The following is a 57,671-nucleotide window of genomic DNA, read 5'->3' on the forward strand; positions in this document are numbered from 1 at the left end:
TGCTCACAGACTGGGTGAGAGCAGGCAAGTTTCCCTCCACCTATAGCCAGCTTGATTATCCTTGCGAGTCTTGCCATTCCCCAATTTATGCGGGAAGGCTTTGCCATTCCTGCCTCGGTACATTCCGTACAGCAGCGCTCGATATTCAAACCCGTGTCCCCCGTCGTACTGCGACAGGATTGTTTTCAATCGCAGGCCACGCCAAAGGCTATTAAGTATTACAAAATAAAAAACAGCCCTTTTCCTAGGAAAAGGCTGTTTTGCTATGAAAAACGTTTATTCGGCTTGGTACTCATCTAATCCATTCCTCGGCCCAATATTGAATCTGTTCCATGACCGGCTGAAGTGCACGGCCTTTGGTTGTCAGCTCATATTCAATGCGGACAGGAGTTTCCGGGTATACATGACGTGTAAGAATTCCTTCATTCTCCAGATCCTTCATCCGCTCAGACAGCATTTTATCGCTCATTGTGGGAATCAGATTGGAAATATCCTTAAAACGCTTGGGACCGCTCATCATGGATTGAATAATGAGTCCGTTCCAACGCTTACCCAGACATGAAAAGGCACTTTCAAAACGCGGACACATTTTTGTAAGTTGCGGTTGAACCTCCATATTTTTCACCTTCTTTAGCATTTCGGTTTGATAAAGCTTTCCTTTTGTTAGTATATATCATTTTAGCATACTTTATCCCGAAAGAAAACACTTTCTTCTTAATTTAATATCAGATCCGATAAAGTTGCCATGACCAAAGCTGATTATACAACAAACCAACATAAGAGGTATATGGCAAATGCGTTAAATCAAAAACAGACGGAATCTCAAGAGATTTCCGCCTGCCAGTCTGTTCAATATCATGCTTATTGGAATAAATAAATGGAAATTATACCAATACCCCACCGAGAGGTCTAACAGGCTCGCTTTTACCATATATTGGTTGAACTATGCCTGTCGGATAAGCCCAGCGTATACTATTGGCAATGACCTTCAGAATATCGGGCTGGTAATAGGTCGGATACGTTTCATGACCCGGGCGGAAATAAAATATTTTACCACTGCCACGACGGAAGGTACAACCGGTTCTGAACACCTCTCCACCTTCAAAGTTGCTGACAAAGACCAATTCATCCGGCGCTGGAATATCAAAAAACTCACCGTACATCTCTTCGCGCTCTAACAAAATTTTGGCGTCAATTCCATTCGCAATGGGGTGGGATGGATTTACGGACCAAATAATTTCCTGTTCTCCTGCCACTCTCCATTTGAGATCACAGCTTGTGCCCATCAGGGCTTTGAACGGCTTGGAAAAATGTCCCGAGTGCAGCACGATTAAGCCCATGCCTTCCTCTACCCGCTTTACAACACGAGCTGTAACTTCATCACTCACCTGATCGTGTGCTTTATGCCCCCACCACAGCAGCACATCTGTGGAATTCAGGATTTCTTCTCCCAAACCATGTTCAGCATCATCACGTAACGTAGCTGTTCGAATTGCGAACCCTTCGCCTGAGAGGCCATCAGCCAGTGCCTTGTGTATTCCATCAGGATATACCTGTTTGGCTTCGTCATTCAGCTTCTCGTTCAAAAATTCATTCCAAATGGTGACGTTAATCATCAATACTTCCCCCTATTAGGTTAGACCCACCACATCTCGCTCAGAGGTTCTTCAATGAGGACCTGGCGAAGATTGTGGACGGCTTTAGTAAAGCCTTCCTCAACGGACATCAGACCATCCTCGTGCTCAATACTCACTACATAATCGTAACCCACCAGGCGAAGAGCACTAATAATATCCGCCCATGTTTTGATATCATGTCCATAGCCGACAGTACGGAACTGCCAAGCGCGATCCAGCATATTCGAGTAATCCTGCATATCGGTCAAACCGTATTTATTCACATTAATCGGGTCAATCGTCGTATCCTTGGCATGAAAATGGTGAATGGCTCCCTCTCGGCCCAGAATTTGAACCGCCTGTACCGGATCAATACCCTGCCACCACATATGGCTCGGATCCAGATTGGCACCAATGACCTCCCCGACCGCTTCACGCAGACGAAGCAAGGTCGCTGGCGTATGAACGGAGAAGCCACCGTGCAGCTCCAGCCCGATTTTGACGTGATGATCTGCTGCGAATTTTCCGGCTTCGGTCCAGTAAGGGATAATTTTATTTTCCCATTGCCATTTTAGCACTTCCTGAAAATCATTCGGCCACGGCGCAACAGGCCAGTTCGGATACTTCGCATCCTCATGATCACCCGGACAGCCGGAAAAGGTGTTCACAACGGGAACTTCCAGCTTTTCTGCCAAACGAACCGTTTTAAGAAACGCCTCGTGATCAGCCTGTGCCAAATGCTTTTGCGGATGGAGCGGGTTGCCATGACAACTGAGTGCGCTAATGGTCAGTCCACGGGACTCTACTGCTTTTTTGAAGTTTTTGAGCGCTGTTTCGTTGTCCAGCAGTTCATCCGGCTTGCAGTGTTTATCGCCCGGGTTACCGCCTGTGCCGATTTCTACTGCATCCAGTCCTTGGGATGCTACATAGTCCAAAGCCTCTTCCAGTGAACGTCCGCCGAACAATACCATAAATACTCCAAGTTTCAAACGTATTCCCTCCCTGTATTATATGTGAAAGAAGCTGCTTATCTTATAATGATGGCCTATTCAGGATGCTTGCGGGCTTAATCAAAATAGACGGCTTTTCCTGTACGCGCCGATTCATAGATAGCTTCTAAAATTTCAGTAACTACCAGCGCCTGTTCCGGCTTCACAAGCGGCTCTTTATCGTCCAGAATGGCTTCGATCCACAGACGGGCTTCGCGATCCGCTTCGTTTTCCGTTTCTCCGGAGTAAAAGGCTACACCGCCCGCATCCAGATCAATTTTCGTATCAAACAAGCGGCTGTTTTTCTCCCCGTTAATACGCAGACCGTCCTGCATATCGGCTCCGCCCTCAGTCCCGCATAACAGTGTCTTGGCTTCGCCAAATTCTACAACGTTCAGTGCCCAACTGGATTCCAATACAATAGTGGCTCCATTTTGCATGGTAATAAAGCCAAAGGCAGAATCCTCTACCTTAAATTCCTCAGGGTTCCACGGTCCAAAAGCATTCGCCGCGTTTTTACGATCTCCGAGTTTATGGAAGGTTGAGCCCAGCACGCTTTTAGGCTTGTAATTATCCATCAGCCAGAGAGTCAGGTCGAGCGCATGCGTCCCAATATCAATAAGTGGACCGCCACCCTGCTTATCCTCATCCAGAAATACTCCCCAAGTCGGAACCGCGCGGCGACGCAGAGCAATGGCTTTGCCCAGGTAAATCTCGCCAAGCTCTCCCTGCTCGACCAATTGTTTCAGGTACAAGCTGTCATTGCGATAACGGTTTTGATACGCAATGGACAGCTTTTTACCTGTACGGTTCGCAGCATCTAGCATTTCTCGAGCCTGCTCGGCGGTTTTGGCCATCGGCTTCTCGCACAGCACATGCTTACCTGCCTCAAGCGCAGCTACCGTAATTTCCGAGTGCGAGTCGTTGGGCGTACATACATGTACGACTTCAATGTCTTTATTTTCAAGCAGCTTACGGTAATCACTATAAACCTGGGAGCCTTCAGCACCAAACTTTGCTGCGGCCTCCTCCGCACGTTCCAGAATGATGTCACAGAAAGCAACGATCTCTGCACGCTTTTGCTTGGCAAGACTCGGCAAATGCTTGCCAGTAGCAATGCCCCCACAACCAATAATTCCGATTTTGAGTGTTTTAGACATGAATATTTCCTCCCTGAGCTGCGTATTGTTGGAGCCACTTAAAGCTGGTTTCAATGCTTTCGATTGGAGGATTCGAGCTGAAATCCTGTTCCACGACGATCCAGTTCACGCCTGCCTGAATAGCGGCGTCTGTAATGGCCTGAAGCTGCACTTCTCCTTTGCCAAGCTCTACGGTAACTGCTTTGTGCTGCTCGTCACGTGCCATATCCTTTAAGTGAATGATAGGCAGGCGTCCGCGATAACGTCCGATGTATTCCACAGGATCATAGCCTCCGTAGTATACCCAACAAGTATCCATTTCGACCTGCAACAAATCAGCGGGAACTGCATCATATAGAACATCAAATACCGGACGATCACTAATTTTCTCCGTCAATTCAAAATCATGATTATGGTAAGCCAGAACTAAGCCATGTTCTTTCACTTTTTCACCAATACGATGCAAATTGGCAAAAATCTCATCCCACTGGCGCTGTTCTTCGGTTAAATAAGGAACGATTAGGTACTTGTTGCCCAATTCTTTGTGGTAAGCGATCTCCTCATCCAAATGGTCCAGCAGGCGGGTATATTGAATATGAGTTCCAATAACTTCTATGCCCAGCTCATCCAAAAGCGCTCTGACATCCTTGGCACTACGTCCGAAAAAGGCATGAAATTCAACCCCTTTATAGCCCAGCTCAGCTACCTTGCGCAACGTACCTTCAAAATCCTGTTCAAGTTCTTCCCTTACTGTGTACAATTGCAATCCTACTTTAGCCATTGTCCTTCACCTCTTCAATTAGGATGGATGAATCGTTATATCTGTTCCATGATACAAATCCTCGTCTGGCTCAAATGTACTTTCCAACGTAATATGCTTACCTTCCAATGAGGAGCGCTGAAAAGCGTGCATAGCCTCTAATACATGATAGGCCAGTTCCACGTTAGCACGGTGGTTCTTTTCACTGCGAATGGCTCTCACCATCTCACCCGCACCTATTCCGCGTTCGTTCTTCCCACACTCAAATAAAGGTTCCACGAGCTCTGCGGTTTCCTCTCCAGATCGGCGAAGCTTGACATCTCCGTTAAAAAAGTTCGGATCAGGCAGGCTTAAGGTTCCTTCCGTACCATAAATTTCAATACGCGGCAGATCCGTCGCCCCCTGAATGTCAAAGCTGGCAATGAGCGTTACAATGGCTCCGTTATGGAAATCCATCGTTCCGGTCAAATGCGTTGGTGTCTGTACCCGCAGCGGTGTGCCGCTTTTGGGACCGGAATGTATGTAACGATCAGGAATCTGAATGCCCACTGAACTGCTGATTCGCCGGATCGGACCCAGCACATGGATCAGCGACGTCAAATAGTAAGGTCCCATGTCAAACATCGGACCGCCTCCAGCGACATAGAAAAATTCCGGATCAGTATGCCACCACTCGGGACCTCTACCCATAAAAAAGGCAGTAGCGGCTACGGGCTGCCCAATCATTCCGTTTTGTATGGCATAGCGTGCAGTCTGAATACCCGCGCCAAGAAATGTATCCGGGGCACAGCCGACACGCAGGTTTTTTGCCTTGGCTAGATCCAGAACGCGTTTGCCATCCTCCAAGGAAACCGCCAAAGGCTTTTCACTGTACACATGCTTGCCTGCCTCCAGTATCGCCATATCCGTTAGTGCATGGCTGCCAGGCACGGTCAGATTAAAAACAAGCTCAATCTCGGGCTGACGAAGCAATTCATCTACCTTGTATGCGTTTTCAATGTTAAATTCATTGGCCCTCGCTTTGGCCCTTTCCTCCAATAAATCAGCCACGGCCACCACTTCGATAAGCGGACTGTTTTGGAGATTTTCAAGGTATACCGCGCTAATGTTACCGCAGCCGATAATCCCGGCCTTCATTCGTTCCACGTCGTCACACCCCCTGGCCTCCAACATGTTCTGTATTCTGTTATAAGCCTTACAGACACAATAGTATTCTATTTCCGTTTCGTTTAAAATGAATAATATGATTAAAACATGAACAATCTGGTCAATATTTGAAGCAGCCATATGCCCAAAGGAGTCATCATCATGTCTATCGTCGAGCCTTGTCAGGTTCTTACCGCAGGCTATTCCTTCCATCGTAAGCCCTTTTATTCGAACCAGCCCGAAGGGATCAAAAATTATTTATTTCGTCTACAAACAGACGGACGCTGCCAGGCCCGCATTAACGGGGAAATGACACGGATTGAGGCGGGTGACCTGCTGCTGTTCAATCCTATCGAGCCTTATGAGCTGGACATTCACAGTGAGTTAAATCCCATGGGGGAACAGGTCGTGGAGAGCGGAGATTATCACATTTTTTTTGGAGGCTCCTGGGTAGATGAGTGGTGGCACCATCACAAACGGCCCAACCGCATCAAGGTCCAGCTTACCGAAGCACTGCTTGGCCTATTTCGGCAGCTTGTGATGGAGCAGCGGCGTATTTCTAATCCTTATCCGGAAATATCGAGCTATTACATGCGCATTCTTTGCCTGGAGTTTGACCGTATGCTATCCGAGCATCCGACTTCCACCCATCATAATTATCTCGCTTATCAGATTAAAAATTATATTGAAGAAAATGCTTCTTCCAATTTTAAGCTGGATGACGTGTCCTCACACATCGGCATCAGCGTATCCAGAGCTGTACATCTGTTCAAGGAAACATTTAATACGAGTATTATGCAGTACACACTGGATATCAGGCTCAACATGGCGAGGGAGCGCATTATTTTCAGCCCCATGTCTTTGGAACAGGCAGCCGAATCGTCCGGTTTTGCAAACTATACGTATTTTCACCGCGTATTTCGCTCCCGCTTCGGCATGTCGCCCAAGGAATTCAGAGTGATCCACCGCGAGCAATTGTAGTATTGGTAAAAATAAAACCTTGAGAGAGCCTTTCTTGCTCCATCAAGGTTTTGTTTTGTTCCGATTTCAAAATTATACTTCATATTTCTTCTGAGTCTGCAAAATATCTACGGTGCAATCGTCAGCATCACTACTGACATCGGTGGCAGTGTAACATCCAGGCTCTGATCTTGCTGCTGGAAGGACGTGAAAGTTTCCGTTTTCACACGCTCCGGCTGATCAAATGTATTGTGTGCCTGCATATCGTCACTGGCGAGAACAACGCCGCTAATTTGCTTAACGTTTTCCAGCCCTCTCAGCTCCAGATTCAAGGAAGCCGCCTCGCCCGGATGGACGTTGCACAAACTCACATGAATATATCCGTCCTGCGCCTTGGAAGCGGACACACTCACCTGTGGAATGGAATTACCATCATACTCATAATTGCCTACGGTTACATGGGTAGCCAGCGCTTGTGCATCCTGATGCACCTTGAACATTTCAAATACATGGTATGTCGGCGTCAGTAGCATAGCAGGTCCTTCGGTCAGAACCATAGCCTGCAAAACGTTGACCATTTGAGCAATATTCGTCATTTGTACACGGTCATGATGATCGTGGAAAATGTGCAGGTGCAGTCCGGCTACCAGCGCATCGCGCATCGTATTTTGCTGATACAGGAAGCCCGGATTGGTACCCGGCTCGGTCAGGAACCAGGTTCCCCATTCATCTACAATCATTCCGACCCGTTTGTCAGGATCATATTGGTCCATAATAGCAGAATGGCGTGTAATCAATTCATCCATACGTAATGATTTTTTCATCGTCTCAAACCATTCCGCTTCATCAAAACCAAGTGCTTGCCTTTTCGCTTCCCAGGTGCCCGGGACCGTGTAGTTATGCAGACTCAAGCCATCCATAAGATGCCCAGCTTCACGCATCAGCACTTCGGTCCAACGATAATCGTCCACATTGGCCCCGCCCGCAATCCGGTAGATACGGTTATCACCATAATTACGGACATACGTCTGATAACGACGATACAGATCAGCATAATATTCCGGACGCATATTGCCGCCACAGCCCCAGTTTTCGTTACCTACGCCAAAATATTTAAGCTTCCATGGCTGCTCACGCCCGTTTTCCTGCCGCCATGCGGCCATAGGGGATTCCCCGTCAAAGGTCATGTACTCTACCCACTCCGACATCTCCTGCACCGTACCACTGCCAACATTCCCGCAAATATAAGGCTCAGCGTCTAACAGCTCACACAGCTGAAAAAACTCATGGGTGCCAAAATGATTATTTTCAACCACACCACCCCAGTGTGTATTGACCATTCTTTTGCGATTTTCCTTCGGTCCGATGCCGTCCTTCCAATGGTATTCATCGGCAAAACAGCCACCTGGCCAGCGCAGCACAGGAATATTCAGCTTTTTGAGCGCTTCTACCACATCATTGCGAATCCCGTCCGTATTTGGAATCGGGGAATCCTGTCCAACCCACAAACCTTCGTAAATACATCGTCCAAGATGCTCGGCAAATTGTCCGTAAATATTTTTATTAATAACGCCTTGCTCCCAATCTGTATGCACAACAATAGAACCCTTCATGACAAGCCCTCCTCAAAAATAGTAAAGTTCATTAGACTATACATTTCAATGATTACGCTTTCATAAAATTAAAAAATATGGCGTATACCTGATTCTCTTTTCCATCTCAACGTTTACAATCATGCAATGTAACAGCTTAGATAGTTAATGTAAATATTAATAATTAAACAAAAATATTTTACATGTTTAATATATTTTATTGCCTTCTATTTGTCAATCGTTAACCCATAGCTCCACCCAAACCAAAAAGTCTGCCCTCAAGGCAGACCATGGTATGTCCACTTTAGCTCGTGATCACAGAAACAGCCGCATGTTCAGTGGAGTCTGAGCCTACTTCATTTCAAGGATGTCCCTTGCCAGCGAGAACCGCTATAGCCGGGACAATTTTGATTGACTGCCAGAGCGCGTACACGGACAATACTTCCGCTGATGCTGCACGTATGCCCACCCATTAACTCATCACATTGCGAGCAAGCTAACAGTCTGGTCTCGTACACATCATCGGTCACACATTCCATTCCGGGCCTCATGTTGTTTATAATTCTGGTAATTTGCTCTTCCGAAATAGCGATGTCCCTTTCACACCCTTTACAGGTGTTTGGTGCGGTTATACCTTCCATCATCGGCTTACCCTCTCTTTCAAACAACGTCCTGAGTACATGCGGCTGGAGGACCTTATTTCCGTTCCGGCGGGAGCTGGGCAGCCGCTTCAGATACGACCATCGCCAAGTCCTCATTTCCGAACATGGACAGCACTCCTAATACTGTGTCTAGTGGAATATCTCCCGCTTCTTCACGCGATACGGTCAGCTTGCGCACTCGCAACAGACGCTCATTGCTATCCTGCTGCGGATAAGCTGCATGATACAGCTCCTCTGGCTCCAGCCCGTGATTGATGCACCATTGCGCAAACACAAGGATCATCATATCCTCTTCCTGCTTATAATTTTCGATGATAGCCTCTTCTAACTGTTTACCGCGGTTGTGCTCTTCCATTCGTTCATTTCTCCTTCAATCTATTTCTCGATGTCTCGACTGCCTTGATGGCTGTCGTTCCTTCTGTGTTAGTCATTCAAACGGCTAATGAGTTCGTCCGCCAACATATGACTTTCCAGCACCCTGCCAGCACGCACACTGCACTCCTCTGGACGATGAATATGCTCCAGAAAATGATTTACCACTCCGGTGAATCCCCGTCTTTCCAGAATTGTGTCCCAGCTTCCAAAAGATTGTGACAATGACGGCTTATTTTTTTGCATAAAAATAGCCTGTTCCATGTTGGTCACCTCGACGGAACGACCTGCCCCATGCAGCTCCAGCCTCTCAATGTCAGCCCCTGCCTGTCTGTTCATACTGTAGCTACCGGAGGCATTTCCCAAACGTACCGACCCGAATGCAGCGTTCATATATCCTTCACTCGTCGTGTCCAGACTGCTATGCAGCAGCTCATAATCATCGCCACCCAGCCACAATAGCAGATCGAGCATATGAATCAAATCATCATAAACCGTCTGTGCCGCAAGTCTCTGATCATATCCAGTCCGATGCTTGATCGCCGCGCATCGGCTGAAACCTCCTGCTTCCTCCAGCCACGCTTTAGCAGCTACATAATGCGGGGCAAAACGTCGGTTAAAGCCGACCGCCAGCAGCACAGCCTGTGCCTCCGCAAACGCGGTCATTTCCAGATTTTGACGCACATCATAGGACAGAGGTTTATCCACATACACCGCAACACCTTTTTCAATACACGCCATAACCAGATCAAAATGGGCTTCGGTCGCAGCATGTATGAATACAGCCTCCGGCTCCCATGCCAGCATTTCCTTTACATCCGTCGTTCCTCTCGGCAGCCTGTATTGCTCCATAATGGAACTAACCGGCTCCTGCGAACGGTTCATGACTCCTACAATATCTACACCTTCGTGCGCAGTCAGCAGCGGCAAATACACTTTGCGGGCAATACCGCCCAGACCTGCAATAGCCACTCTTGTTTTCGTTTGCTTATTCATATCATACCCACCTCTGATGACTCATTTCTTCTGTTGTCTAGTTTACATGGAAGTCAGCTGACAAGCAAAGAAAAGAGGCTGCCCCGATCCAGTTAGACCTGACGGAACAGCCTCTATGCATGAGCCTTCAGCTTCAGCTACGATGATTTCAGTGTGCTTAACTTAGGCGTGCAGCGCTTGTTTTCTTGTTTTTTCACTTTTTATTTTTTTAACACGCATTCCAATGGCTACGACCAGAACAACGACTAGAACTTCAAATCCGTATTTGACGACCCCATTCGTGAACCAATGTGCAATCAGCGGCTCGGCCACTACCATTTTGGCAGCAGTATAGGCCAGTACAGCAGCTCCAATTGTAATGACCATCGGAAAACGTTCGGTCAGCTTCAAGATAATTGTACTGCCCCATACCATAATCGGAACGGAGATCGCCAGTCCCAAAATAACAAGCAACATATTTCCATGAGCTGCTCCTGCAACGGCAAGTACATTGTCGAGCCCCATCATGGTATCGGCAATAATAATGGTACGAATCGCTGCCCACATTTGATTGGTTGCAGAGATTTCATGTTTTTTCTCCTCAACCAGCAGCTTGTAAGCAATGTAGATGAGCGCAAGCCCCCCGATTAAACGCAAGCCGTAAATTTCCAGTAAGTACGTGACCAGCAAAGTAGCGATAACTCGAATGACAACCGCGCCGACCGTCCCCCAAATAATGACCTTTTTTTGATTGGCCTTCTCGACATTACGGGCTGCCAGACCAATCACAATCGCATTGTCACCAGCCAGCACCAAATCAATGATAATGATTGACAATAGTGCGGTTAAAAACTCGATTGACAAAAAATCCATACGTTTCTCCCACCTTCTTTATTTATTTGTTATACTGTACTTAGTTCTGCGCTTTATACTAAAAAAGCGCCATTTCACGGAATCCGGAAACGGCGCTTGACCCAAATTTAGCATCAAAAAAAGACCATTACCCGGATTCCAAAAATCCTGGCAAAGGTCTCGCTTACAACATTACGTTGCCAATAAAGCCGGGGATTTAAAAAATCCCGTAATGACGACTTTACTCGTTGAGCTACTCCCCTTTGGGAACTATTCTGTTAGTGGCAGTATAGCACACATTATCAGGAATGTGAACCCTATTTTTTTCTGTATAAGCGACAAGCCGAACAGGGATATTGAAAGAGGTATGTAAATGAAAAAATGGCTACTCGCCGCAGCTTATGTTTCGCTGCTCTGCATCGCGTTTATCTACAGATATGATTGGCTCGCCTGGGCGAACAAGCAAACCTCATTTCCAGTTCTGCTGCTGCTCGCGTTTCTATTCGCGTTAATTCCATTTGTGCCTTACAAGCTGATTATCGCTTCCATTGCTTATGCAGCAGGTGCCTGGCAAGGCGCACTTATCTGCTGGCTCGGCACTACATTGGCTGCGTTGGTGGTTTACGGGGCGGTACTTACCCTCTTCCGTGACAAAGGACGGGCTTATCTGGAGCGAATTCCAGCGTTAGAGCGCTTGAACCGGGTCATGGAGCGAGAGCCTTTTGCTGCTGTGCTGCTGGCCCGCCTGATTCCGATCATCCCGCAGGCAGCTGTGAATGTATATGCCGGGGTCGCAGGCTTTCCGTTCTGGAGCTTTATGCTGGGTACGGCGATTGGCAAGCTTCCTGCAATTGCGGTATACGCTTATGCAGGCGGGACTATTGCCGAACGTCCGGTCACTGGTTTGCTCATTTTGCTGCTGTATACAGCACTGGTGGGCGGTGGCTTTGTGCTTTACCGCAAAAAGATTCAACGTGTTAATAAATCATAGCTTCTGTGAGCCTGCCGCTAGATCAGTAAGGATGAAGGTTAGCGGTGGCTTTTAGTCCAAAGAAATTTGCAAAGCTGGTTTGTTTCTGTCGTTCCATTGGATTTTGCGAACATGTCGTATATAATTTAATTGTAAGCTATTTAAATAACAACTAATTGAAACTTTCTCAGAATGGAGTGACAAATATGAGCACCAACAATCCAAACACCGTGGAGAAGGCAACTTTTGCAGGCGGCTGCTTCTGGTGCATGGTTTCCCCCTTCGAGGAGCTACCCGGCATTTTAAAGGTAAGCTCCGGTTACACAGGAGGACATACGGAAAACCCGACCTATGAAGAGGTATGTTCCGAAACAACGGGACATGTAGAAGCAGTACAGATTACATTTGATCCGCAAATCTTCCCATATGAAAAATTATTAGAGCTGTTCTGGCAACAGATTGATCCGACGGATGAAGGTGGACAATTCCACGATAGAGGTTCATCCTACCAAACAGCTATTTTCTATCATAACGAAGAACAACGAATCAAGGCAGAGGCTTCCAAAAAAGCGCTGGGTGAAAGCGGCCGTTTTGACAAGCCCATTGCTACACCAATTCTGCCTGCGGCAACCGCTCATGAAGCGGAAGAATATCATCAGGACTATCATAAGAAGAATCCCGCCCATTACAAGCGTTACCGCAAAGGCTCTGGACGTGAAGATTTTATTGAGCAAAATTGGTCGGGCAAAATAGATAAATCTGATCTTAAAGATCGGCTGACACCTATTCAATACGAAGTAACACAAAAAAACGCGACCGAGCGCCCTTTTCAAAATGAGTTTTGGGACCATGAGGGTGAAGGGATTTATGTGGACATTGTTTCGGGAGAGCCTTTGTTCAGCTCGCTCGACAAATATGATGCAGGTTGCGGTTGGCCCAGCTTTACTCGCCCGCTGCGCAGCTATAACGTCAAAGAAAAAAACGACCTCAGCCACTTTATGATTCGTACCGAGGTCCGTAGTCGCGAAGCGGATTCCCATTTGGGACACGTATTTGATGATGGCCCAGGTCCTGATGGCCTGCGCTATTGTATTAATTCCGCTGCGCTCCGTTTTGTGCCTCAAGAAGACTTGGAACGTGAAGGCTATGGAGCCTATAAGTCATTATTTGAAAAGTAAGTAGACTTCAAAAATATTTTAGACTGGCCCAGAAATCATCTTTCGCAGATGGCTCCGGGTCAGCTTTTTTTGAATTAAACTGGTGAATTCAGTTTCCGGCTCAGTCCATAATCCATCCAAGCCAGATTGCGAGCGGCACCAATAGCAATTGTGCAAGCAAGGTACCTCCCAGACGCGAAATGATCATCCAGCCGTACATACTGTTCATACGATTTAAGGGCAGCTCCCCGCGCAGCGTTTTTTCAGACAATACCGCCAATCTGGGATCAATTAGCAAAGTTAGCAGTACCGTTGCCATACCATTGATTAGACCCGATGACATAGACATTGCTGTACCCTGAGCGGGCCACAGGAATGATGCATATAAAGCAGACACCACTCCAGTCGTATATATCGCGGTCACAATCATATTCAGGGTAATCAGACGCTTTGGGATCGCTCCCTTGAACAGCGAGGTGAGCATGGACCAGGTTGGACGCTTCATGTAGTAGCCTGCATGCTTCCAGTGGTTGCGCACCATTAAATGACGCACCAATGCCGGAATAGACCCGGTATGCTCCAGATGCACAATCCATCTGGCGGACATGCGTACCACTGTCGGATACAAAATTATAGCGATCATGGTTCCAACGGTTGCTGCCAGTAGGACCCCATGCATATACAGCTCCAGTCTAACATCAGCCCCACTCGCTCGCACGGCGGCCTTAGCCTGATCGACCATACCTCCGAGTAAAGGTCCCTGCGCCATATTAGAGGTGCGTGAAACCAACAGCAGCATACTTGCAACGGTTAAAGCCAATCCAATCCGACGCGCTCGCAAACCGCCAAGCCGGAGGGCATAGGACAAGCTATCTGTAGTATGTATGATGATGGTTAGCATAAAGACGAAACCCCAGGCAAGCAAATGCCCCACTCCTTTTCATATTTAAATCCTGAGCATGTAAGACCCTGACATTCTGTACACCATTATACGCTTTTTCTCAAAATACATTTTACAATATATTCATTTCTTGCTTTCCGTTTATTTAAGCGGACAGCGGGTAATACATAATACATCATCTGCTATAGGGAGTGATTAGCTGTCCCTTGGACCAAACATGATTATCCCCCATCTATGAAAAATCTGGAGCCTCGTGTGCGGGAAAGGCAATCATTCCGCTTCTTACGGATCTCAGGAGCCTATTCATGTCGTGCCACATGAGGATGGCTGGGCTATTAAGGAAGAAGGACATGACAAGTCTGCTTCAACCTTTAAGCACAAAAATAAAGCGGTGGACGAGGCTCGAAAATGAGTAGACCGCCAGCAGATTTCGGCGATTATTTATGACCGGAGCGGACGTATTCATTCTACTTTGAAGCCTTCCTGACAAAGCCTGGATACAGCGAAAGGGTGTCACGTAGGAAGATTTCTCTCCTGACGTAACACCCTTTCCTTATTGACGAAGGCTGTGGACGACCGGCACTGTTTTGGCAACTACCTTTGGGGCTGGAATAGCCGCAGGCAGCACCTTTTTCACAGGTCGGTGTAGTTGGAACGTTGTCGTCCATGTAATTATTTTTCCGGCGAGCCACACAGCCAGTATGGTAAACATTGTTTCCTTCACAGGCAGATACAACAGCGATAATCCCAATACAATAATGTCACTGACGATAAACACGTTACCGATTTTCCATCCGCGCCACTCGCTGATCAGCAGGGACAAAATATCATCGCCCCCGGTTGCTCCACCGAATCGCAGTACGATTCCGGCACCCAAGCCTGTAAGCACTCCGCAAAGCAGAGCCGCTACCAGCAAGTTGCCGTGCAGATCTATAACCAGCGTCGAATACTTTTCAAATCCTGCATAAAACAGGGAAAAGGCGACCGCCCCGATCAATGCCAGCAGCATGAATCTTTTGCCCTTCAGTACCCAGGCCAGCAATATGACAGGGATATCAAGCAGTAGCATACTCCAAGCCGGAGACACGCCAAATGCGTAATGTCCCAGCAGGGCCAAGCCTGCAAATCCGCCTTCTGACAAATGATTTTGAGCATTGATGTGATAATACGTAAAAGCTAAAATGCATGTTCCGAGCAGCATGACAGCAATCTGCCTTAATGCTCCATTGTTCACGATAGATTCGTAAGTTTTCCTCATACAGGCTCCCTCGGTTTCTCGTAAGTTTGATGTGGATGAACCCACTCTTACGGAAGCTACCGGGTAAGTTGTGCCTGGAGGACTTGGTCCTTCGCATATACAATCCCCTCTTCCGCAGAGTTGGCTTTCGCAACTTGACGTTACTCCGCGGAAAAGCTAAGTATAAGACAGATCAAATCGTTTCCAAATCGTCCTTTGGGGAAGTATCCTTCGGGGACACATGGTATCCTGATCCTTTCTTTTGTGGAATAAAACTCCGACATTTCTGTGGTACATGTAATTCTATTATTTATTATACCACACCTTACCACCTGCTAAACAGCTTGCTTTTTATGCCGCACCATATTTTTATTTTATGCGTGAGCATGCTTTATTGTATGTGCGAATAACGGCATTATACCGAAGGTTTGGCGGATGCACATACAATGTACTTATAGCATGGTTAATGTACTTATGGCATGGTTTATGCAGGTTTTCAGTGATACTACCCGGCTAATTTGGCTGTTCTGCGTTGGTTGGCCATAAACACCCCTCCGAGTATAAGGAGCAGCCCGGTCAGAACGTTCCAGCCGATGTGTTCATTCAGAAGCAAAAAGCCCCATACAATAGCGCTCACCGGTACAAAATAAGTCACCGAGGAGGCAAATTCCGGACTTCCCCGCAAAATCATATAATTGAACAATATATACGCTACTCCCGATCCCAAAACCCCCAGCCCTATAAGGGAACCCAACACACCAGGGATGAAGACGACCGACAGATCAGGTCGATCCACCATTGCCGTCATGATGCCGCCCCCTGCCGCCGCACCCAATAGTGTCGCAAAGGTTGCCTGATACATCGACAGATTGGATAAAAACCGCTTGGACAACTGCGTTCCGAAGCCATAGCAGAGAGTCGCAAGCAGCATACATCCAAAGCCGACGGGGTCGACAGAAATAATGGATACAGGATTAATACCCAGTAAAATAACGATTCCTACAAAAGCGAGGCCCATTCCAAACCACTGCATTCGATAAAAGATAGCTCTGAAAAAGACAATTCCGACCAACATGGTCCAGATTGGCGTGGTGGCATTCAATACGGAAGCCATGCTGCTAGCAATTCTGGTCTCGCTAAAACTAATCAAGGCCCATGGCAAAACCATGTTCACTAGAGCTACGAGAATAACCGATTTCCATGGAATACTTCTGAATTCAAATGGCTTGCGCATAAGTAGCATCAACAAAACAATAAAAATGAGGCCAAAGCCGGAACGAAGAAATACAATAGTCCAAGGCCCTACGTGATGGAGCAATAACACCTTGATAAACAAAAATGATCCGCCCCAAATGAGGCTTAGCAGCAATAGCACCGCATATAACGAGCGTGACAATATGTATACCTTCTTTCTTTCCAATAATTGATGATTGCTTTGGCAAAGGAATAATTTCTATGATGAAGTATAAAAAGAACATTTGTTCTGTATGCTGATTATAATTGTATTCCTGCTATGAGTAAAGGAGATTTCTTATGAAAAAGATACTGGACAACAAGAATAAGGCCCCACTGCCTTCCGAGGAAGACGCAGGGCTGATCAAAACTTGTGTACTTCTGACCCTCGTGCTGGATGTGCTGGAGCGGGACATTCGCATTCTGAATGCCTCTGCCTTAAAAATGCCCGATCTGTACGTTCGCAGCCTGACCGGGGTGCAACAGCGTGTAGCTGTTCAATTGGCGGAGACAAAGGCGCGAATGAAAAGGCAAGGAGTTAAAATATACAACGAAACCCGGAATCACGAAGGCGTGGAGGTTCTGTATGTATGCCGTGGCTACCAAAAGCGGTTTTTCATGCTTTCCTCCTTTGCACGCAGCGAGGTTCGACGAGAATTGGGACATTATTTAGGAATTGATGTGACCCAAAGCCACTCGACTGTGTAGTCTCGTTTACAATCCTTGTACGATGCGTTTTCCGCGTACCGTTGCTTGTACGAGCACCTCTTTCTCGTCTATTGTTAGCAACTGTCTTCCGCGCATTAGCACACGCCCATTCACAATGGTCGTATCAACATCCGCGCCGTTTACACTGTAAGCAAGCAGTGACTCTATCTGGTGTATTGGCTGTAAATGCGGCTTTTGCATATCTATCAGAATGATATCTGCCTTTTTCCCCACCTCAAGTGTGCTGGTTTCGTGCTCAAGGTTTAGCAGCTTGGCTCCATTGACTGTAGCCATTTGCAGCGCCTGCGCAGCAGTAAAAGCAGCTGGATTGCCTGTGCTTAGCTTTTGCAGCCATGTCGCTGCCTAAATGCAGTCTCCCTGTAATATGCCAGAAAGCCGCAAAATACCCATGTCTATCGAACCAATCCAGCATGCGGGAGCGTTCTGCACAATATACAGGCAACTCGGACTCCTCGTTATCCGGTGTAGACATGCTTTCCCCCGCTTCCGGTATCTCTGCTGCATCAACCATCAGATCCACGACGCAAATACGTCCGTGTGGTTTAAGCGTGCGTCGCATTTCTGACAGAGAGAGTATTTTTTGTTCATCTGTCAGATGATGCAGGGCATAACTGCTGACTACAAGTCAAAGGTCCCGTCCATATAAGGAATCGACATCAGATTTCCCAGCCTCGTCTCCACCTGCGGGAATTTACTCCGGCAGCGCTTGAGCATTCCATTCGATTGATCCACACCTGCCATACGAATGCCCTTTTCAGCGAACAACCCCGCCAGATTCCCCGTCCCTGTACCTGCGTCCAGACTCACCTGCATTGGCAGCCACACGCTGTACGATAAGACGCAAAGCACGCCTGTACGCGGGATGCCTGCCATTTTCTCCCTCTTCCAGACTCACCCTGATATCATGTACAGCTGCGCGGCTGTCAAAATCCCAACCGTCAAACCAGTCTTCACGCAGCTCCCGCTGACGCTTCAAACCTCCGGCCAACTGAAACATCTCTTCCCACTCCAGCTCGCTGTCACGTCTCAAACGTTCGATCATTTGGTCGGCTGCCTCCAGCCTGCGCTTATGATCCATCCACGTCGTGAACATCACAGAACGTTGCAGCTCCAGCTCATGAAGTGCCTCATCCCTTCTCCCTTGATCCAATCGGTCCAGTATGGATTTGACTTCCTCTACCGACATACCGAATTCACGTAGCGCCATAATCATCCTCAGGCGAACGGCTTCACGCTCTGTAAAATAACGATATCCATTATCCGGGTGCTTAACAGGAGCAATCATCCCTTTCCTCATAGAATCGTATCGTGCGTGTAGATATATGTAATTGAGTCTCTCGTTTTCAGCCTATTCTATTATAAAACATTCACGTTACGTGAGGTGAAACATGATGCGGGATATGGATAGATCGCCAGATCATGGATAAATCCAATCCATTTGGCACACATTATGCTTATCTCATCCAAAAAGAAGGTGTTTCCTTGACTGGACATAACCCAGCTTCCTTTGAACTGAACAAGAATATTTCCTTTATCGAGCAAGCTCTTTTTTATACGGATGATTTAAAAAAACAGGCTATTTCTGTTGACGGGAAAGATGGCATTCTTCTCTATATAGACTCACTCGTGGATCAGGAGATCATTCAGACGCATATTCTGGCCACATTGTATAAGAAAACCGATTCTGGCTCTCATCAAATGTTTACCACCCTGAACAGCCAAAAGGACACCGACCTCCGAAATGCCGCTGATTCGCTTATTGAGGGATACTCCATTTTAATGGTGGATGGCGCAGAAGAATTTTATATCCTTTCCTCCGAAAAAACATACGCCCGTAGTACAGATGAGCCGGAGAACGAGGGAATTATCCCGCGGGCCGCACAATGGATTTATTGAGCAGCTGTCCGTCAATCTGAATCTTATTCGCAAACAAATCATCAGCACATCGCTGATTGTGCGCTACTTTTATGTCGGATCTAAAACCCGGACCAAAGTCGCTATCATGTATATGCAAGACTTGGCCAATCCTGAGCTAGTGGAGGAAGTGGAAAAAAGAATACAAGCCATCTCCTCCGATCTGGTACTGCCTCCCGGTTTTATTCAGGAATTCACGGAGGACAATCCCTTTTCCCTGTTCCCTCAGCAACTCAGCACAGAACGTCCAGATCGGGTAGCCGCTAATTTAATGGAAGGACGAGTAACTATTTTGGCCGAAGGCAGCCCTACTGCCTTAATCGCTCCCGTCTCTTTTTTTGCATTTTATCAAAGCCCGGATGATTATAACGGTCGCTGGATTATTAGTTCCTTTCTGAGAATGATCCGAATGATGAGCTTTCTGATCGCTTTTACACTGCCCGCCGTTTATATTGCAACGATTGCCTTTCACTCAGCCATTCTACCGCTAGAGCTCGCACATACGATCAAAAAATCGTTGGAAAATGTTCCATTTCCCGCCATTGTGGAGGCGATGTTGCTTGAAGTGATTTTTGAGGTGCTACGGGAAGCCGGGATTCGTCTGCCCAGCCGAGTGGGCCAAACAATAGGCATCGTTGGCGGTCTGGTTATCGGGGATGCTATCGTTCGGGCTGGTCTCGTATCATACACCATGATTATTGTCGTTTCGTTAACAGCTATCTCTTCTTTTTTGGTACCTTCCCATGAAATGAGCTCAGCTGTCCGCATTCTCCGTTTTCCAATGATGATTGCTGCAGCCTTGTTCGGATATATTGGCATTGCCTTCGGAATGCTTATTCTCCTTATTCACCTTTGTAAGCTGGAAACATTTGGTTCACCTTATTTTGCTCCTCTGGCACCTTTCCGGCTTGGAGATATGAAGGATGTTTTTATTCGCTTCCCCATTTGGACACTCCAACAGCGGCCGCATGATTCCCGACCCCAAAAAATGAAGCAGCAGAACTACTCTAGGAGCTGGAAACGTCGTGAATAAAGAAAGTACAATTACACAGGGTCAATTGTTTTTTTTGATTATCAAGTTTGAGATTGGCGTGGATATTCTATCACTTCCTTATCAGATGCATTTGTCATCCAAGGGAGGGGGCTGGATATCCGTCATTATTGGAGGCATTTTGATCCAGCTTATCATTTTAATGTGCTGGCTCCTGTTAAGACGTTTTCCCTCCTCCTCCATTTACCAAATCCTCACTCGGATTACTGGTTCCTGGATGGGTAAAATTTTGACGTTGGCTTACATTATGTACTACTTGCTTATGGGAACTTCGGTTCTTGTGAGCGCCTATGACGTCATTAATCGCTGGATGCTGCAAAAAACCCCGCGTTGGGCTATATTGGCTCTGATTCTGTTCAGCAGCATCTATCTAGTTCGCGAAAATTTGAGGACAATTGCCCGAGTGCTTGTTTTAATCTCCTTCCTGATCGTACCGATGATGCTTTTAATCAGTTATGGAATAAAACAGGCCAATCTGCTCTATCTGCTGCCTTTGACTGAGGCTGGATGGCCTCATATTATTATAGGTTCCAAAGAAACGCTTCTAGCCATGTTCGGCTTTGAATTCATCCTCGTGGTCTTTCCCATGGTCGAGGGCAAAAGTAAGGGGAAGCTCAAGTCGCTCCTGCTAGCTAACGGGGTCGTGGTTCTCTTGTATGGTTTTACCATATTAACCTGTACAAGTGTATTTAGCCCCCAGCAGCTTGATTTGATGCCTGAGCCTGTCATTTACCTGCTCAGATCTATTCCGCTGGGAACGATGGACCGGGTTGATTTTATTTTCCTGCCCATCTGGTTAATTTCAATCTTTGGCTCCATAAGCGGTTATTATGCAGCGTCCTATGGACTAGGCTATTTGTTCAAGCAGAAAAACCACAAACAAGCCGTTCCTTTCGTAGTATTCGTCTCATGCATTATTGCCTGCATCCCTCAAAAAAGAGAGGATTTTGAACTCGTCGGTACAATTGCCAACAATTCGGCTTATTTTTTCCTGATTGCACTACCTCTGCTGTTGCTGATTCTATCGTATATATTCAACAAAAAGGAGGAGCCCGGAACATGAAAAAAAGAGGAGAGCACTTGGTATGCTGGCTCTACTCATTTTTATGACTGGCTGCTGGGATCAGGACAGCTTGAAGGATGCCCGGCTGGCAAATGCTTCGGCCTACGATCTTACTCCAGAAGGCATATTGCTGCAAACACTCGAAATTGTAGACGACTCTGGAAATAACCAAGGGAAAAGCACCAATGAAATTCATTCAGGCACCGGAAATTCCGTTCGGCAAAGTACAGACAAAATTCGAGCCAAAGTAACAGGGGATATCCGTTACTTTAAATATGGGGTTACTTTGTATGGCACAAGCTTGGCCCAAAAAGATTTGTATCCATATCTGGATGTCCTGTATCGGGAGCCGGATCATCCAACCTCACATGTAAAGGTAGCTATAGTAGAAGGATCAGCTGGAGAATTAATGAACAAGAAAAGTGTAGGCAGTCTCTTAATCGGCGAATTTATAACGAAAAAAATACGAAGCCTGGAGGAAATGTGCGTATTTCCCGAAGTGACGCTAGAAACACTGCTTCCCCCTATGCTTGATCCAGGACAGGACTTTGTTCTCCCCTATCTCTCCAAAGATGGAGAAGACATCGTAGCACGAGGGATTGCCTTGTTTCACGGACAAAGATTTACAGGAACCCTTAACGACGAGCAAGGGGTGCTTTATGTCCTGATGACCGGGAAATGGAAGGACACAGCGCGCTTTGTAAAAAGGGTTCACTCGGGACCTGCCAGTGATTTGCAAAACTTTATTACCTATCAGGCTCATATTCGGAACATCAAACGCCAGCTTATAGTGAAAGTTGGACGTGATGGTCAAATTGATGTGTACCTCAACCTGAAGCTCCCTGTCGATGTTGTTGAATACGCGCGGGATCATCTTCAGGATAAGGATAATGTCATACGCCTGAACCGTCAGCTTTCGGAAATCATGACCCAGGATGCGGAGGAAATTATCCGTACGCTTCAAAAAAGCGGTTGTGATGCCTTTGGCATCGGCAGACAATTGATTGCCCATCACCCGACCTTGTGGAAAAGTCTGGAGTGGAATAAAGAGTACCCTAATGTTCGTTTTCACCCACAGATCACCGTTAATATTGTCGGGAACGGCATTTTGAATTAGGCCGCTCCCTTTTGTTTAGTTTTCCGGCTGATCAGGTGTTTCGTTATGAATAGCTTCGCTGGGTTTATTTTCTGGAGCTTCATTCTGGGTTTCTGGTTCAGAAGGAGGCTCCTGCTTATTTTCAACAGATGGCTGCGAACTATCTGCTGGCGGCAAATCATTACTCTCACCATTTGTATCTATTTCTGTGTCAGGATCAGAAGGTACTGTTTCTTCTGGTAGAATCTCCTTCTGATCCGTTGCAGGTTCTTGTTTCTCCGGAGTTGCTTTATCCTTTGTATCCGATTTGGACGGTACGACAGGTATGGATGAACGTGTTCGTTGCTCCCTCCCAACTTCCGTTGGCACGTATTTTTGGTTAAACCAGTCTGTCACAAGTTGACCGGATTGACGGGAATAACTTCCCGGCAGCTTACCTGTAAGACTGGAGACCGTAACTTTTACAACACCTTCTGGCTGTGTAAAATGCTTATTTTTGAAAAGCTGGGGCTGATCCTTGACCGCCTCGTTCATGATAAGCGCCCACACCGATTGTGCTCTGGAGTGCCCTTCTTGAGATAGCGTGTTAACCTGTTGACGGTAACCTGCCCAGACGCCAAGTGTAACATCCGGGGTATAGCCCATGAACCATACATCGCCAAAGTTTTGTGTCGTACCGGTCTTGCCAGCAATATCAATGGTACCATAGCTTTTAAAAGCATTTTGCATACGTTTGCCTGTACCCCTAGGGTCCGATATAACCGTTTTGAGCATATCTGTCATCAAAAACGCGGTTTGCTTGGAATATACACGCTTCGCCTGCGGTTTGAATTGATATACGATCTTGCCGTCGGCATCCGTAATTTTACTGATCAAATGGGGTTCATTGTATACGCCCATATTGGGAATCGTACCATATGCCGCTGTCAGTTCCTTGACAGATACTCCCTTACTCAGCCCACCCAGAACGCCTGTCTGAGCATGTTCATCCTGCGGCTGAATTGTTGTAACCCCAAGGGAACGCACAAAATTCCAGGCATTTGGAATTTTAACTTCATATAAAAACAATCTCAGCGCAGGAATGTTGATCGATCGATTGAGTGCTTCGCGGGCTGTCATCAGTCCTTCGTACCGTCTGTTATAATTTTTAGGGATATGATAGCCTTTACGTCCGTCTTTCAATACAATTTGCGAATCATCAATAAGACCAGCAGGCTGAGTGTAGCCTTTTTCCAAAGCAGGCAAATAAGCTGCAATAGGCTTCATGGCAGAACCGGGCTGACGCGTCATCTGGGTTGCATAGTTCATTTGCTCAGTATTAAAGTCCCTGCCCTCGATCATACCGAGTATAGCCCCCGTTTTATGATCAATCATGATGGCAGCAATCTGTTCCAGTCCCTTCTGCTTACTGTATGGAGAAAAGTTTTGCGGATTGGCTGCAATCTGTCTCATATCGTTATAAACTTTCTTATTTATCGTTGTATAAATCCGATAACCGGACCGTTGCAGCTCTTCCCGTGTATTTTGAAGGAGTTCAGCATGCTCAGGTTTGGAAATCTCAGCTGTTGTAAGATCCGGATTTTCCTGGAGCGCCAACAACCGAGTGGCCTCCCGCTCCGTCTCCAGCATCAAATAAGGGAATGTATTGTAGCTTTTCTCGCGATGTGGTGCAAGAGTAGCTTTAATATCAAAATGAAGTCCCTCGTTATATTCCGTTCGTGTGATTTTACCTGTTGCCAGCATTCTTCCCAGCACGACATGCTGGCGCTCGATAGCTTTGTTGAAGCCCTCTTCATCAAACTTCCCTTTACCGTCAAAAGCTGAATAAACAGATGGTAATTGTGGAAGACCGGCCAAATAAGCCGCTTGAGCAATATGAAGCTTATGTAGATCACTTACATTAAAAATCCCTAACGAAGCCGACTTGATCCCGTACAAATTGTAACCTGCGGAGCCATTGCCAAACGGCATTTTGTTTAAGTATGCCGTTAATATTTTATCCTTGCTCATAAAACGCTCCATACGCAGTGCGAGCAGCATTTCCTTTACCTTGCGGCTGTCCGTCTTATCCAGACTGAGGAAAACTCGCCGGGCTACCTGCTGTGTCAGTGTGCTGCCGCCTGTTTGGCGATTTTCGTTCAGAAGCTTCTGTTTGACGGCGCGAGCCGTCCCTTTTAGATCAACACCCTGATGCTCATAAAATTGGCTGTCTTCTGTTGAAATAAGGGCATCTACAATGGATTGGGGAACATCCTTCAGATCCACGAGCTGCCGATCCTCCTCCATGCGCATTCGTCCAACCGGGGTTACCTGGTCATTAAAAAATACAAAGCTGGTCAGAGCGTTCTCGTTTACCTTTTCATATATCAACTGGCGTGATCGTACAGGTTCATCATGAACCAGCGCTGCCACATAACCGGATATAAGACCTCCCGCAAATAGGATCCCAAGTACGCCCGCTAGCGAGAACCACTTGATATTAATCAGCAAAACTCTGCCAAAAATACGCCACCTGCTGCGTTTTTGAGATGATGGTCGACGTTTTGGGTTCATAAAAATGGTTTTCTCCCCTCAATATGCATTCATTTCCACATGCTTTCGTTCAAGATAATATAATACGCCATGTTAGGTTTTCCGTAAACTATAACGTTCCAGAAAATACATTTGGATTAAGAACACTTGTTCTGTATATAATACTACTATATGAATTTACATTCAAGAATATTTTGGAAAGACGATCAGCATACATCTGGAGAGGAGGTTGTAACATTGAACAAACGCGGAAAAAAAACTATATTTTTAGCAGACTGCCAAAGCTTTTATACCAGCATTGGAAAGGCCGACAATCCCGAATACCACCATAAGCCGCTAGTTGTTGCTGGTGACCCTTCGCTGCGTTCGGGCATTATCTTGGCTGCGTGTCCACTTGCTAAAAAATACGCTATATCTACAGCAGAGCGTTTGGGGGAAGCGATAAAAAAATGTCCTGACCTTACCATTGTACGCCCGCGCATGCAGCATTATATCGACGTCTCATTAAAAATAACAGAAATTTATAACGAGTATACGGATTTGGTTGAGGTTTTCAGTATTGATGAGCAGTTTTTAGACATAACGGAAGCCTCTCCCTGTTCGGAGATCCAGTGAGTATCGCAAGTGAAATTCAACAAAAAGTAATGGCACAGACAGGGGTATGGATTCGCATCGGCATCAGTTCCAATAAAATGCTCGCTAAAATGGTATTTAGACAAACTAAATTTCTTGTACATAATTATAGAATCCTGTAGGAACAAGATATTTAACGAATAAAAGTGATGTACAGTATTCAATTGCTTTGTTTATTGTCTTCTGAAAAAGTTTTAGATTAAAAGATTAAGTTATAGACTAGGAAAATAAAGTATTCGACTGGTCCTAGAATGAGGGCTAACATGTCTGATAACAATTCACTAACTTTACCTCTAATTTCTAAATATTGTAGAGGTCTTTATGTTTATTAAACTGTTAGATAAGGAGTATAAATCCATTTTTTAAGTCTGTTGAAATTCAAATCAGTATCCTATTCCAGAAGGATCTAAAGTGGTTTCTAGCAACCATACAGCAAACCATGTCGTTATAGTCCATAAGCATTCAGATAGTTTGCTGCTATTCTAAAATAACGAATTTATCTAATACCATCATTATTCAGCTTACCAGCTTTAGACCAACTGCTGAACCAAGTACCATCGCAATGAACAAAATTCTCGCAGTATTACGTGGTTCACCATAAAAGATCATACCCAATATGGCCCCGCCCGAAGCTCCAATACCGGTCCAGACGGCATAGGCTGTTCCCATTGGTAGTGCTTCCATGGCCAGGTTAAGAAAGAAAAAGCTCAATCCAAAGCCTCCAAGCAAGTAGAAAATGGACAGGAAATTCCGGTCTTTATGGAGCTTATTAATCATGAGAACTCCAATCATCTCAAATACGCCTGCCAAAATTAGTAATACCCAGTTCATACGTCAGTGCACCTCTTTTCCTTGTTTCTTCTCTTTGCTCTGTATTTTGAGTCCTACAACTCCGAACAGAAGTAGCCCGATCAACATCAATTTAGATCCCTGTACTTCAGCACCAAACAACAAAATATCTGCCAATACAGTACCAGCCGTTCCCAAACCGACAAACACTGCATATACTGTTCCTACTGGAAGCGTACGGGAAGCCATAATCATGAGTATGAAACTTACAAAAATGGCGACTAAAGTCCCTCCCCACTCTAACCATCCACTAGCATGTTTCAGGCCGATAACCCATCCGACTTCAAATAATGCCGCAATTACAACAGATAACCATGTCTTGTTCATTCTGTGCTTCCTCCTTTTTGATAACGCTGCAAATGTAGTATGGGTTTAAAGCAGCAATTGAAAAAAAGCCTGAGATCATACTGCATACAGCAGTTTTTCTCCCAGGCTTTTATCCCTCCGTGACACAGTACGACGACTGTGAGTTTTCTCTCGGACCAGCCGATATTATATCGCGGAACCCTAGAAAACATTTTTGAATTCAATTATGGCTAATATTATACACATAAGTAAACAAATTACAATATAAAATAATAAAGATTCGGATATTATCAGGTAGTGCTTGCTAAGTAAGCTGTCGAATGTTAAAAAGGAGTAGACCCGAACCCTTGCTCAATATCACAGTTTTATTACTGGAAAGATGCATTTACTAAACCTATATCATTGTTTTGGTCATTATGAAATCAATTTGCTCTTCATCACCCATATAAAAAGAGTGTGCACCCGTTTGAACAAACCCCATCTTCTTATAAAAAGCAATAGCGTTTTCATTTTTTTCCCATACACCGAGCCAGATTTTCTTTTTATTTTGTTCCATTGCAATTTCCATAGCTTTATTTAGCAGATATTTACCAAGCCCATGTTTTTGATATTTGTTTTTTATATAAATCCTCTCAATTTCGAGTGACTCATCACCCATTTTTTCGGATTGGGCCTCATTCATATTTACCTTTAAATATCCAGCAAGTTCTTCATTGAAACAGATGAAAAAGATTTCTGAAGAGACATTGGACAATTCCTTATCCAACTGTTTAGAGTTAAATGCTCTTTCCAGATAGGTTTGCATATTTTCAGGTGAATTCTGTTCTTTAAATGTATCGTTGAATGTTTCAATACTTATTTCTTGGAGTATTTGTAAATCTTCACGGCTGCACTTTATTATTTTTACAGTCATTTTAATGCATCGCTCCTTCTTATAAATCAATAATTTCTCTTGTTCCCCTTTTTCACAAATTCCCAGTCATCCCCTATATTTTCTCTTACTCTTTGAAGAAGATTGAAAATGGTTTCTACTTCTCTTTCCGAAAATCCCTCTAATGCAACGTTATTGGAATGATCATTTTCTCTTTTTATAAATGGATAAACATTGTTCCCTTTCTCAGTTGGAAAGAGTTTTTTAATTTTTTTGTTATGTGTATCTTCTTTCTTTTCAATAAAGCCATTAATTTCAAGTTTTTTTATAGCACGAGATGCTGTTGTTCGATCTACCTTTATCATCTCAGCTAACTTTTCTTGAATAATTCCGGGGTTTTCACATATTCGCACAATGTACAAATACTGCCCTTTTGTAAGGTCATATTCTTTAAATTCTATATTACTTATAGAATCTAATGCCCTTGCTATCATTCCAATTTCACGAAGTACTTCCTTCATAATTAACTCCTTTGCACCTATTTTGTTGCAAACGCAATAAAAATGGTATATATTAAATTTACCCTAATTTTGTTGCATTTGCAACATGAAATTATGATAAAGAGGTCGAGTACAGTGAAATATGTTTTTTTTGTATTAGGAATTTTTATATTATCCCTTGGAATTTCGTTCACTATACAATCAGACCTTGGGACTTCACCTTTTGATGCACTTTTGGTAGGACTGTCCATAAATGTGGGGCTTACTGTGGGAAGTTGGGAAATAATAATAGCTTTAATATTGATATGTTGTAATTCACTTTTAAAAAGACAAAGACCAGAATTTTTAGGGTTGTTAACAGCATTTATAACGGGTATTGGTATTGATATGTGGCTTTTTTTATTGCACAATTTGATAACACCTGAACTATGGTACAGCAAAGTTGTTTGTTTTGGAATTGGTTTAGTTCTTGTAGGATTAGGAACTGCAACATATTTACAGACAAATTTCGCACCCATTCCAGTTGACCGATTAACATTAATCATACAAGAATTAACTAGAACAAATCTATTTTTTTCGAGAACATTCATTTACCTCATATTCTTGATAATAGCAGTTATTTTAAATGGACCCATTGGCGTTGGAACTTTGTTAACCGTTTGTTTAGGGGGGCTAATACTCAATTACTTTATGCCATTTACTGAAAAGGTACTTGACCGCATACTAACACACTCTGGTACATCACCAAATCATGATAAAGATAAAAAGCATTCTATATAGAATGCTTTTTATCTTTCTTGTTCAACTAACCTGATCCGTTAAAAGATGTAATAACATCCGTTGATTTCGATACAGAATTGTATTTTGTACTTAGTTCCAGACCTACGGCCGAGGAAATTTCTTACGTATTGAACCTCATTTTTTTCCAAGTTGACACTGAAGCTTGATGCTCATATTTCTTTGTTTCGATCTTAAGTTTCTCTAGAAGAATTGGTACTGTTATTTGTCTCTCAATTGGTACTTTAATTGTGTCTAATTCATTTTTATAATGTGTTTGTATTTTGAAGGTCAATTAATAAAGGAGTGTAGCATTATGTTCTGTGGATTATCTGCTTTTCCACTCACCCCAGTTAACGAGACAGGTATTAACGAAAAAGCATTTGTAACACTGATTCAACAATTAGTTGCAGCTGGTGTAGACTCAATTGGTGCATTGGGTTCAACTGGAAATTATGCATATCTTAATCGAGAAGAACGTTTACGTGTTCTTCGACTTGCTGTCCATTCAGCTGAGGGGATTCCCGTGATGACAAGCATAAGTGCGATTCGTACTTCTGAAGTACTTCGATTAGCGGAAGATGCACAAAGAGCAGGAGCAAGCGCAGTGCTGCTAGCCCCTATCTCCTATCAAACACTAACTAATGACGAAGTATTTTTACTCTATGAACAGGTGACGAATTCACTCTCCATTCCACTTTGTGTATATGATAATCCGAGTACCTCACATTTTCATTTCAGCGATGAGTTGCACGGTCGAATTGCTGAGCTACCTAACGTTAGTTCTATCAAGATTCCTGGAGTACCTTCTGATCCTGAAGCAGCCAAGACACGCATTAGAAAACTGCGAACGGCCATTCCTCCCCATGTAACTATAGGAGTAAGTGGAGATTCATTTGCAGTCACTGGCTTGAATGCAGGCTGTGAAGCATGGTACTCAGTTCTCGGTGGTTTGTTTCCAAATGTGTGCCTAAAAATGACCCGTTTGGCCCAGGCCGGTTTTGCTGACGAAGCGAAACGACTCTCGGCACTACTTGAACCGATTTGGACGTTATTTCATCAATATGGTAGCCTTCGTGTTATTTCAGCAGCAGCAGAAATAAGTGGCTTGATCTCAAGTCCCAGTCTTCCTTTACCCTTACAACCATTGAATCAATCAGCTAGAGAACACTTGGAATTCATACTAAAGGATATTCAGACTACAGAAACATCCTGTTCCCCATTCGGCTAATACCTTTTCGAAGGGGAGACTACTAAGCACGTTTGCTGTGAAATTTTTCTTTATGAGTGTTGGAGGAACAACAGATGTGGTTCACATTTGCAATTGGCGCTGCTTTTTTCTTTGGCTTACATGGTATCTTCTATCAATGGACGTCTCAACGGTCTATTGATCGGAATCTGTTGTTTGTTGGGGTGTATGTATCCAGTACAATCCTGGCATTAATTATGAATAATGTACGCAAATCAAACTTGGAGTTACAAGGCCTGGCTCGGCTTATTAATGGGTATTTTTTCTTTTATGGCCAATACGTTCTTATACAAAGGTTATGCTGTTGGTAGAGCTTCAGTCATAGCATTTTTTTCGGGACTAACGCCTATGCTTGTTGTCCTGCTAGCTGCTTTGCTTTGGCAAAAGACGCTTACTTTAGTGCAGCTAGTCGGATTCTGCATCATTATCCTCTCTCTAATCGTCGTTAGATACCAGCGAGATCTGCAAGTAGACAGTATCAAGGCTGGCAATGGGGCATACTGGCCATCTTGTTTTATAGCTTCACAGACCTTTCCTCAAAACAAGCTTTACTTTACGGAGTATCTATTTTTCCTGTTTTGACAATTATGTTCATGACAAGTAGCATATTATTTGCTGGAGCATACTTTGTAATTAAGATTAGACAAGATCCTTCTTCAACAGATATAACTTTTAATGAAGCAAAACAATTCGGAGCATAAAATGGAGTTAATCCATCTTGTACTCTTCCCTTAATATATAATGTGCGTAATCAACCTAAATTACAGTTTCTAAAAGCTTGCTATTGTATTTGCTACGCAGGCAAATCACATCGAAACCCAGCATATTTTTCATTCAATGAAGCTCTATTCCCTCTGACTAGTACTCCTCTATGGTTTTTCAAACTACATACATTTGTGCTCAACCGAGAAAGCTTGCTACCTGTATTCAGTCTAGCCACTGATCAATTGACGAACCGAGTCAGTATATCCATAACACGCGTAACCATGGCAGCTAGTAGCATTATTACGTGCTATTTGTCATCTAATCCAATCCGTGGATTTCTTAGAGGCAGGAGTTAAACAAGCCGAAATGGTGTTTTGCAATACTACAAAACATTTCTTTATCTATTATCTCTGTTTTTTTCATTTCTCCATTCACCCATTCAGTGAACGAAGTATCTGTTAATGTTAAGTTTCCGTTATCGGTGAATTTAGTGACTATCGGTCTCTTATTAAAGTTCGATCCAAGATGTTCAACGGTGAGCTTTTGAACTTCATTTAACTCAGTTATATCCTGTATGGCGTTTTTGGAATCAAAAGCATAACCAATCTTCCAATCAGTATCCTTGTACCTCATTTTCATACAAAAAATAAAATCCCCATACCCACTGCTTACATTTATTACTTTGAATTCCCCATTTTCAGAAGTCACCTTATCTCCATTTAAAGGAACAATCTTTAATGGTGAATACCCTCCAAACCCAACATCGACGAGGTACAACTTATCGTTATGATTGATTATAATAGCAACATGTGTTTTTCCTATCGCACTCCAGCTTCGATTAGTATAGTCGTACCTCATACAGCGAATTAGCTTTGCATTATACCCATTTTCACTCAAAAAGAAATAAAATAATGAATTTAATTCATAGCAAAGTCCACCTTCATTGCGTTCGATTATTTTTTTTAATAGATTTTCAGGTGTTATTTCACTCGACGAACTGTTTATAATACTTAAATTCTCAAATGGAATTGTTTTTGCTGTTTTTTCAATAATAGTATTTAAATCTTCAAGTTCTAATTTATTGTCCCAACTTATTCCTAATCTATTACACAATAATTTATTTAGGTTTAACATATTGGTTCATTCCTCCATAATTAGTATCGAAACCAGTGCATTTCAAAGCAAGACACCTCTTCCGGGGTGAAATGTAGACATTGAGTCTATCATTTGCTAGCAAAGAGATGTGTTGGATATCGTACGGAATTAAAACTTCATTCGTGGTCGGTTAAAGAAAATACTATTAACGGATACGATAAAGTGTTGATTTAATTCTCCCATATGTCTTGTGCATCAACAAGTAGAGGTCCGTTCGCGACCTTAACAAAATGTCTTCTCTTACATGTGCGTATTCCTTTAACGAGAGTGCACACTTAGGAGTTTCCAGTTGTACATCCACTCTTGTAGGCATCGTCATCAACTCTTTTACGATTGTTTCTGCAATGTCAAAAGACAAAGGAAGCTCCGTTTTTGGTTTATCCACTCTAGTTAAAGCTGTAAAATTCGTAATATCTTAATCCTTTTCTTCGTTAGCAACAGAACTATCTACTAAAAACTAAAAAACAACCAGCTATAATAGCATAGCTGGTTGTTATACGTTTTTTAATTTACTTCCAAGATCAAATCCATGCTGTCCTGTGTTAAATCAAATTTGAAGATGAAACCCCAGGTTCTGCAGGAATCACATGTAATAACTGTTTTGAATTTGGATCCTCCAGATTCACATGCACTTGATCATAATTAGATGAATTCGTAACAATAACCATTACCGTAGGATCATAACCTGCAGCCTTGATTTGCTCCAAGTCAAACTCAACTAATTTGTCTCCAATCGTAATTCTCTCATTTTCCTTAACCAATGGTTTAAAGTGTTGTCCCTTTAATTTCACAGTATTAATACCGATATGGATCAAAAGTTCTACACCGGAATCAGATACAATGCCAATCGCATGCCCGGTTTTGTACACGCTGCTTACCGTTCCGTTTACCGGAGCTGTAACAATTCCGCTTATTGGAACAATCCCTGCTCCTTTACCCATCGCTTCAGACGCAAACACTTCATCGCTTACACTGCTTAAAGGAACAATTTGGCCATCCACAAGTACCACAATGTCGTTTGGATTTGCTTGAACGCTTATGGAATTCGTCCCAGACTTATTAGATACACCGAAGAAATACGTTAAAATGACGGCTCCAAAGAATGCAATAATCAATCCAATGACTTCTCCAATAAAGCCTTGTCCTAAATACGTTGGAATTGCCAACAAGCTAGGAAATGTGAAAGTGGATGCATGTACTTCAAACGATCCAATGACAGCGCCTCCAATACCGGCGGCAATCATTGCACAGTAGAATGGACGCTTTAACTTAAGGGTTACGCCGTAAATTGCCGGTTCAGTGATACCAAAAATGGCTGTGATCGCTGCAGAACCCGATAGGCCTTTGATTTTGGCATCCTTGGTTTTCAAAAATACGCCGAGAGCAGCACCAGCTTGGGAAAGTACAGCTGCACATACGATAGGTAGCCATTGGTCGTATCCTTGATTAGCGACATTGTTTATCATCAGCGTAATCAGCGCCCAATGGACTCCAAAAATGACGATCGACTGATGGAACGCTCCTAAAACCAACCCAGCAAGTAATGGGGAGAACCCGTAGATTGCCAACAATACCATGGCGAACAGGTCACTGATCTTTGTGCCTACAGGGCCGATAGCAGCCAAAGTTAGAGGCAACATGATCACTAGCGAAAACAGAGGGGTTAACATATTACGAATCGATTCCGGAAAGAATTTGTTCAACAAAGGTTCCAAGTAAGAGAGGCCCCAAATCGACAACAGAATGGGAAACACAGACGACGTATACGTAATTGGTAGGATCGGTATGCCAAAGAAATCAATCGTTTGTGAATTGGATACGATCTCTACTAAAGACGGATGAATGAGTGCACCAGCTAACGAAACGGCTACGAATTGATTGACTTTCAGCTTCTTGGCCGCAGTAAATGCCAAGAAAATCGGCAAGAAGTAGAAAATTGCATCACTTGCTGCATTCCATACTTTATACGCACCACTGTCGATCGATATCCAGTTCATTGTTGTAAATAAAGCCAGAATACCTTTTAAAATTCCGGCTCCAGCCAAAGCTCCCAGGAATGGAGTGAATACGGCCGAAACAAAATCCATCAACTGACTGACAGGATTAAATTTCCCAGTTCTTTTTTCTGAAGCGCTTTCAGCGTTGGCAGACGCATGTACTGCCATTCCAGGTAATGAAGTTAGTTCATCGTAGACTTGAGATACAGAATTACCGACAACTACCTGATACTGTCCAGCACTATTGACAACAGTAATGACCCCATCTGTGTTTTCAATCTTTTTGGTGTTGGCAGCACTGGCATCATTTAATTTGAAACGCAATCTTGTAGCACAATGCCAAACCGCATTGACGTTCTCTTTACCTCCTACACCATCCAGAATATCCTTTGCCAATTTTTGATAACTCATCGTTATCCCTCCCATTTTAAGTGCCCGGATCATTCTTCCAGATACCGTTAACTGGTACGATAAAATGATCCGGGGATGCCTTATTCAATTAGTCAGTTCTCATCTTAATCGCTGGTGATTACATGAAGATCCTCGCCGTTTGAATCAATAACTTGCTTATACCAGTAAAAACTATCTTTAAAATGGAATTGCCCACTTCCATTACCTTCATCATCATAGTCCACATAAATAAAGCCATATCTTTTGCTCATTTCGGCAGTACCTGCGCTGATGATGTCGAAAGGGGCCCAGGTGCAATAGGCAAAAACATCTGCCCCTTCACGTATTGCCTCTTTCAGTGCCGCAATATGCTCCTGGTGGTATTCGATGCGATAATCGTCATGAACTTTGTTGTCCGCTGTTAAAACATCTTTGAAACCAAGACCATTCTCAGCCACCATCATGGGAACATGATACCTGTCCCAATACTTGGACATGCAGAGATATAATCCTGAAGCATTAATGGACCAGCCCCAGCGATTCGCTTTCAAATGGGGATTTTTGACGGTAGAATTAGGGTCCATCGTATTCTCGCTAGCTTTAACGGTATTGGACCAGTAATAAGAGACTGCAAGGAAATCGGCTGTATTGTTCCGAAGCAGTTCTTTCTCCGATTCAGTAATTTCCAACCGAATGCCATGGTCTTCGAAATACGTCAATGCATATTCAGGATACTCTCCTCGGATCAGAACATCGCTGTAGAAATATTGCATTCGATTCCGTCTAAAATTCAGTTCGACATCTGCAGGTTCACATGAATAAGGGGCGGTTAACGTATCGGCCAACATCATTCCCATTTGAAGAGATGGGTTTAGCTTGTGGCCAAATTCGGTGATTTTTGCAGACGCAACGAATTGATGATGAACCGCTTGAAACTGGGCCTGCTCGTAATGGTCAACTTTATCTTTCAATATGCCTAGGGAAGCAAACGCCTCTTTGTGCACAAGATTAATCTGATTGATAATAATCCAATATTTAACGGTTTGATGATATCTTTGCAGTACGGTTTGTCCATACTTTACGAAATAATCGATTAATTTCCGGTTCGTCCAACCGCCATATTGCTCAACCAGATTCAAAGGCATTTCATAATGGAAAATGGTGACGATCGGCTCAATATTTTTTTCTTTCATGTACCTAAATAGTCGATCATAAAAGGCCAAGCCCTGCTCGTTTGGGCCGGTATCATCCCCATTCGGAAAAATCCTGCTCCATGAGATGGATAACCGTAATGTTTTTACATGCATGTCCGCTAACGCATCGATATACTCACGGTATCGTTCGTAGAAATGTACTCCTTGGCGCTTAGGGAAATAGTATGTCCCATGTTTGTATTTTTCATATGTTTCTGAATCCATATTATTAAAATGTAGATCAGTAGGAGCAGCCCCTGGAATAAACGGCTGAATATCAGCGGTACTTAAACCTCTTTCATCCCTGCGATGTGCACCTTCTGCTTGGTTAGCAGCAATAGCTCCTCCCCACAGAAAGTCTTTTCTTATTTTGCTCATGTACGATTCCCCCAAGCGTATTTAAAATTTTTGTACGATAAAGACTCCTGCAATAACCAAAAGAGCTCCCAATAATCGAGGAATATTCAAAGTGTGCATACTAGCACCAATTAATCCAAAATGATCAATGATCACCGACACGATTATTTGTCCAGCTAAAACGTATCCAACCGTAGCTGCTACTCCTATTCTGGGCATGAGAATGGTTGTCGCCAATACATAGAAAGCACCCAGTAGTCCTCCTGTCCACATCCACCAGGGAGCTTCAAACCATTCTTTTTTGAACAACGATCCTTTTACAAAAAAAGATATGATTATTAATGAGATGGCACCTACTGTAAAAGAAATGGCCGAAGCAACAATAGGTGATCCCACCACCGTCCTTAGCTGCGCATTAACACTAAATTGCGTAGGTAAGGCCATTCCTGCCAATAATGCGAAAATTATGAATACGATAGCCACGTATGTTCCCCTTTCTCTTGCTTTGATCGATTAGCCAATCGGAAATTGAACGAAGTGCTTCATTAAATCGTTTATCCGATTTTAGAACCACGAGAAAATACCAAAAGAACGGTTTCAAGTGTGTCCATTGCAAAAGTAATCCCACCTACTATTTAGAGAGCAATGGAATAGAAATCAGAAACATTCAGTATTATCCCCTCTCAAATTCTGAAGATTGAATATCCCCTACAGATGATTCAATAATTTATCTTAAATATGGGAATACTAGATTGATCACCTTCTCAATTTATCGATTAATCATTGACAACCCGAGTATAATTCACGCAGTATAATAAGTAAAATTAATAATAAATATAGGAGGTATACTAATTACTTATATGGATATTAATTATGAGCTCTATAAGATCTTCTATATCACAGTAAAAGCTGGAAGTATGTCTAATGCGGCAAAAGAACTGTTTACATCACAATCGGCAGTTAGTCAGTCCATAAAATTACTTGAAAATAAGCTAGGTGGACAGTTGTTTCATAGAAGAGCACAAGGAGTGTCCCTTACTGTAGAAGGAGAGGTATTATTTCAATATGTAGAACAAAGCTATGAGTTATTACAGGCGGCTGAAAGAAAATTTTCGGAATTAAGGAATTTAGATGCTGGCCAACTAAGAATAGCCGTAAGCACAACAGCTTGTAGTAACTTCTTGATGCAATACCTAGAAAGATTCTCCTTGGCTTACCCTAATATCGAGATTTATATCAAAGATCAATCTACTCATTCTACAATTAAGCAGCTAGAGTCAGGCGAAGTTGACATAGGAATCATCAATCTGAACGGAAGCAGAGATTCTCTGACGGTGATTGGAAAAATAGAAATACAAGATTGTTTTGTAGTAGGTGAGAGATTTAAAGAAATATGTGATAAACCAATATTCTTAAAAGAACTAGTAGTAAATTACCCGATCATTCTAATGCAGAAAGGACTTAATACAAGAAAGTACATTGACAACTTTTTCACTTCATATGGCTTAAAAGTAATACCTAAAGTAGAGCTGAGTACCATGGAACTGTTAATTGAGTTTGCTAAAAAAGGTTTGGGCATATCATGTGTAATCGAGGATTTTGTTCGCAGCGATTTGGATCAACAACAGCTATTCAAAGTACCAATCCAAGAAACCATACCTAAAAGGTTTCTAAGTATTGCTATCAAAAAAGATTTGCCCCTTTCTTCAGCAACTCAAAGGTTTATTGAGCTTTTTCAAAGTAGTACAGGATAAATTTAATTATATAAAGAGCTTCCTTTTTTCTATATGCATCTAGAATCTTAACTACAGTAACTAGAATACGATCTAATAGAGCCATCGTTCCTCTATAACAAATTTTTTGTTCAATAATCAAGCAATTTTTTAAATTCGAAATGACTTTTCAGAATATCTTGAAATATGCTTCTATCATTTTCTGCATCTGTCCATCCACCCATTTAGTGAATGAGGTATCCGATCTGTAAAAGGATCATGTGTATGTCCTTTACGGCAAAGGAGAACAAGTTCTTGTCCGAAGAAGTGGGGAGAATTCGGATTGAGGCATCCACTGCGTGCAAAGATCTATTTCACAGCTTCCAGATACGCACCGAACAAAGCTCGGTATGAATATTCAGGATGAGATCGAATACGAGATTTCTCCAACAACCACGCAATAAGGCGAAGTATACGAGCTACAATCTCTATGTCTTCGTCCTTTACAAGCAGATAAACGTAGCCGAGGTCCAGCGAACCTCGCTTCAACCGCTCCAGAATGAAGTCCGTTTGCTCCTGTGACAACTGGATGGTCGGTATAGTGAGCATGAAACTGATCAAATTGGAATTTGTCTTCTTTCTTCTTGCTAACAGGCATATCATTCAAATAAAGATACTCTTGATAATTTTTTTCTTGCTCTAGTAAAGCTTCGACTAAGATGTTAGGAAAGATTACGCAGTGTTCTTTTCATTTATTTTCTACACCCTCATCGTAAATTTGACATACTTTATACATTATATTCCTTTAGCAATGGAAAGCATAATTATTTTTGTATTATTGATTTATGGTACTATCTTAAAGGAGCATTCTAAATGCATAGTGCTAGATGATTAGTTTTATTTTCCTTATCTGCGAACTGTTTATTTATAATGCCCCCCGATTTTTAGGGACCTTTCCAGCGCCTGACCGGCGTTGGTCAAAGAGGAAGCTCTTACAATAGCTGCACTACCATAGCGTTCTTTAATGCTATCTGTTGCTTTTTCCAGGGAACGTGTACGCTCCTGATCTTCAAAGAAGGAGAGTTGATATGTTTGATCGTCAACCAGTTCACTTAAAGTGACACCTAGGCGTCGTATCGGCATGCCATTCCAAAAATTATAAAATATTTTTTTTGCTGCATCGTACACTTTATTCGTATTGTTAGTCGGGTCAGTAAGCTTCATTTGCCTGGAAAATCCAGTAGGGGCTTCATATGGACTGCATATACAACTGACAGTCACAACAGAACCCATATACCCTTTACGACGGCTGTCTCGACAAACCTCTTCGGTGAGTTCAAGCAAAATCGTTTCAATCTCATTCTTGTTCGAATAATCCTTGGGCAGGGTCATTGCATGGCTTATCGACTTTTGCGGGGAATCGAGCGTAGATGGGATAACAGGACTATCGTCCAAACCGTTAGCAGTTCTCCACATAATCTCAGCCTGGATGTCCGACTGTTTTCCAAAATGACTGCGGAGTTTCGTCTTAAGTTCTGGCAAAGTCATTCTGCCTATATCTCCAATAGTTGTTATGCCAAGCCGTACAAAATGTGCTGTCATCCGCGATCCCACTCCAAACATTTTGCTGACCGGCTGTGGCCACAATAAATGTTCAACTTCTGCTCTGGATAGTGTGAAAATCCCGTTTTTGTTCTTCTTGGCCCAAATGTCAGTTGCAATTTTTGCAAGTATCTTATTGAAGCTGCTTCCTATTCGAACCCAAACTCCAGTTTGTAAAAGAACATTTTGCTGAATGTCTTTTGCAATAACTAATGAATCACCAAACGTTCTTACACTACCAGAAATATCCAAGAACTGTTCATCAATACTAAACACTTCTACAAGATCAGTATACTCCTTGTATATATTCGTGATTGCTAAAGAAACATCAATATAGTATTTCATCCGTGGTCGTACGATAACAAGTTTAGGACACTTTTTCACAGCTTCTCCCAGACGCTCTGCTGTAGTTACACCAAAACTTTTTGCAATGGGGCACGCCGCTAAAATGATTCCCGACCTACGTGAAGGATCGCCAGCTACCACAAGTGGTTTATTTCTATATTCTGGGTGAGAAGCTTTTTCCACGCTAGCGTAAAAACTTTGACAATCTGCTAAAAAAATTGTTCTCTTATCTTTTTTAATCATGTTGCACCTCCAAAAAGCAAATGAATAAGAGCATACATTCACAAGTCAATTATATACCAAACATACGTTCTATACACAAAGTAAATACTGGAATTAAAAAAATAGTGGACAGCAATTAAAGAGCTATCTCCACTATTTTTGTTACTTATATCATGTGCTAAGCATCCTGCCTTTTATAAAAAATGTATTACTAATAAAGAGCTTAAGTCTATCTAAGATGTTTAGGGATATAAAAACAATTACGCCAAAAGCATCATATCGATTAAATCTGCTGCTAAAGATTTAGATCCACTCACACCTTTTACATATTTTAAAGGACCGTCAGATGACCAATTCATTGTACTGAGCTTCTTTACTCTCTTATGCATCATATTATAATCGATTCTACCACGCTCATTTATGCACATTGTTAGAAGCTTGGACCCCGCAATAGAAAGAGCATCTAGACAAAAAATATGAGTGATACGGTACTCCCCGTAGTCAATCCATTCCTTGGAGAATGTATCTTTAATTGATCGATAATAGTTTAATGCAACTTGGTATCTCTCTTCGTTGCTCGTCCCTATTAACTTTTGTTCCTTAAATAACAATTGAGTAGTTCGATACAGATTTTGGAGAGTAATGTGACGTCCGCGAGTGCGTTTACCTATTATGCTGCCAATATTGTGGAAGGGACTCTCTGGTCTAGTGATAAGTTCAGTCGCGATCCAGCTAGACTCATCAGAATTACGGCGTTAAGATAGTGCATTGTAAACCCTCCACATCATATCGACTCAACCTGATAATCTTATGGTATCATCAACGATGACAGAAGTATAATTTATGATAAGTATGCTTTCGATGCATTTCAGTAATGAATAATGTGAAATGAATTCAGGAGGACACGTATGGAAATTCAACAATTAAAATATTTTCAGGTCTTGGCTGACATACAGCATGTTACGCGAGCTTCAGAGGTACTGAACCTTTCCCAGCCAGCATTAAGCCGATCAATCTCCAAGCTCATTTCATTGGTTTGAACGAATTAGCTAATGAATCCCTTATTTTGTTAAAAAAGGATACGCTCTCCGTCAAACCACGGATCTGATGTTTCAAGAACACGGAATCCAACCTCACATCACCTTTGAAGGCGAAGAGGTCGCAACCGTTGCGGGACTGGTGGGCTCAGGCCTTGGCGTATCGTTGCTTCCAGACTTACAGGGACTGGACACCCATAAGGTTGTCCAAGTCCGCCTAAATGTCCCAGAATGCCACCGATCCATAGGATTAGCATGGAGGATTGAGAGATATTTACCGCCCGCTGCTGGGAGTTTTAAAAATTTTATTATAGCCAAATTTTCTTAGGGAAATTTTACAACTGGGAACAAGATGAAAAGATTAGAGCAGCGGGCTGATTATAAAATTCATCTCTATTGGATGCTAGGATTAACCGTATTTGGGATGCATCTGATACGCAAATAAAATTAAAAGCATGGGAAACCTGTCTCCTCTTTAATGAACCAGTTACTACGACCTGATATTTTGGAATTGAAGTGAATAGAACTCACTATAACTTGTGGGAAATAGGGTGCGGTTTGGTCACAACATGTAAAATCACACTAAATACTGAGATATTTCAATAAGATTTTGATCCGGATCTCTAATATAAACGGATACAATAGGACCTAGCGCGCCTGTTCTGGTTACGGGTCCCTCCTCAATATTCACTCCAATGGTGTCTAGATGATTCACAATCTCTTCGATGTTTTTATCGGTAATGAAACACAAATCAGCAGACCCGGACACCGGGTTTTGGGCTTTGGGTTCGAATTCTTTTCCAGCTTCATGTAAATTTATTTTTTGATCGCCAAAACGCAATGCTTTACGATTTAAACCGAACGTTTCCTCCTTCATACCCAAAACATGGGTATAAAAATGTACGGATTCTTCAATTTTTCTAACAGTTAAAACGAGATGATCAAGCCGTTTTATCATTATTTCTCCTCCTATTTTAAAGATGGGTGGCTTCTCCAGTATCTTTTATTACAAAGAAATGTTCTCTTCGTTTGGACTGCATTAAGTACAACAAAAAAATAACAGATTATATTTAGATTCTTGAATATGGAAGTCACCTAAAAACATTGTTCTAGAAGAACTCAACATAAGCGATCCCCATCTTACCTTATCATAAAATGCATAGAACCATCCTTAACTGGAACAACATTGATAGTTTCAGTCACTGGTCCCCCCTCCCAAGGTATTATATCCCATACCTCACTTTTAAAAAATTATTAGACTCATTTTCTAATTACTTATCAAATAATACAACATTTCACAATATTTATAGATGTTAATTATGTACATTGTAATATAAAGTAAAATCACAATTAAATCTTTACAATGTAGTACATATAGAAACAATTATGCACAAATATTAATATGCACACTTTTTTGCTGATACTCTGGATCACAGTCCCGTCAAGCCGGAAACATTGGATACACCCCCAAAATCGATCGGTCATATAATGACCCTGCCCCGGGATTATGTTCAGTCTGCGGAAGTGGAGACTATCCTGCTTGGCATCAATATAATATTTCATATGGGGACGGGCAAATCACAAGCTCAGGACACTTCTTGAGAGCTTCACCGAGCCTTTTTGCTGTAGACACTCCGAAGCTTTTTGCCATAGGACAGGCTGCCAAAATAATTCCGGATCCTCTTTACCAAGACTTAATTTTATAAATTCTTGTTCATAAGGTGGTTAATCGATATATATGTATTTATCGATAGATAAGAGCAGCTCCATATAAAATAGAAGCTGCTGCTTCCTGTTTATTTTACAACTTTAAAATATTTTAAAAAGGAGGCGTAAAATGCCTGAACTAACTGCAATGAAATGTAATGAGTTAGCCCTTCATTAGAACAGATTGGAGCTCAACCAAGAACTGTTCTAAGTTTACAGGGTCCTGCCCTGTGAGTTCTGCAAATGCTGGAGAAACCTGTTCATATTCTCCTTTAGCAGCTGCAGTATCAAAAGAAGCTAATCCCTGTGCCACTTTCGGAGGCGCTCCAAACGCTTCATACATACCTTCTACTTGTTTTATGTTTATTAGGTTGTACGTAATGCTCTTACCTGTGATTTTATTTAAAATGTCTGCTATATCGGAGCTGGAGAGTGCTGTTGGACCGGTAATATTCAAGGTGCGTTTGTCCTGTTTCGCAAAAGCTAATGCCACTGCCGCTGCAATTGCACAATCATTACGAGTGACGTAAGCAACTTTGCCTTCGTCTATAGCGTTGATATATTGACCAGTTTTAACTGCATGTACTAGAGAAGGTAGTAAATTATCAGCATACAAATTATTACGAAGTATAGTATAAGCGAGACCACTTTGGTGTAAGGCTTGTTCCGTTCCATAGTGGTCAGAAGCAGTAGTATTAGCTGTGCCAGGCACAGGATTCAGAAATGAAGTATAGACAATGTGCTTTACTCCTTTCTGGGCTGCTATCTGTATCGCATCCTGATGCTGTTTCAATCGTTGACCAGGTACTGCCAGAGCGTCGGTACTAATAAGAAGTAACCGTTGTACTCCAGCAAAGGATTCTTTTAACTGCTCTAGATAGTTAAAATCTGCTTGACGGACCTCTAATCCTTGCGTAACTAGATCCGAAAGTTTCTCAGGGTGACGTGTTAATGCAATAATTGATCCTTCATAATGGTCAAGCAGCCATTCTATAGCTGTACGGCCTAGATGCCCGCTTGCTCCCGTGACTAATAATGTATCTTTTTGTGTGCTCATATTAGTATATCCTCCTCAAAGTAACAAAATTAAAATATGATTTACCTTATTGACTGATGGCTCTAAAATATATCAACAGATGAAGGTGCAGACGCAGAAAAATTAAAGTTTTGGCGGATATTAAACAACCATTTTTCATAGATTTCTGGTCGCCAATCTGGAGAACCTGTAAGTGGATTGGCTCCAAACAAAGTTAGCATTTGACGTGATTTATCAACGAGTGACAGATTCAGCGTTGCGACTTGTAATTCTTCTCTGGATCCGGCTGGTTTAGCATAATAAGCTGTACTTAAGATAGATGACGAAGGACCAATAATGAGACTCTCACCTGAAAAAGATAAATTACAATCGTATCCTACCAGATTGGAACTCATTATAAATAATGCATTTTCAATTACACGTGCTTTGAGTTGAGTAAAATAACTGTCTTCCCAGCCTATAGCAGATGCCGTCGGATTAAGATACAACCTAGAGCCAAGAGCGGCATAATACCTTACCACTTCGGGGAATGTATAGGTATCGAAACATATACCAATACCTACAGGTCCCCATGGTGTATCAAATAACAAAGGATCGTTTCCTTTTGTGGCCCACAACAGCTCATGACCAACAGGATGAATTTTTCGGTAAGCACCTACAATGCCTCCTGGGCCAACAACGAGTGCTGTATTGTAAAGTATAGAAGAATCTATAGCATCGCGTTCTGGCATACCCACTATAATATATGCATTATGTTTTTGAGCAAGTAAAGCCAGCTCGTTGGCTGCTGGACCTGGTATTGTTTCCGCATTTTCAATTTGCATTGCTGTGGAATCTTTCTCAATGTTATACCCGGTAAGTGCCATTTCCGGGAAAAGAATAATTTTAGCACCCTGTTCAGCAGCAGATTGAATATATTCTTTAATTCGAGCTAAATTCCCAGTTTTATTTCCCCATTCTGCATGGAAATTAATATTTGCTACCGTAACGATATTTTCATAAGACATAGTTACTCTCCTTTTGTATGGATTGCGCTACTTGAGTTAAACTGAAATAAAATTGGTTCAGGCATGTTTATGAAGTTGGTTTATCCAGTGATTATTGAGACATTCCTGATTTGATCAGCAGGTATCTAAACTATACAGAAACACTACTGACAACTGTATGGCAGTAGTGTTTTTGGTGTTCAAATATTTATTTTTTAGTTTGACAAATGAATTTTCAAACCATAAACTGATGAAATTGAAATAGAAAGTTCTTCCATATTAGCAAAACTCATTCTATTTCAACTGTGGTACAGGCGATCCGAAATTGGGCCACCTGTACCTTTTTTTGTGCACGAATTCATGCACACAAGCAATCAAAACGAAGGTGGAAATAAAAAAGGTGGAGAGATTTAGGAATAACAGCGAGGATATATTTTAACTGGTATTTTACTTGCCACAACGATATCAACACCGATTTTTGGTAAGTTAAGTGATTTATACGGAAGAAAACCAGTCTTTGTGATTGGCAGCATCCTTTTTTCTCTTGGTTCTTTTTGGTGTATGTTTGCCCATTCAATGGAGTCGCTAATTATATATCGGATAATTCAGGGGATAGGAGCAGGAAGTGTAGTTCCGGTTACTTTTACAATTGTAGGAGATATCTATAAAGCAGAAGAGAGGGGCAAAGGATTGAAAAGCAGGCAAAGGAACCAGTCGTTCCGCTAAAACTGTTTCGTATTCGTGATATCATGATTTCATGTATAGCCGGCTTTCTGGTAAGTTCATTGATTATAGGATTGACTAGTTATTTACCACTATGGATTCAAGGTGTCTACGGGGGTAATGCATCTTCCGCTGGAGTGGCACTATTACCAATGACTATAGGCTGGTTTATTAGTTCAATCGTTAGTGGAAGAATCATGTTTTCTCTCGGCCCTCGGATTACATGTATTATTGGTTCAAGTTTTATCGTTTTTGGCGCTGTCACTCTGGCGTTTTTTTGAATAGTAGCTCACCGTCCTGGTTTTTACCGCTGTGTACGCTGCTGTATGGTATAGGTTTTGGTTTTTGTGTTACTGTCTTTACTGTTATTGCGCAGTCTGCAGTTGGATTTAAACTAAGAGGATCGTCAATTGCACTATCAACGTTTTTAAGGAGTCTGGGTTCTACCTTGGGAGCAGCGGTATTTGGCTCATGGCTTAATTATAGAACTACTTCGGAGGTTCAACAAGAAGACCTGCTATCTCAAAAAGTTACACAGTCGGATATCGACTCGATTCTTTCACCACATTCACATCAGGCAGGGGATCAGGTCGCTCTGCTCTTGCGTGGTCTTCTGGAACACAGTTTGCAATCCCTCTTTAATGGTTTCAGAATTTATTTCCGGCACCTGTAAATCATACAGATCAAAATGAATAATTTTATGTTGCGGATAAGTTGCACGATAAGAATCCGCCAATTGCTGACCAACCGATAGAACGCAGGAATGAGAGGAGAATCCTGAATGTGCAGTGAGAAATAAAATAGTGGACATGTTGGTGTCTTCCTTCCAGTAAGTAAATTGTCTAACTTGGCAACCCATAAAAATATATGCGCTTAGATTAAACTATACAAAAATGCTACTGACGATAGTGTGTCAGTAGCGCTCTAGCATCTTTTGAATTTCTTTGTGGACCTGATCCCGAAAGGATTCCGGTTCGAGAACAATTACATCAGACCCCCAGTTGAGAATCCAGGACAATAATTCTTCCGGTTGACGAACACGGAAATTCACCACATATCCGTCCGGACATAGCTCGGCATCTTCCATATAATAATTGTTTGTTTCTTGAACCTTACCTGCAAGTTCTGCTTTAAACAATGCACGGATATGAATATGACGATCATCTTTCCGTCTATATTCATGCAGATTGAAATCCTCTGGAAGCTGAAAAGGTTCATCTGTAATAACAAGATCACTAATTCGGGAGATTTTAAAGTGGCGGATATCTTCACGCAAATCACATCTGGCGAGCAACATCCACATGCCTTGTAGCAATACTAGTCCGAAAGGTGCCACGGTCCGGATGGTTTCACTATAGCCATTCGACTCTTTTACGCCTTTACGGTATTTAAATCTAACTTTTTTTCCATCAAGCATAGCGATACGTATAATCGCCAGATCATTTCTTGTAGGTTCTCCTGCTGCTGGTTCTTCAGGAGGTAAAAGTCGGATGTTACTGTAATTCCGACCAGCCTCTTCTCTTACTTTTTGAGGTAAGATTGTTTCTATTTTAGCACGAGAAGAACGAGCATTTTTGCTAAGGTTGCTATCAAAATGGTGTTCTATAAAATCAGAACCAATTAATAATGTTAAAGCCTCTTCCATCGTAAAACTAATGGGAGGCAGAAAGTATCCCTCCATTAAGGAATAACCTGATCCCGGCAGACCTACAATTGGAATACCCGCTTCGCTAAGAGCCTGGATATCACGATAGATTGTTCGTACACTGGTTTCTACCCGCGCTGCCAGCTCTTCAGCTTTTAATACACGACTGCGTTGCAATTCTAACACAATGGCTAACAGGCGTTCTGTTTTATTCAACTTATGGTCTTCCTCCTTAGCCAGTGAAATTCTCAGTCATTTCATAATAATTAACCAGGTCAACTCCAGTGGAAGTGATTTTAAAATTGATTTGCCATATTTCGATTCCTTGCTGGATTGAAGCATATATAGATTCTTTAATATAATGACTATTTTTATTTTTCATGGCAGGTCGAAAGCCTTGGTTATTATACACTAAACAGGTTAATAAAATCGCTCGTTCATTGGCTTCTAAACTTCCAGCCAACTCACTAATATGCTTGATGAATCGCTCATGAGAATTAAAGTCGCTCCCTTTTTGTTCAGTAATATGAGCGGGAATTTCGATCTGCAATTGCTGAAGAGGGGTTTTAACCTCAATATAGGTGTTATTCACTAGGAAATCTAACTTTGAATTTCCGAGTTTCTGCTCTCGTTTCAATGTAGTTCCGTTTTTAACCATGTCTGATAACTGGTCGGTGACTATATAATGCTCTACATAACGATTAGCTGCATTTTGGTTAATACCGATCCAATTTTTCTGTTCTGAGTTAAGGTGGTCAAGTGATATAGCTTCAACAGTATAGGGTGTTTTTCGTTTTAGATCAGTGCTATGAGACAACAAACAAGCAATATCTCGAATAACAATATTACCGATTCGTCCAGTAGTAGGGCAATGGCAATCATAAATGATTCCATTAATCTCTACTTCCATGATAAAACGATTTCTACGCTTGCGAATTATCCCTTCCTGAAGAGGGGGCTCAAAAATAAATGGATTATTGTTTTTCATTAGATGTCTCCTGGATAAGATCTGAATTGCTGTTCTTAGTGAATATATAGAAAAAAGCATACCAAGAAGGAGAAATTACAAGATGCAATTCAAAATCTCTATAGTCAGTGTATAGCTTGTTAACACTGCACCTTGATTATATAAAAACACTCCTGACAACAGTATGTCAGTAGTATTATTATACTAAAATCATTAAATTAGGAAAATTTGAAATTTTATAATATTTTCTTAAAAATCACCATCTTTGTACAACCTGCTTTTTGCAATGATCGCATGAGTCCCAACATCCCAACTTGATTTCCATAAGTTCTTGCGTTTCATGCGCACCATTTGAGCTGCATAATGAACAAATGACTGGGAAAAATGATCCAAATGCTTATGGTAATGGAGTTGGGCTTCCAACTGAGCATGCCCACCTTTGCGTGCAATAGTTAACATATTAAATCCCTGTAGCATCATATTGCAAAAGGCAAATGTCTGGTGTCGCCGGGTCTTATTCTTTCAATATCACCATACTTTGGGACAACCATTTCATCATAAAATCGATCAATCAAGGTAATAAATTGATAAGAACCTATTCTCGGGAAGAATAGACAGTCGTAAAGCTAAGGAATCTTTGCTTTGTTGCTGTCTTACTAAGAAACAACCAATTTGTTCCAGTTGATAATTTCCACTCCGGTCAGAAGGTTTTTTGATACCAATTTTCTGATCCACAATTCCGTAACAGATAAATAGTCGGCTGCTTTATTTTTCTGCTCCAAAACATTATTTTTATTAAAGTAAACCCAAAGAAATTATTGTCCAAGAACAATGACTCGATTTCGCTACTCATTTTTTTGTTAATTTTGGCAAGTAATCTTTATACAATTTGTTGCATCCGGTTCTCAATTTTTTTCTCATTCGTTCCGTATTACCTTGATAAACCAGCGATGATGAAAGATTAGAGTCTCCTCTTGGCAGTGCAATATCGTATGGATTATCAGCTTCTTCGGCCAGAAGATTTGTAAATATGCCGCGGCCTAAATGAGTGGACCACTTATATTCCTCCAACTTGATTGTAAACAAGGTCATCCGAATTAGATGATTTCCTGAGTCGCTTTTAAAAACTCTTGTTTTAACCTACTGAAATAAGCCCTGTAGCTTGTCCTGACATGGCTTTACCATCTCGATTTACAAATAACGCAACCGACCCATCCACAGGGGAATAAGTTTCTAAATGGTTTCGATACAATAACTGAAGCCAATCTTGAATTGGAAAAACAATCTGTCTTCTTGCTTTTTTAACACCATTCGAACCGGAACTATCTTTAAGATCCGTTCTCATATTTGTTTGTTGCAGCTTAACCACTAAACCAAATTCTCCAAAGAAGCCGATTGAGGTCACATCTGATCTTCGGACGTTCACAAGCTCTCCTTGGCGGATTCCTCCAAAGCAATGCATATAAACTCCCAAAGCAATGGGATTCGCGACTTTCACTACCAGCTCAATCAAAGGTAAAATATATTGTTCCGGTAAATCATGGGCTATATGGCCTTGCTTTTTTCTCGGCATGATGACCCCTTGAAATGCAGAAACCGTATATTTTTGATTCGATGTTCCGTAGAGGATTTTCTTTTTAAAGACACTTTCATCAACATGGACCAGCAGTTTTTTCTTCGCTAAGAACTCATAAAACAAGGTTAAGGTTCTCTCTGCTTTCCTTACAGTCATTCTTGTTTCCTCTGTTTTCATTAATTCGTTCAAAAAAGCAGTTGCATGATAAAATTGGAGCTCCCGCAAAGACGAAAGCTTGTACTTTATTCGGTTTTCAATAAGTATGTAATTTAAAAGCGCAAAGATAATTGGCGTGTAGTCTCTGGGAATTGAACGCTCTATATTTCCAGTAATGAAATATAAATTCCGATAAGGAGTGAACGCACATCCATCCATTTTTTTATTTTGTAAAACGATCACAGCATGTTTATTAATAACAGGTTCGCGATCCCGATACTTTTTCCACAATTCAATTCCTACGCTTTGTACACCAAAACGCACCTCGTTAATCTTCCATGAAAAAGGTACGATTGAATTATTATGATTCATCTAAAGTCCCCCATGACTAATTCGTCTCATAGTTATGCCCATAGATTATTACATGAAATTCAATACATTACCATATTTTAGTTATCATGTTAAATCGCTATTTATGCTCACACAGAAAAAAGGGAAGCAATAAAACCTGTGGGATATAAGGATTTACATCGTAATTAATGAGGCAGCGACCGGGTTTTCCCGCCAGATAAAGCTGTCCGATCCTACAAACCGTGCCGAAAAAAATATATGAAACCGTGAAAAAAAATTTTTATACCTTTTGGAACCATATGCCTGTGAAGCGAGTGGGTGTCGCCTTAAGCGGCCTGATGGATGATCAGCTGTACCAGCTGGACTTTTTATGAAGATCAGGAGCGATCCGTCAAAATTGGCGGTCATTATAAATAAAATCTCTCCATTAACACACAGTCTATTACCCGGGGAATTAAATACGAGCGAAGGCTATGGAATACTATGCTGAATAGAAAACAATCTGGAAATAGAGGAGCAAGCAAAAAAGGACCACCTGACATCAGGCAATCCTTTTTCCAGCTTGGATGAGCATCGAGCATTCAGAGAGATTTTAGAGACATTCTGCGTATGTCTGGTTAACGAAACATCCCCCACAGCTTAATCAGATGGAACGTATTAGATGGATCGATTTTTTGGGCCAGTACGAAGGCCGTCAGTTGCTCTTCCTGTGCAGCCGTCAGCCGCTCGTTCAGAATAGCGGAAGTGGACTTCACAAGTTGACGTACCTTGGCTTTGTTTTGCAGGTCCGCCTTGGTCACACCTTCGATCTGCTGCTTAACTCGCTCCTTGAGTGCACGATTTTTCATTTTCAACTTAATCCGCTCCACCAGTTGCGGACTGATTCCATATTGCTGATAGCTCAATGTTACCGCACCTCCCATATCATTCGGTCATTCCCAAATATATGACGGTCAGCCTGTCCATTGTGCCTATCTGTTTAAAACTATAAAAACAACCTTATAATTCAAGGTGTATCAGTCGATAAGATCTCCCTGGAAAATCTGCTCTTTTTGCAAATAGCCACGTAATGCTTCATAATGCGGAGATGTCCAAAAGGACGAATCCGCGATCAAACCAGTCGCATCCTCACGTGCCTTTTCCAGCACCTCAAAATCCGCTACCATATCTGCTAACCGAAACTCGGGCAGCCCACTTTGCTTGGTACCGAAAAAGTCACCCGGCCCTCTCAAATCCAAGTCACGTCTAGCCACCTCAAAACCATCGTCCGTATCGGTCATAACCTTCATCCGCTCCTGACCCACCTCAGACTTGGGATCAGCGACCAGCACACAGTACGAGGCATGTGTACCCCGTCCGACACGTCCACGCAGCTGATGCAACTGGGACAAGCCAAAGCGGTCGGCATCCATAATGATCATTAGCGTCGCATTCGGCACGTCTACGCCCACCTCTACAACTGTCGTTGAAATGAGTAACTGGACTTCATTGGCATAGAAAGAACGCATAACCTCTTCCTTTTCTGCGGGAGTCATTCGCCCATGCAGCAGACCGACGCGGTAACGTGGAAAAGCCTGTTGCATTTGAATATGCAGATCGATGGCATTCTGTACATCCAGCTTCTCAGACTCCTCAATCAACGGGCAGATCAGATAAGCCTGCCGTCCCTGATCCACCTCACGGGAAATAAATCCGAGCACACGATCCATCAGCTCATGCTTTACCCAATACGTAGAAATCGGAATACGACCCTTTGGCCGCTCTGACAACGTAGAGACATCCATATCGCCAAATGCGGTGATCGCCAGCGTACGCGGAATCGGCGTTGCCGTCATCGTAAGAACGTCGGGATTATAGCCCTTGCGACGCAATATACTACGCTGATTTACACCAAACCTGTGCTGCTCATCCGTTACGACAAGCCCAAGCTGGCGGAAATACACATCTTCCTGAATAAGGGCATGCGTGCCCACCACAATATCCAGCAGACCCATCTGGAGCGAAGCCAGCAGCTCCTTACGCTTCTTCCCGGTCGTACTGCCCGTCAACAACCCCACACTAATCCCAAACGGTTCAAATAACTTATGAAGCGACCGCATATGCTGTTCAGCCAAAATTTCCGTTGGCACCATCAGCGCCCCCTGAAAACCGGAACGCACCGTAGCAAACAAACCGATGGCGGCAACCACGGTTTTACCTGACCCAACATCCCCTTGAAGCAGACGGTTCATACAATAGGGCGAGCGCAGGTCATGCAGTATTTCAAGCTCCACTTTCTTCTGAGCATCCGTCAGTTCAAACGGCAAGGCCCTCACAAATTCGCGAACCGTGGCATTATCCACTGTATGTACAACCCCATCTGCCCGGCCGCGGTTCAACGCACGGAATGCCTGCATTTTCAACTGAAATAAAAACAGCTCTTCATACACCATCCGGCGGCGGGCCTCTTGTCCCTCTCGATTGTCCTGAGGCTGGTGTATACCTGCAATAGCCTGCTTACGCGGCATTATACTATATTTACGTACAAGTGACTCCGGTAAAATTTCGGGAATCATTTCACCAAACTGCTGGAGCGTCTGGTTCATCGTCTTGCGCATCCAGGTCTGCGTAATCTTGCCGCCTACGGAATACACAGGCTGAAGCGTCCCCGAACGAGCGACTCCTTTATCGGGAAACTCAGAATCTGCAACAGTCATTTGCATCCGTTTGAGGTCCCATTTACCAGTCACCACAATTTCACGACCTGAGGTTAGCTGCTCCTTCATGAAATGCCGATTAAACCACGTTGCTGTAAACATCCAATCCTCGGCCATCAATTTACAAGTCAATCTGGATTTGCGCCCGTAACGCTGAAGCACCGGAATGCCCATGATTTTAGCCTGCACCGTAATTTTATCTCCGTCCTTCACTTCGCTCAACGAACGCAGACGGTAATCCTCATACCGGAACGGATAGTATTCCAGCATGTCCTGCACGTTAGAAATGCCAAAAGCGTGAAGCTCTCCTTCTTTGAGAGCACTCACGCCATGTATTTGTTTTAAAGGTATTTGATCCAAATGCAGCATATTACCTCTCATCTCCGGCCGGCCATACAAAAATGCCAATCGTTCCTGGTCCTACATGGGTCCCAATAACAGCGCCAAGTTCAGTATATATTCGATCTCCCAGCTCAAAGTGTTCTGCCAACTGTGCCTCGAACGCTTCTGCTGCCGAACGATCTGCCGTATGGCCTACAGCAATATTAATTTTTTGGCCCTTTAAATCCCGCTCCAGCAATTCAATGATTCTTGCTGTCGCTTTTTTATGTCCTCTTGCCTTGTCTACCGAATAAATGATACCTTCCTTGTCCATCGAGAGAATCGGCTTAATATTGAGCAGGGTGCCAACCATTGCCGCTGCCTTGCCAATACGTCCACCTTTTTGCAAGTATTCCAGGGTATCCACCAGGAAATACAAACAACGGCGCTCCCCACGACGTTCCACAGCCCGACCAATATCAGCTGGGGATTGCCCGGCAGCCGCCAGCTCTGCCGCATAAACCACTAGCATGCCGTATCCGTATGAAGCTGATTTGGAATCCACCACGGTCACTCTATGTTCATGCTTCTCCAGCATGGATTTACCCAACAGAGCGGACTGATACGTTCCACTCACGCCGGAAGACAAATGGATGGAAACGATCTGGCTCTCGGGATGTTGCTCCAACAGCGTCGTAAATGTCTCCAAAAAGCGGGCTGGTGAAGGCTGTGACGTCGTAGGTAGCTCATCAGCCCGTACCAGTTCGCTGTAAAATTGCGCAGCAGACATCTCAATGCCGTCAAGGTAAGTCGTGTTTCCAAACATCACCGTCAGCGGCACAATGACTATCCCGAGACGGTCTACCAGTTCCTGTGGAATATCAGCCGTGCTATCGGTCACAATGATGGTGTTACTCATCGATCAGACCTCCATTTGTGTTGAGCTTCTATGGACGCTCTACAGCCCATCAAGTTTCCACCGAAAACAGGTAAGGATAAATCGGCTGACCGCCTTCATGAACTTCCACTTCAGCATCCGAATAATTTTCTTCAAGCCATGCAACGAGCAGCTCTGTATCTTCTTGCTTCGCATCCGAACCTGTGAGAATCGTAACAATCTCATCACCATTCACCAACATTTTGGTCAGCAAAAGACGAGCCGTTGCGATTAATTGTTCTTCAGTCGCTACAATTTTGGAATCCTGAATACCGATATAATGGCCGGCCGTAATGTGCAGGTCATCAAGCGTCGTATCCCGTACTGCATAGGTTACCTGTCCTGATTTCACGCGGCTGACCGCGTCCCGCATGCTGTCCTGATTGGCCTCAAAGGCTTCTTCCTCCTGAAAAGCGAATGCCGCAGCAATACCCTGAGGAATCGTCTTGCTCGGAATAACCGACACCAGGCGCTCCATCTCCAGCAGTTCACGGGCCTGCTCTGCCGCCAGAATAATATTGGAATTATTCGGCAGGATAAAAATGTGCTGAGCCGCAATCGAGCGAGCCGCATTAACAAAGTCTTCCGTACTTGGATTCATCGTCTGACCACCGGAAAGGACAACATCCACACCTAAGCTTCTGAAAATATCAGCAATCCCTTCGCCTGAAGCCACTGCTATGAAACCATAGGGTGCCAGCTCATGAGCCGGTGGCTCAGATGGCTCCTCCTCACGTGCAGGCTCTGCCGGTATTTCAGCAAACCACTCAGGCTCAGGAGCGCCATCCATACCCGCAGACAACAAATCACGATGCTGCTCGCGCATATTCAGAATACGGATCTGTGTAATTTCCCCGTAACGTAGCGCCAGATTCAACACTTCGCCCGGAGCCTTGGAATGAACATGAACCTTAATAACATCATCGTCAGAAATAACAATGATAGAGTCTCCATCCACAGATAACGCTTTCCGGAAGGCTTCCTCATCAAAGTCCGTACCTTGGGCTTCTCCCAATTGTCGATTAATAAAAAATTCCATATCATATAAAAATTCAATATTTTCCGTTTCAAGCTTCGCCTGCGCCGAAATCGGTGCATCCGGTGAAGGAGCAATCGATTGCGCTGTCGGTCTCTCGGATACATGAGGAGCATAAGCAGTGCGTACATTCTCCCCTTTTACAATTGGAGCTGTCACCAAACCGCTTCCAAGATGCTGCATGAACCCTTCATAAATATACACAAGTCCTTGTCCACCCGAGTCCACAACCCCAACTTGCTTCAGTACCGGAAGCATGTCCTGCGTCATGGCAAGCGTTTCCTTCGCTTTGGCAAGCACTTCTTCCATCAGTTCAGTAATGTCATTTGTCCGGCGTGAAAAAAACACAGCATGCTTGGCCGCTTCCTTCGCCACGGTAAGAATTGTACCCTCCACCGGCTTAACCACCGCCTTGTAGGCCGCATCCACCCCGCTCTGCAATGCCGATGCGAACTGAAGGGTATTCAATTCCTCGTATGGGGCAGCGTAACGGCTAAAGCCACGAAACAACTGAGACAGGATAACCCCTGAATTGCCGCGGGCTCCCATCAGCAAACCTTTGGATAATATGCCGGACATGACACCGATGGAGGAAGAATCCCCCCTCTTTAATTCTGTTACGCCCGCGCTCATCGTCAAATTCATGTTAGTTCCTGTGTCACCGTCCGGCACCGGAAATACATTAAGTGAATTGACGTGTTCCGCATGCTGCTGTAATTGTTCCGCCCCGGCTAAAACCATTGCGGTAAAATCTGTTCCATTCAAAGAACGATTACTCAAGAGAATTCCCCTTCCTAGCTTAATACACTTGTTTTGCCATCAACCTTCCGCATCGTCATGTTCATCTGTGCGGACAGGTTCAATTGAATTATACTAAAGCCAGACGACGAATACGAATGTCACACTTTCGTAAGCTTTTCGTACTCATGGCCTGATCAGCCTTCCACAGGTCATATATATGAAAAACCAGTCAACCACCCGACACTGAAACATCGGCTGGAATGATAAATATGGTTCCGCCTCTGATCTGTCCGGCATGACTGGAATAAGAATTCACATTCCAACTATTACAAGAATAATCACAGCAATAGCTATCCCATATTGTACTATAATGCGTAAGAGAAATAAATAAAGTTTTTGAATCGGTTGACGGAGCTTTTTTGACTATGATATTATATATAAGTATTGTTTTGTTCAGGTTAGTGACTTACAAAGTCCGACTGACCCAGTCGGCCTGAAGAGCGACCCGTTCCATACGGAACTTGGTTATTTTCAGAATAGGAGGTGGAATCATGTCTCGTAAATGTTCTGTAACAGGCAAAAAGCCTGGCACCGGTAACCACGTATCTCACGCTAACAACCGTAATCGCCGTACTTGGGGCGTCAACGTACAGAAAGTTCGTATTCTCGTTAACGGTAAACCGAAACGCGTTTATGTCAGCACTCGTGCATTGAAAGCCGGTAAAGTGACTCGCGTGTAGTCGCAAAAAAATAACGTTATAAACAAAAGGCACCTCGTTTTAAACGGGTGCTTTTTTGGTTATTCAAAATGTTACGTCCATTCGATCCATGATGTCAAAATGTCAGGCATCTTCCCGCGCGTTCCCGCCTTTTGCTGCCGAGCTACCTTTATGTTATTGTGCCCGGGAAGCATGCCCTGCGTACCTTGCTCTTCATTTTGCATCCTGTGTGTACGTTACCGTGCAATTCAGCTTTTCTGGAATGTATTCAGAATGGCTTTGACGAATCCACCCAGAAATCTTGGTAGCTTGATTGTATAAAACTTCATGCTTCACCCTCCCCATCATCCTCGTGCATCCGTTCTCTGTAGTTTATGCAACCTGTCAAGGGTTGTTGCCATACAAAAAAAGGCTACATGAGAATCCCGCTCATGTAACCATATTTATGCACATCCATCCCATGCTATACCATTAGACAAGTCCACGAACATACAGATATGCTGAGAGTATGAAAATAAATAGGATATAATAAAGCACGCTGCTTATTACAAAGCCGATGCGCAAACCGCGCCGTTCATTTTTACGAAAATAAAACAGCACAATCAGAACGGCAACGAGTGAAAGAAGGGCATTCCAAGGAGCCTTCACCAGCGAGAAGCAACTTAGGATCACACCAGTCGCCATACTCGCTACCGTCATCCACAGCGCTTCGGTCAGCTTCACTTGGACAAATGAGCTGCACTGTCCCGAATAGCCGTAATAGCCGCTCCACGGTCCGCTCTGCCAAATACCGCACTACCAGCCACCAGAACGTCAGCACCTGCTTCAAATACGGCTGGTGCCGTCTCCTCGGCGATGCCACCGTCTACCTCGATATGTACATCCGGACGGCCGATTTCATTCAACCATGTGCGAATCTGTCTGATTTTATCCAGCGTCTCCGGAATAAAAGACTGTCCTCCAAACCCAGGGTTAACTGTCATAACCAGAATCATATCTACATTTGGCAGCACTTCCTTGATCGCATATGGTGAAGTGCCCGGATTGAGGGCCACACCGGCAAGAGCACCTTGCTGCTTGATCAAATGAATGACCCCGTGCAGATGAACACAAGCTTCGGCATGAACGGTGACGATATTAGCTCCAGCCTTCACAAAATCGCCGATGTAACGTTCAGGATGCTCAATCATCAGATGAACGTCCAGAGGAAGGCTCGTATGCGGACGAA

General features: G+C 43.2%; 62 protein-coding genes, 3 pseudogenes and 1 riboswitch (1 of these 66 cut by a window edge). Of the genes and pseudogenes, 19 read left to right on the plus strand and 46 right to left on the minus strand.

Annotated elements, in window-relative coordinates:
• Window positions 1-292: 292 nt before the first annotated feature.
• The 6 genes from QMK20_RS15615 to QMK20_RS15640 form a co-directional block, all read right to left on the minus strand.
• Complete coding sequence (locus QMK20_RS15615) at window positions 293-616, minus strand: winged helix-turn-helix transcriptional regulator (RefSeq protein WP_044647281.1); 324 nt, start codon at window positions 614-616, stop codon at window positions 293-295.
• 268 nt (window positions 617-884) lie between these two features.
• Window positions 885-1,616 (minus strand): ThuA domain-containing protein, encoded by a 732-nt coding sequence (locus QMK20_RS15620; RefSeq protein ID WP_283652336.1) that lies wholly within the window; start codon window positions 1,614-1,616, stop codon window positions 885-887.
• Between the two features lie 20 nt (window positions 1,617-1,636).
• Window positions 1,637-2,605 (minus strand): sugar phosphate isomerase/epimerase family protein, encoded by a 969-nt coding sequence (locus QMK20_RS15625; RefSeq protein WP_044647283.1) that lies wholly within the window; start codon window positions 2,603-2,605, stop codon window positions 1,637-1,639.
• A 77-nt stretch (window positions 2,606-2,682) separates the two neighbouring features.
• A complete protein-coding gene (locus QMK20_RS15630) occupies window positions 2,683-3,765 on the minus strand; it encodes a Gfo/Idh/MocA family protein (protein WP_283652337.1) in 1,083 nt (360 codons plus the stop codon).
• Window positions 3,758-4,525: a sugar phosphate isomerase/epimerase family protein gene (locus tag QMK20_RS15635; protein WP_283652338.1), complete on the minus strand. Its 768-nt coding sequence runs from the start codon at window positions 4,523-4,525 to the stop codon at window positions 3,758-3,760. Before QMK20_RS15635 ends, QMK20_RS15630 begins: the two co-directional genes overlap by 8 nt.
• 18 nt (window positions 4,526-4,543) lie before the next feature.
• Entirely contained in the window at window positions 4,544-5,650 is a 1,107-nt protein-coding gene (locus tag QMK20_RS15640) for a Gfo/Idh/MocA family protein (RefSeq protein WP_283652339.1), read from the minus strand.
• 162 nt (window positions 5,651-5,812) lie between these two features.
• On the opposite strand from QMK20_RS15640, the gene QMK20_RS15645 reads away from it, so the two are divergent.
• Entirely contained in the window at window positions 5,813-6,631 is an 819-nt protein-coding gene (locus tag QMK20_RS15645) for an AraC family transcriptional regulator (RefSeq protein WP_283652340.1), read from the plus strand.
• Between the two features lie 107 nt (window positions 6,632-6,738).
• On the opposite strand, the gene QMK20_RS15650 is transcribed toward QMK20_RS15645, so the two are convergent.
• The 5 genes from QMK20_RS15650 to QMK20_RS15665 form a co-directional block, all read right to left on the minus strand.
• A complete protein-coding gene (locus tag QMK20_RS15650) occupies window positions 6,739-8,223 on the minus strand; it encodes an alpha-N-arabinofuranosidase (RefSeq protein ID WP_283652341.1) in 1,485 nt (494 codons plus the stop codon).
• Between the two features lie 335 nt (window positions 8,224-8,558).
• The gene (locus QMK20_RS27400) at window positions 8,559-8,843 is read right to left on the minus strand and encodes a DUF6171 family protein (protein WP_283658019.1); all 285 of its coding nucleotides are present in this window, start codon (window positions 8,841-8,843) and stop codon (window positions 8,559-8,561) included.
• A gap of 55 nt (window positions 8,844-8,898) precedes the next feature.
• Window positions 8,899-9,219, minus strand: coding sequence for a hypothetical protein (locus QMK20_RS15655; protein ID WP_283652342.1), 321 nt, complete (start codon window positions 9,217-9,219; stop codon window positions 8,899-8,901).
• Window positions 9,220-9,287: 68 nt separating this feature from the next.
• Window positions 9,288-10,232 (minus strand): Gfo/Idh/MocA family protein, encoded by a 945-nt coding sequence (locus QMK20_RS15660; RefSeq protein WP_283652343.1) that lies wholly within the window; start codon window positions 10,230-10,232, stop codon window positions 9,288-9,290.
• A 162-nt stretch (window positions 10,233-10,394) separates the two neighbouring features.
• Window positions 10,395-11,084 carry a TerC family protein gene (locus QMK20_RS15665; RefSeq protein ID WP_044647291.1) on the minus strand — a complete coding sequence of 230 codons (690 nt, stop codon included), beginning with the start codon at window positions 11,082-11,084 and terminating at the stop codon, window positions 10,395-10,397.
• A 352-nt stretch (window positions 11,085-11,436) separates the two neighbouring features.
• Here QMK20_RS15665 and QMK20_RS15670 point away from each other — a divergent pair, with 352 nt between their 5' ends.
• Both QMK20_RS15670 and msrA read left to right on the plus strand, forming a co-directional pair.
• The gene (locus QMK20_RS15670; protein WP_283652344.1) at window positions 11,437-12,054 is read left to right on the plus strand and encodes a TVP38/TMEM64 family protein; all 618 of its coding nucleotides are present in this window, start codon (window positions 11,437-11,439) and stop codon (window positions 12,052-12,054) included.
• A gap of 185 nt (window positions 12,055-12,239) precedes the next feature.
• Complete coding sequence (gene msrA, locus QMK20_RS15675; protein ID WP_283652345.1) at window positions 12,240-13,211, plus strand: peptide-methionine (S)-S-oxide reductase MsrA; 972 nt, start codon at window positions 12,240-12,242, stop codon at window positions 13,209-13,211.
• Between the two features lie 100 nt (window positions 13,212-13,311).
• On the opposite strand, the gene QMK20_RS15680 is transcribed toward msrA, so the two are convergent.
• Complete coding sequence (locus tag QMK20_RS15680) at window positions 13,312-14,115, minus strand: lipid II flippase Amj family protein (RefSeq protein ID WP_283652346.1); 804 nt, start codon at window positions 14,113-14,115, stop codon at window positions 13,312-13,314.
• A 286-nt stretch (window positions 14,116-14,401) separates the two neighbouring features.
• On the opposite strand from QMK20_RS15680, the gene QMK20_RS15685 reads away from it, so the two are divergent.
• On the plus strand, window positions 14,402-14,503 hold the full coding sequence (locus QMK20_RS15685; protein WP_283652347.1) for a DUF2188 domain-containing protein: 102 nt from the start codon (window positions 14,402-14,404) through the stop codon (window positions 14,501-14,503).
• Between the two features lie 141 nt (window positions 14,504-14,644).
• Here QMK20_RS15685 and QMK20_RS15690 read toward each other — a convergent pair whose 3' ends face one another.
• Both QMK20_RS15690 and QMK20_RS15695 read right to left on the minus strand, forming a co-directional pair.
• Window positions 14,645-15,349: a YitT family protein gene (locus QMK20_RS15690; RefSeq protein ID WP_283652348.1), complete on the minus strand. Its 705-nt coding sequence runs from the start codon at window positions 15,347-15,349 to the stop codon at window positions 14,645-14,647.
• Window positions 15,350-15,833: 484 nt separating this feature from the next.
• Window positions 15,834-16,724, minus strand: a complete 891-nt coding sequence (locus QMK20_RS15695) for a DMT family transporter (RefSeq protein WP_283652349.1) — start codon at window positions 16,722-16,724, stop codon at window positions 15,834-15,836.
• Between the two features lie 137 nt (window positions 16,725-16,861).
• Between QMK20_RS15695 and QMK20_RS15700 the strand changes: the two genes are divergently transcribed.
• Window positions 16,862-17,269, plus strand: coding sequence for a YhjD family protein (locus tag QMK20_RS15700; RefSeq protein WP_134913660.1), 408 nt, complete (start codon window positions 16,862-16,864; stop codon window positions 17,267-17,269).
• A 6-nt stretch (window positions 17,270-17,275) separates the two neighbouring features.
• On the opposite strand, the gene QMK20_RS15705 is transcribed toward QMK20_RS15700, so the two are convergent.
• From QMK20_RS15705 to QMK20_RS15720, 4 genes are all read right to left on the minus strand, one after another.
• Complete coding sequence (locus tag QMK20_RS15705; RefSeq protein ID WP_349361858.1) at window positions 17,276-17,563, minus strand: amidohydrolase family protein; 288 nt, start codon at window positions 17,561-17,563, stop codon at window positions 17,276-17,278.
• Window positions 17,526-17,810 carry a hypothetical protein gene (locus QMK20_RS15710; protein ID WP_283656360.1) on the minus strand — a complete coding sequence of 95 codons (285 nt, stop codon included), beginning with the start codon at window positions 17,808-17,810 and terminating at the stop codon, window positions 17,526-17,528. The genes QMK20_RS15705 and QMK20_RS15710 overlap by 38 nt, the downstream gene beginning before the upstream one ends.
• 98 nt (window positions 17,811-17,908) lie before the next feature.
• Window positions 17,909-18,055 (minus strand): class I SAM-dependent methyltransferase, encoded by a 147-nt coding sequence (locus tag QMK20_RS15715; protein WP_283652350.1) that lies wholly within the window; start codon window positions 18,053-18,055, stop codon window positions 17,909-17,911.
• Window positions 18,045-18,575 carry a MerR family transcriptional regulator gene (locus tag QMK20_RS15720; RefSeq protein WP_283652351.1) on the minus strand — a complete coding sequence of 177 codons (531 nt, stop codon included), beginning with the start codon at window positions 18,573-18,575 and terminating at the stop codon, window positions 18,045-18,047. The genes QMK20_RS15715 and QMK20_RS15720 overlap by 11 nt, the downstream gene beginning before the upstream one ends.
• A gap of 134 nt (window positions 18,576-18,709) precedes the next feature.
• Between QMK20_RS15720 and QMK20_RS15725 the strand changes: the two are divergent.
• The 3 genes and pseudogenes from QMK20_RS15725 to QMK20_RS15735 all read left to right on the plus strand — a co-directional run bounded on the left by QMK20_RS15725 (window position 18,710) and on the right by QMK20_RS15735 (window position 22,435).
• Window positions 18,710-20,237: pseudogene (locus QMK20_RS15725) on the plus strand (spore germination protein).
• Window positions 20,230-21,318, plus strand: a complete 1,089-nt coding sequence (locus QMK20_RS15730; protein ID WP_283652352.1) for a GerAB/ArcD/ProY family transporter — start codon at window positions 20,230-20,232, stop codon at window positions 21,316-21,318. Before QMK20_RS15725 ends, QMK20_RS15730 begins: the two are co-directional and overlap by 8 nt.
• The gene (locus tag QMK20_RS15735; protein WP_283656289.1) at window positions 21,284-22,435 is read left to right on the plus strand and encodes a Ger(x)C family spore germination protein; all 1,152 of its coding nucleotides are present in this window, start codon (window positions 21,284-21,286) and stop codon (window positions 22,433-22,435) included. The genes QMK20_RS15730 and QMK20_RS15735 overlap by 35 nt, the downstream gene beginning before the upstream one ends.
• 15 nt (window positions 22,436-22,450) lie before the next feature.
• Here the strand turns inward: QMK20_RS15735 and QMK20_RS15740 are convergent, their stop codons facing one another.
• Window positions 22,451-24,967 (minus strand): transglycosylase domain-containing protein, encoded by a 2,517-nt coding sequence (locus tag QMK20_RS15740; RefSeq protein WP_283652353.1) that lies wholly within the window; start codon window positions 24,965-24,967, stop codon window positions 22,451-22,453.
• Window positions 24,968-25,183: 216 nt separating this feature from the next.
• On the opposite strand from QMK20_RS15740, the pseudogene QMK20_RS15745 reads away from it, so the two are divergent.
• Window positions 25,184-25,650, plus strand: a pseudogene (locus QMK20_RS15745) (Y-family DNA polymerase); the annotation flags it as partial.
• Between the two features lie 445 nt (window positions 25,651-26,095).
• On the opposite strand, the gene QMK20_RS15750 reads toward QMK20_RS15745, so the two are convergent.
• The 4 genes from QMK20_RS15750 to QMK20_RS15765 all read right to left on the minus strand — a co-directional run bounded on the left by QMK20_RS15750 (window position 26,096) and on the right by QMK20_RS15765 (window position 28,126).
• A complete protein-coding gene (locus QMK20_RS15750) occupies window positions 26,096-26,410 on the minus strand; it encodes a DMT family transporter (RefSeq protein ID WP_044647304.1) in 315 nt (104 codons plus the stop codon).
• 3 nt (window positions 26,411-26,413) lie between these two features.
• A complete protein-coding gene (locus tag QMK20_RS15755; RefSeq protein WP_283652354.1) occupies window positions 26,414-26,755 on the minus strand; it encodes a DMT family transporter in 342 nt (113 codons plus the stop codon).
• 96 nt (window positions 26,756-26,851) lie between these two features.
• Window positions 26,852-26,950, minus strand: a riboswitch (guanidine-I (ykkC/yxkD leader).
• Between the two features lie 178 nt (window positions 26,951-27,128).
• Window positions 27,129-27,647, minus strand: a complete 519-nt coding sequence (gene paiA / locus QMK20_RS15760) for a spermidine/spermine N(1)-acetyltransferase (protein ID WP_283652355.1) — start codon at window positions 27,645-27,647, stop codon at window positions 27,129-27,131.
• Between the two features lie 26 nt (window positions 27,648-27,673).
• Window positions 27,674-28,126, minus strand: a complete 453-nt coding sequence (locus tag QMK20_RS15765) for a MarR family winged helix-turn-helix transcriptional regulator (protein ID WP_283652356.1) — start codon at window positions 28,124-28,126, stop codon at window positions 27,674-27,676.
• A 114-nt stretch (window positions 28,127-28,240) separates the two neighbouring features.
• On the opposite strand from QMK20_RS15765, the gene QMK20_RS15770 reads away from it, so the two are divergent.
• The 3 genes from QMK20_RS15770 to QMK20_RS15780 all read left to right on the plus strand — a co-directional run bounded on the left by QMK20_RS15770 (window position 28,241) and on the right by QMK20_RS15780 (window position 30,713).
• A complete protein-coding gene (locus tag QMK20_RS15770) occupies window positions 28,241-28,885 on the plus strand; it encodes a YczE/YyaS/YitT family protein (protein ID WP_283652357.1) in 645 nt (214 codons plus the stop codon).
• A 313-nt stretch (window positions 28,886-29,198) separates the two neighbouring features.
• A complete protein-coding gene (locus tag QMK20_RS15775) occupies window positions 29,199-30,113 on the plus strand; it encodes a dihydrodipicolinate synthase family protein (protein ID WP_283652358.1) in 915 nt (304 codons plus the stop codon).
• Window positions 30,114-30,401: 288 nt separating this feature from the next.
• Window positions 30,402-30,713: an EamA family transporter gene (locus tag QMK20_RS15780; protein WP_283652359.1), complete on the plus strand. Its 312-nt coding sequence runs from the start codon at window positions 30,402-30,404 to the stop codon at window positions 30,711-30,713.
• Between the two features lie 462 nt (window positions 30,714-31,175).
• On the opposite strand, the gene QMK20_RS15785 is transcribed toward QMK20_RS15780, so the two are convergent.
• The 5 genes from QMK20_RS15785 to QMK20_RS15800 form a co-directional block, all read right to left on the minus strand.
• Window positions 31,176-31,970: an arylamine N-acetyltransferase family protein gene (locus QMK20_RS15785; protein ID WP_283652360.1), complete on the minus strand. Its 795-nt coding sequence runs from the start codon at window positions 31,968-31,970 to the stop codon at window positions 31,176-31,178.
• A 166-nt stretch (window positions 31,971-32,136) separates the two neighbouring features.
• Window positions 32,137-32,376, minus strand: coding sequence for a phosphoribosyl-dephospho-CoA transferase MdcG domain-containing protein (locus QMK20_RS27710; RefSeq protein WP_404518857.1), 240 nt, complete (start codon window positions 32,374-32,376; stop codon window positions 32,137-32,139).
• 157 nt (window positions 32,377-32,533) lie between these two features.
• Window positions 32,534-34,399, minus strand: a complete 1,866-nt coding sequence (locus QMK20_RS15790) for a beta-glucoside-specific PTS transporter subunit IIABC (RefSeq protein WP_283652361.1) — start codon at window positions 34,397-34,399, stop codon at window positions 32,534-32,536.
• A gap of 104 nt (window positions 34,400-34,503) precedes the next feature.
• On the minus strand, window positions 34,504-35,964 hold the full coding sequence (locus tag QMK20_RS15795) for a glycoside hydrolase family 1 protein (protein ID WP_283652362.1): 1,461 nt from the start codon (window positions 35,962-35,964) through the stop codon (window positions 34,504-34,506).
• Window positions 35,965-35,970: 6 nt separating this feature from the next.
• Window positions 35,971-36,411, minus strand: coding sequence for a DMT family transporter (locus QMK20_RS15800; RefSeq protein ID WP_283652363.1), 441 nt, complete (start codon window positions 36,409-36,411; stop codon window positions 35,971-35,973).
• A 377-nt stretch (window positions 36,412-36,788) separates the two neighbouring features.
• Between QMK20_RS15800 and QMK20_RS15805 the strand changes: the two genes are divergently transcribed.
• On the plus strand, window positions 36,789-37,682 hold the full coding sequence (locus QMK20_RS15805; RefSeq protein ID WP_283652364.1) for a LysR family transcriptional regulator: 894 nt from the start codon (window positions 36,789-36,791) through the stop codon (window positions 37,680-37,682).
• Window positions 37,683-38,009: 327 nt separating this feature from the next.
• On the opposite strand, the gene QMK20_RS15810 is transcribed toward QMK20_RS15805, so the two are convergent.
• Together QMK20_RS15810 and QMK20_RS15815 are read right to left on the minus strand one after the other, a co-directional pair.
• Window positions 38,010-38,261 (minus strand): hypothetical protein, encoded by a 252-nt coding sequence (locus tag QMK20_RS15810; protein ID WP_283652365.1) that lies wholly within the window; start codon window positions 38,259-38,261, stop codon window positions 38,010-38,012.
• Between the two features lie 300 nt (window positions 38,262-38,561).
• A complete protein-coding gene (locus QMK20_RS15815) occupies window positions 38,562-39,830 on the minus strand; it encodes a DNA polymerase IV (protein ID WP_283652366.1) in 1,269 nt (422 codons plus the stop codon).
• Window positions 39,831-40,717: 887 nt separating this feature from the next.
• Here QMK20_RS15815 and QMK20_RS15820 point away from each other — a divergent pair.
• The gene (locus QMK20_RS15820; RefSeq protein ID WP_283652367.1) at window positions 40,718-40,849 is read left to right on the plus strand and encodes a LysR family transcriptional regulator; all 132 of its coding nucleotides are present in this window, start codon (window positions 40,718-40,720) and stop codon (window positions 40,847-40,849) included.
• Between the two features lie 67 nt (window positions 40,850-40,916).
• A complete protein-coding gene (locus tag QMK20_RS15825; RefSeq protein ID WP_283652368.1) occupies window positions 40,917-41,174 on the plus strand; it encodes a LysR substrate-binding domain-containing protein in 258 nt (85 codons plus the stop codon).
• A gap of 249 nt (window positions 41,175-41,423) precedes the next feature.
• Here QMK20_RS15825 and QMK20_RS15830 read toward each other — a convergent pair whose 3' ends face one another.
• The 4 genes and pseudogenes from QMK20_RS15830 to QMK20_RS15845 form a co-directional block, all read right to left on the minus strand.
• On the minus strand, window positions 41,424-41,804 hold the full coding sequence (locus tag QMK20_RS15830; RefSeq protein ID WP_044647313.1) for a VOC family protein: 381 nt from the start codon (window positions 41,802-41,804) through the stop codon (window positions 41,424-41,426).
• Between the two features lie 587 nt (window positions 41,805-42,391).
• Window positions 42,392-42,530: pseudogene (locus QMK20_RS15835) on the minus strand (Y-family DNA polymerase); the annotation flags it as partial.
• Between the two features lie 186 nt (window positions 42,531-42,716).
• Window positions 42,717-43,610 carry an SDR family oxidoreductase gene (locus QMK20_RS15840; protein ID WP_283652370.1) on the minus strand — a complete coding sequence of 298 codons (894 nt, stop codon included), beginning with the start codon at window positions 43,608-43,610 and terminating at the stop codon, window positions 42,717-42,719.
• A 62-nt stretch (window positions 43,611-43,672) separates the two neighbouring features.
• Window positions 43,673-44,596: a carbon-nitrogen hydrolase family protein gene (locus tag QMK20_RS15845; RefSeq protein WP_283652371.1), complete on the minus strand. Its 924-nt coding sequence runs from the start codon at window positions 44,594-44,596 to the stop codon at window positions 43,673-43,675.
• Between the two features lie 453 nt (window positions 44,597-45,049).
• On the opposite strand from QMK20_RS15845, the gene QMK20_RS15850 reads away from it, so the two are divergent.
• Together QMK20_RS15850 and QMK20_RS15855 are read left to right on the plus strand one after the other, a co-directional pair.
• Window positions 45,050-45,301: an MFS transporter gene (locus QMK20_RS15850; RefSeq protein ID WP_283656290.1), complete on the plus strand. Its 252-nt coding sequence runs from the start codon at window positions 45,050-45,052 to the stop codon at window positions 45,299-45,301.
• A gap of 11 nt (window positions 45,302-45,312) precedes the next feature.
• On the plus strand, window positions 45,313-45,579 hold the full coding sequence (locus tag QMK20_RS15855) for an MFS transporter (RefSeq protein WP_349361962.1): 267 nt from the start codon (window positions 45,313-45,315) through the stop codon (window positions 45,577-45,579).
• Between the two features lie 287 nt (window positions 45,580-45,866).
• On the opposite strand, the gene QMK20_RS15860 is transcribed toward QMK20_RS15855, so the two are convergent.
• The 5 genes from QMK20_RS15860 to QMK20_RS15880 form a co-directional block, all read right to left on the minus strand.
• A complete protein-coding gene (locus QMK20_RS15860) occupies window positions 45,867-46,109 on the minus strand; it encodes an NADPH-dependent FMN reductase family protein (protein ID WP_283652373.1) in 243 nt (80 codons plus the stop codon).
• A 102-nt stretch (window positions 46,110-46,211) separates the two neighbouring features.
• Window positions 46,212-47,159, minus strand: coding sequence for a helix-turn-helix transcriptional regulator (locus QMK20_RS15865; RefSeq protein ID WP_283652374.1), 948 nt, complete (start codon window positions 47,157-47,159; stop codon window positions 46,212-46,214).
• Between the two features lie 16 nt (window positions 47,160-47,175).
• Entirely contained in the window at window positions 47,176-47,931 is a 756-nt protein-coding gene (locus tag QMK20_RS15870) for a DNA/RNA nuclease SfsA (protein ID WP_283652375.1), read from the minus strand.
• A gap of 228 nt (window positions 47,932-48,159) precedes the next feature.
• On the minus strand, window positions 48,160-48,369 hold the full coding sequence (locus QMK20_RS15875; protein WP_283652376.1) for a hypothetical protein: 210 nt from the start codon (window positions 48,367-48,369) through the stop codon (window positions 48,160-48,162).
• 676 nt (window positions 48,370-49,045) lie between these two features.
• Entirely contained in the window at window positions 49,046-50,014 is a 969-nt protein-coding gene (locus QMK20_RS15880) for a hypothetical protein (RefSeq protein ID WP_283652377.1), read from the minus strand.
• Window positions 50,015-50,292: 278 nt separating this feature from the next.
• Here QMK20_RS15880 and QMK20_RS27405 point away from each other — a divergent pair, with 278 nt between their 5' ends.
• Entirely contained in the window at window positions 50,293-50,367 is a 75-nt protein-coding gene (locus QMK20_RS27405; protein ID WP_349362260.1) for a hypothetical protein, read from the plus strand.
• A gap of 243 nt (window positions 50,368-50,610) precedes the next feature.
• On the opposite strand, the gene QMK20_RS15885 is transcribed toward QMK20_RS27405, so the two are convergent.
• The 4 genes from QMK20_RS15885 to QMK20_RS15900 all read right to left on the minus strand — a co-directional run bounded on the left by QMK20_RS15885 (window position 50,611) and on the right by QMK20_RS15900 (window position 55,763).
• Entirely contained in the window at window positions 50,611-50,898 is a 288-nt protein-coding gene (locus tag QMK20_RS15885; protein WP_014282284.1) for a stage VI sporulation protein F, read from the minus strand.
• Between the two features lie 111 nt (window positions 50,899-51,009).
• The gene (recG, locus tag QMK20_RS15890; protein ID WP_283652378.1) at window positions 51,010-53,058 is read right to left on the minus strand and encodes an ATP-dependent DNA helicase RecG; all 2,049 of its coding nucleotides are present in this window, start codon (window positions 53,056-53,058) and stop codon (window positions 51,010-51,012) included.
• Between the two features lies 1 nt (window position 53,059).
• Window positions 53,060-53,929, minus strand: coding sequence for a DegV family protein (locus QMK20_RS15895; RefSeq protein ID WP_044647316.1), 870 nt, complete (start codon window positions 53,927-53,929; stop codon window positions 53,060-53,062).
• Between the two features lie 49 nt (window positions 53,930-53,978).
• Window positions 53,979-55,763, minus strand: a complete 1,785-nt coding sequence (locus QMK20_RS15900) for a DAK2 domain-containing protein (protein WP_283652379.1) — start codon at window positions 55,761-55,763, stop codon at window positions 53,979-53,981.
• A 512-nt stretch (window positions 55,764-56,275) separates the two neighbouring features.
• Between QMK20_RS15900 and rpmB the strand changes: the two genes are divergently transcribed.
• A complete protein-coding gene (rpmB, locus tag QMK20_RS15905) occupies window positions 56,276-56,464 on the plus strand; it encodes a 50S ribosomal protein L28 (RefSeq protein WP_014282288.1) in 189 nt (62 codons plus the stop codon).
• 227 nt (window positions 56,465-56,691) lie between these two features.
• On the opposite strand, the gene spoVM is transcribed toward rpmB, so the two are convergent.
• The 3 genes from spoVM to rpe all read right to left on the minus strand — a co-directional run.
• Window positions 56,692-56,772, minus strand: coding sequence for a stage V sporulation protein SpoVM (gene spoVM, locus QMK20_RS15910; protein WP_014282289.1), 81 nt, complete (start codon window positions 56,770-56,772; stop codon window positions 56,692-56,694).
• 142 nt (window positions 56,773-56,914) lie between these two features.
• A complete protein-coding gene (locus tag QMK20_RS15915) occupies window positions 56,915-57,166 on the minus strand; it encodes a hypothetical protein (RefSeq protein WP_044649370.1) in 252 nt (83 codons plus the stop codon).
• Window positions 57,163-57,671: the 3' portion of a ribulose-phosphate 3-epimerase gene (gene rpe / locus QMK20_RS15920; RefSeq protein ID WP_283652380.1), read on the minus strand. 160 nt of this gene lie beyond the right edge of the window; 509 of the gene's 669 nt are visible here — the last part of the coding sequence; the start codon falls outside the window, past its right edge; it ends in the stop codon at window positions 57,163-57,165. The genes QMK20_RS15915 and rpe overlap by 4 nt, the downstream gene beginning before the upstream one ends.

This window comes from Paenibacillus sp. RC334 (genome assembly GCF_030034735.1).
GTDB lineage: Bacteria > Bacillota > Bacilli > Paenibacillales > Paenibacillaceae > Paenibacillus > Paenibacillus terrae_A.

Excerpts from the sequence above, each read along its gene's own strand:
- QMK20_RS15615 (WP_044647281.1), bottom strand. The coding sequence starts at position 616 with ATGGAGGTTCAACCGCAACTTACAAAAATGTGTCCGCGTTTTGAAAGT.
- QMK20_RS15620 (WP_283652336.1), bottom strand. The coding sequence starts at position 1,616 with ATGATTAACGTCACCATTTGGAATGAATTTTTGAACGAGAAGCTGAAT.
- QMK20_RS15630 (WP_283652337.1), bottom strand. The coding sequence starts at position 3,765 with ATGTCTAAAACACTCAAAATCGGAATTATTGGTTGTGGGGGCATTGCT.
- QMK20_RS15635 (WP_283652338.1), bottom strand. The coding sequence starts at position 4,525 with ATGGCTAAAGTAGGATTGCAATTGTACACAGTAAGGGAAGAACTTGAA.
- QMK20_RS15645 (WP_283652340.1), top strand. The coding sequence starts at position 5,813 with ATGTCTATCGTCGAGCCTTGTCAGGTTCTTACCGCAGGCTATTCCTTC.
- QMK20_RS15650 (WP_283652341.1), bottom strand. The coding sequence starts at position 8,223 with ATGAAGGGTTCTATTGTTGTGCATACAGATTGGGAGCAAGGCGTTATT.
- QMK20_RS27400 (WP_283658019.1), bottom strand. The coding sequence starts at position 8,843 with ATGGAAGGTATAACCGCACCAAACACCTGTAAAGGGTGTGAAAGGGAC.
- QMK20_RS15655 (WP_283652342.1), bottom strand. The coding sequence starts at position 9,219 with ATGGAAGAGCACAACCGCGGTAAACAGTTAGAAGAGGCTATCATCGAA.
- QMK20_RS15660 (WP_283652343.1), bottom strand. The coding sequence starts at position 10,232 with ATGAATAAGCAAACGAAAACAAGAGTGGCTATTGCAGGTCTGGGCGGT.
- QMK20_RS15665 (WP_044647291.1), bottom strand. The coding sequence starts at position 11,084 with ATGGATTTTTTGTCAATCGAGTTTTTAACCGCACTATTGTCAATCATT.
- QMK20_RS15670 (WP_283652344.1), top strand. The coding sequence starts at position 11,437 with ATGAAAAAATGGCTACTCGCCGCAGCTTATGTTTCGCTGCTCTGCATC.
- msrA (WP_283652345.1), top strand. The coding sequence starts at position 12,240 with ATGAGCACCAACAATCCAAACACCGTGGAGAAGGCAACTTTTGCAGGC.
- QMK20_RS15690 (WP_283652348.1), bottom strand. The coding sequence starts at position 15,349 with ATGAGGAAAACTTACGAATCTATCGTGAACAATGGAGCATTAAGGCAG.
- QMK20_RS15700 (WP_134913660.1), top strand. The coding sequence starts at position 16,862 with ATGAAAAAGATACTGGACAACAAGAATAAGGCCCCACTGCCTTCCGAG.
- QMK20_RS15705 (WP_349361858.1), bottom strand. The coding sequence starts at position 17,563 with ATGGCTACAGTCAATGGAGCCAAGCTGCTAAACCTTGAGCACGAAACC.
- QMK20_RS15720 (WP_283652351.1), bottom strand. The coding sequence starts at position 18,575 with ATGATTGCTCCTGTTAAGCACCCGGATAATGGATATCGTTATTTTACA.
- QMK20_RS15740 (WP_283652353.1), bottom strand. The coding sequence starts at position 24,967 with ATGAACCCAAAACGTCGACCATCATCTCAAAAACGCAGCAGGTGGCGT.
- QMK20_RS15750 (WP_044647304.1), bottom strand. The coding sequence starts at position 26,410 with ATGAACTGGGTATTACTAATTTTGGCAGGCGTATTTGAGATGATTGGA.
- QMK20_RS15755 (WP_283652354.1), bottom strand. The coding sequence starts at position 26,755 with ATGAACAAGACATGGTTATCTGTTGTAATTGCGGCATTATTTGAAGTC.
- paiA (WP_283652355.1), bottom strand. The coding sequence starts at position 27,647 with ATGACTGTAAAAATAATAAAGTGCAGCCGTGAAGATTTACAAATACTC.
- QMK20_RS15765 (WP_283652356.1), bottom strand. The coding sequence starts at position 28,126 with ATGAAGGAAGTACTTCGTGAAATTGGAATGATAGCAAGGGCATTAGAT.
- QMK20_RS15775 (WP_283652358.1), top strand. The coding sequence starts at position 29,199 with ATGTTCTGTGGATTATCTGCTTTTCCACTCACCCCAGTTAACGAGACA.
- QMK20_RS15780 (WP_283652359.1), top strand. The coding sequence starts at position 30,402 with ATGGCCAATACGTTCTTATACAAAGGTTATGCTGTTGGTAGAGCTTCA.
- QMK20_RS15785 (WP_283652360.1), bottom strand. The coding sequence starts at position 31,970 with ATGTTAAACCTAAATAAATTATTGTGTAATAGATTAGGAATAAGTTGG.
- QMK20_RS15790 (WP_283652361.1), bottom strand. The coding sequence starts at position 34,399 with ATGAGTTATCAAAAATTGGCAAAGGATATTCTGGATGGTGTAGGAGGT.
- QMK20_RS15805 (WP_283652364.1), top strand. The coding sequence starts at position 36,789 with ATGGATATTAATTATGAGCTCTATAAGATCTTCTATATCACAGTAAAA.
- QMK20_RS15815 (WP_283652366.1), bottom strand. The coding sequence starts at position 39,830 with ATGATTAAAAAAGATAAGAGAACAATTTTTTTAGCAGATTGTCAAAGT.
- QMK20_RS15820 (WP_283652367.1), top strand. The coding sequence starts at position 40,718 with ATGGAAATTCAACAATTAAAATATTTTCAGGTCTTGGCTGACATACAG.
- QMK20_RS15825 (WP_283652368.1), top strand. The coding sequence starts at position 40,917 with ATGTTTCAAGAACACGGAATCCAACCTCACATCACCTTTGAAGGCGAA.
- QMK20_RS15830 (WP_044647313.1), bottom strand. The coding sequence starts at position 41,804 with ATGATAAAACGGCTTGATCATCTCGTTTTAACTGTTAGAAAAATTGAA.
- QMK20_RS15840 (WP_283652370.1), bottom strand. The coding sequence starts at position 43,610 with ATGAGCACACAAAAAGATACATTATTAGTCACGGGAGCAAGCGGGCAT.
- QMK20_RS15845 (WP_283652371.1), bottom strand. The coding sequence starts at position 44,596 with ATGTCTTATGAAAATATCGTTACGGTAGCAAATATTAATTTCCATGCA.
- QMK20_RS15860 (WP_283652373.1), bottom strand. The coding sequence starts at position 46,109 with ATGTCCACTATTTTATTTCTCACTGCACATTCAGGATTCTCCTCTCAT.
- QMK20_RS15870 (WP_283652375.1), bottom strand. The coding sequence starts at position 47,931 with ATGAAAAACAATAATCCATTTATTTTTGAGCCCCCTCTTCAGGAAGGG.
- QMK20_RS15875 (WP_283652376.1), bottom strand. The coding sequence starts at position 48,369 with ATGTTAACTATTGCACGCAAAGGTGGGCATGCTCAGTTGGAAGCCCAA.
- QMK20_RS15880 (WP_283652377.1), bottom strand. The coding sequence starts at position 50,014 with ATGAATCATAATAATTCAATCGTACCTTTTTCATGGAAGATTAACGAG.
- recG (WP_283652378.1), bottom strand. The coding sequence starts at position 53,058 with ATGCTGCATTTGGATCAAATACCTTTAAAACAAATACATGGCGTGAGT.
- QMK20_RS15895 (WP_044647316.1), bottom strand. The coding sequence starts at position 53,929 with ATGAGTAACACCATCATTGTGACCGATAGCACGGCTGATATTCCACAG.
- rpmB (WP_014282288.1), top strand. The coding sequence starts at position 56,276 with ATGTCTCGTAAATGTTCTGTAACAGGCAAAAAGCCTGGCACCGGTAAC.
- spoVM (WP_014282289.1), bottom strand. The coding sequence starts at position 56,772 with ATGAAGTTTTATACAATCAAGCTACCAAGATTTCTGGGTGGATTCGTC.